Below are 56,235 nucleotides of genomic sequence, written 5' to 3'. Positions count from 1 at the left end.
GTCCCAGCCGGCCCCGCCACCGCCGCCGCCGATGGAAATGGTGCCGTTGCTCGCCGTGCCGCCGTTGCCGCCGTTGCTGTAGTTGGACACGCCCAGGCCGCCGGTGCCGCCGGTGGTGCCGCCGCCGCGGCCGCCCATCTGGACCGCGTCGTAGCCGCCGCCGTAGCCGCCGATGCCGGCGGTGGCGGCCCCGCCGCCCAGCGTACCGACGCCGGGGCCGGCGCTACCGCCATGGCCGCCGCCCTGACCGCCGATGCCACCGCCGCCGCCACCGCCGCCGCCGTAGAACGCGCCCGTGACACCGCCGCCACCACCGCCGCCGGCCGCCGCGTTGCTGGTGACCGAAACGTTGCTGAGGGTCAGCACGCCGGCGTTGAAGATCCCGCCGCCCATGGCGCCGGCCGCGCCGTAGCCGCCGTTGCCGCCGTTGCCCGACACCAGCCCGCGGGTGATCACCAGGCCGTCCAGCGTCACCGTGCTGCCGGAGGCGATTTCCACCACTCGCGTCTTGTACTGGCCGTCGAGCGTCACGTCGGCCACGCCGTCGTTGTTCAGGTCGCCGTCGACGGTGATGTTCTTGTTGATCAGCAGTTCGGAGGTGAGCTGCACGGTCATGCCGGAGCTGAACGTGACGATGTCGCCGTTCTGCGCCGAGGCCAGCGCCGCCCGCAGCGAGCCGACGCCGGTGTTGAGGTTGTTGGTCGCGGTCCAGGTGGCCAGGCCCCACTGGTATTCGCTCATCGACTTGGCCGACAGCACGTTGGCGCTTTCGATGTTGCCGGTGGCGATTTCCAGGTTCCAGTCGCCGCCCACGCCGGTGCGGTTGTTCGAGGCCGCGACGTCGCGCCCGGTCAATTGCGCCAGGGAATCGACGAAGCTCAGACCGCGGTCGCCCTCGGCGGTGTAGCAGCCGTAGATCAGGATGTCGCCGCCGACGTTCATGTCCTTGCCGATTTCCGCCAGCACCGCGCTGCGCTGGGCGACGTTGTCCGCCGACAGGTAGCTGTTGCCCAGCCACAGGTCGCCGGCGTTGCCGTGGGCGATGATCTGCACCGAACTCACGCCGTGGTGCTGGTCGAGGTAGTCGGCGATCTGCTGCAGACCGTCCTTGCCCGCGTCGAGCTTCACCACCTGGGTGCCGGGGGCGATGCCCTGGAGCAGGCTGTCGGCGTCCTTGACCCGGGAGTCGACGAACACCACGCTCTGGCCCGGCACCGCCACTGGGCTGGCGGCGGGCGCGGCATCGGCCTGGCCGTGGGTGTCCTTGCTGGCGACCGGGTGGTCGGCGGCCGGCGCCTTGGCGGCGTCGGCGGCGGGATGGCTGTCAGCCTGGGCGGCGGTGTCGGCGACGGTCGCCGCCACCGCGCCGTCGAACAGCATGCGCGGCTCCAGCGACATGATCATCGGCGCGGCCAGCGTCCGTGCACCCTCGGTTACCCGCGCGTGTTTCTTGCTCCACCACATGTTGCTCACCCGGACTCGAACAGTTGTGACACATCAATGAAAAACGCCGCGATCAACTGATCGCGGCGTCGGACTTCATACGAATGACATTGGCGGCGCTGGCTGAGCCATCGAGCCAAAAGGACAGATCGGCGTATTGGTTGAACAGGTCCGGCGGCAGGATGGTGCGCCGGGACTGCAGGGCGACCCTGGGCTTGACCTTGTGCAGGCCGGACACCCCCAGGGCTTGGTCGAACTCGGGCGCGTCGTAGGCCAGATGCTCGAAATCGTGTTCGAACCACGGCTCGCCGATGAACTCGTAGACCAGCCGCAGCACCCGCTCCGGGGCCTGGGTCAGCAGGTCGTAGTCGATGATCAGCAAGGAATCGGCGTGCTCGCCGTAATAGGCTTCCTTGAGCGCCGCCCAGGCGAACCCCACCAGGCGGTTGCGCTGGGCCAGGGTCTCGCAGCGGCTGTAGACGGTGTTGCGCTCCCCGGCGTCGCCGAACAGCTTGGTGTTCTCGAACGGATTGGCGCGGTACAGCCGCTCCAGGCTGTCCATCACCCAGGCGACGTTGCGCACGCAGGCGATCACCTTGGCGTTGGGGAACAGGTCGTTGATCGCCGGCAGGCGGGCGCTCCACTGGCGGTTGGTGTCGAACACCACCGGTTTGTCGGCCTTGTCGGCGTAGTAGGACTGGAACAGGCCGCGCAGCAAACGGCGGCGCATGTCGGTGTCGATCACCGCGCCGAACTCGCTGCCGGCGCTGCATTGCTCCAGGACACCTGAGAACAGCGCGCCCACCGGGCTGGTCATGCCGGCATGAAAGCGCGGGTTCTGCAGCAGGATCGCAGAAAGAAGGGTCGAACCTGATCGCGGCAAGCCGGAGATAAAGTGGAACTGCTGCATCCCTTCACCAAATGGTTAAGTCCGTTTGTCGGACAGAGCGTAGCCCAACAATAACCTTTCGACTAGTGGTGTTTTGATATCAAATCGAAGCTAAATCGACGTTGACCATCCGTTTCGCGAATGACTGCCCCGGTGAATCGTTTAAGCGCTCATCCTCCCGGTTTGTCGGCACTTGGCCGCACATACAGGCGAGCGTAGGCACCGCCGGCATGCACTTCGCTGACGCGCTGCCATCCGTCGGGCAACGGGCCGAACTCGGCCGGATCGTCGAGCGAGCCGATCAGCCAGACCCGTCGGCTGCCCTCGGGCAGATCGGCGAGGCGATCCAGGTACACGTCGGCGCTCACCAACGTGCCGAAGCCGTAGCTGTTGGGGCGGGTCGGACGACCATCGGCGGCGGGCGGGGTGAACAGCCGCACCTGGGCATCGGTGCGGTTGTAGTAGACGTAACTCAAGTACCAGAGCATGTCGCTGGTGACGATCCGGTCGCCGGCGGCGTAATGCCGGTTGACGTGATCGACCATGACGCTGAACTGGTCATTGGGGTCGACCGTGGCGTTGGCGTTCACGCCGATCATCTCGACCCCGGCGAACGACACCAGCGCCGCCACCGCCAGCACGCGCGCGCCGGCGTACAGCCGGTCGACGGCCACGGCGGCGAGCATCGGCAGGCCCAGCGCATAGGCCGTCAGGTAACGCTCGATGAACATGGGTGAGATGAAGGACACCGCAAACACCAGCAGCAGCGGCACGCCGGTGTAGAGCGCCAGCAGCGCGCTGCCGTGCCCCACGCTGCGGTCACGGGCCACGGCCACCCAGCCCAGCGCCAACACCGCCAGCGGCACCGAGCAGAACACCGGCAGCGGCAGGTGTTCGCCGTCGTCCTGGATCAGCCAGGTCCAGATCATCGACGGCAGCGACGAGAGCGTCACCGGATCCTCCCAGCCCACGTCCCCGCCGGCCTTGAGCGCCTCCAGGTGCTGCAGCAGCCCCAACAGGTTCGGCAGCCACGGCAGGTAGAGCGCGGCGACGGCCAGATTCGCCAGCCACCAGTCCCGCCGCTGGATGTGCCGCAGGCGATGGCCGGGCTGCAAGCGGATCAGCCCCAGGTACAACCAATGGCTCAGGGCCGCCAGCACCGCGAAGTAATGGGTGTAGAGCGCGGCCGTGAGCAGCAGGGCGTAGGCCGCCAGATAGCGGCGCCGCTGAGGGCGCTTGATCCAGCACACCAGCGCCAGCGTGGCGGCCACCAGCAACAGCCCGAGCAGCGCGTACATGCGCACTTCCTGGCTGTAGCGCACCGCCGTCGGCAGCAGCGCCAGCAGCACCCCGGCCATGACCGCCGCGCGGCGGGTGGCCAAGCGGTCCACCAGCCACATGCCGAGCGCGACCGTGGCGATGCCGGGCACGGCGCTGAAACTGCGGATCGCGAAGATCCCGTCGCCGAACAGCGCGATCCAGCCGTGCAGCAGCATGAAGTACAGCGGCGGATGCACGTCGAACGCCGCATGGCGCCAGATGCCGTCCAGCGGATAGGCGGCCAGCAGCAGGCTGGAGCCCTCGTCGCCCCAGACCGCGGCGGCGGTGAGGTCATAGAACCGCACCGCCGCGGCCAGCAGCAGGATCGGCAGCAGCCAATGCTCGCGGGCCCAGCGCAGCAGACGCCGCACGCCGGCATTGGGCGCCGCGAACGGCTCCTGGGCGTCCCCGAACGGTGTTTCACGACGCGCTTCCATCAACCTCCCCTTTTCCCGCCCTAAACCATTCCCCCGGAACGCTCACTGTAGGCCAGCGACACCCCCCATGCGCAATAGCGACGACATCCGGCAGGTCTGCCGATCCGGGTCTACGCTACGGCTTGGCGTGACCTGCCCGCGCAACGGGAAGGAACCGGCGGATCGTCCTGACCTGCCCGGCGAAAAGAGCCGATGCGCGGCGCGCCGACCACACAACAGAAGGATGAGGAATCATGGAAGTATTCATGGGTACGATTCAGCCGTTCGCCTTCCAGTTCGCTCCACGGGACTGGGCCTGGTGCAACGGACAGATTCTCTCGATCGCACAGTACAACGCCTTGTTCGCCTTGCTCGGCACCTATTACGGCGGCAACGGCCAGACCAACTTCGCGCTGCCCAACCTGCAGGGGCGCATGCCCATGTCGCAGGGCAACGGCCTGGGCCTGACGCCGCGCACCATCGGCGAAGTGGCCGGCGTCGAAAGCGTCACCGCCACCATCGCCAATATGCCCAACCACACCCACGCGATGACCGGTCTGACGGCCAACAGCGCCCTGCAGCTGGCCGTGCCGGCCAGCAACCCGGCCACCACCCCGACCGCCACCAACGCCTACCTCGGCGCCTCCGGCGGCGGCCCGGGCTCGGCCAACATCTACTCCGACGCGCAAGGCGCCACGCCGGTACCGCTCAAGGGTCTGACCACCACCGTCACCGGGGACATCTCCCCAGCGGGCGGCAGCCAGCCGATGGGCGTGATGAACCCGTTCCTGGTGGTGAACTTCAGCGTCGCCCTGAACGGCATCTTCCCGTCGCGCAACTGAAAGGACGCCGGGGGCGCAAGCCCCCGGCCGTTTTTCCCGTCACCGGAGCCCAACCATGCTGCAATCAGTCCAGAACCACCATTTCCAGGCCCTGCTGGGGCAGACCGGCACCCTGCACCTGCCGGACGGCTCGGCCCTGGCGATCCACATCCGGCACTACGAGGAAATCCCTTCGGCCAAGCTGCGCCACAGCGAACGCATGCCGTTCAGCCTGGAGTTCGACAGCCTGGAGCCGACCGCCTTCGTCGACGGCCTGTGTGCCCTGGAACTGCCGGAGCTCGGCCGGGTGGACGACATCTTCGTATCACGGGTGCCGCCGATGGGACGGGATCCGCAGTTGGGTTATTTCTGCATTTCCTTCAACTGAAAACCCTTGCAGGAACGGGCTGTAGGACACCAGTCAACGCCCTGTAGTCCCTGCATTTCAACCGGATGAATTGGGAAACGTCCGACATCATTGCGCCGTTCCGCTTGTTACGTTGTTCCGACTCCGCCACAGGACAAGGAACAACGGATGTTCGATGCCAACGCGCGTTTCCGCTTCTCGACCGACGACCTTAAACACGAATTCCGGGTGCTGTCCTTCACCGGCACCGAGTCCGTCAGCCAGCCGTTCGCCTTCGAGATCCGGCTGGTCAGCCCGAGGCCGGACATCGACCTGGCCGATCTCATGCAGCGGCAGGCCTTCCTGGCCTTCGACAATGCCGGATCCGGCCGCCACGGCCAGATCCTGGAGGTCGCCCGCGGCGACATCGGCCACCGGCTGACGCGGTACGACGTGACCCTGGCACCCCGGCTGGCGAACCTGCGCCATCGCGTCAACCAGCGAATCTTCCAGCACCTGAGCGTCCCCCGGATCATCGCGCAGGTGCTCGGGGAGCACGGCATCCACGCCGACCTCCACCACTTCCAAATCGGCCGTGCGCTGCCGGACCGCGAGTACTGCGTGCAGTACAAGGAATCCGACCTGCACTTCATCCAGCGCCTGTGCGAGGAAGACGGCCTGCACTATCACTTTCGCCACACCCGCGACCGGCACCTGCTGGTGTTCGGCGACGACCAGACCGTGTTCCCCAGGCTGGCCGGGCCGACGCCGTTCAAGCGGCCCGCCGCCCTGGTCGCCGACCGGCCGGCGATCCAGCGTTTCGACGACCGGCGCACAACCCGGCCCGACAGCGCCAGCCGTCGCGCCTACGACTTCGAGAAGGCGCACATCGTGCAGGAAGCCGACGCCCGCCTGCCGAAGGGGGGCCGTCAGCCCGGCCTGGAGGATTACCAATACCCCGGCCGCCCTACCGAACGCGACCACGGCAAGCTGCTCGCCCGGAGGGCCCTGGAACGCCACCGCAGCGACGACCGCCCCTGCACCGGAGACAGCGACGAGCCGGCACTGGTGCCGGGGCATTTCCTGTCGCTGTCCGACCACCCTGATCCGGGTCTCAACGACCTTTGGCTGCTGACCGAGATCCGCCACGAAGGCCAGCAGCCCGAGGCGCTGGAGGAATACGGCGGCGACATCGCCGCCCCTGACGCCCCAGGCGCACCCGACGAACTGCGCCAGGGCTACCGCAACCATTTCGTGGCCACGCCGTGGGACACGGTCTACCGCCCGCCGCTGCGCCACCCGAAACCGCTCATCGGCTGCACCCAGACCGCCGTGGTCACAGGTCCCCCAGGCGAGGAAATCCACTGCGACCGCCATGGCCGGGTCAAGGTGCAGTTCTTCTGGGATCGCGAAGGCCGAAAGGACGCCCACAGCAGCTGCTGGCTGCGCACCGCCCAGACCTGGGCCGGCCAGGCACACGGCAGCACAGTCATTCCTAGGGTCGGCATGGAAGTGCTGGTGACGTTCCTCGACGGCGACCCCGATCGCCCGGTGATCAGTGGCTGCCTGACCAACAACCTCAACCCGCCGCCCTACGAGCTGCCGACGCACAAGACCCGCAGCGTGTTCCGTTCCCGCAGCTCTCCGGACAGCGGCGGCTCCAGCGAGCTGATGATCGAGGATCGCGCCGGCCATGAACTGATCCGCCTGCGCGCCCAGCGCGACCTGCACCAGGAGGTGGCCAACGACAGCCGTCTCGACGTCGGCCACGAACGCCGGGAAACCGTCCGGGGCAACAGCATCAGCGTGCTGAAGGCCGAGGAGCACCGCACCGTCACCGGCGACCGCAAGACCCGTCTGGAGGCCGGCGACCACTTGCACGTCAGCGCCGGCAGCCACACCCGGATCGGTGCGTCCATGACGGTCGACGCCGCCGGGCACCTGTGCCTGCGCGCCGGTGAACATCTGGTTCTGGAAGCTCAAAAAAGCATCAGCCTGAGGGTCGGCGGCGAGCACCTGCTGGTCGACCATCGCGGGATCCTGGCCAGCACCGACCTGCAGATCGGCGGCGCACCGGCATCCTTCCTGCACGCGCCGCCGCTGCAGCCCGAGGGCATCGCGGACGCAGCGCCGGCACCGCCGCTGCCGCCGTTGGTGGCGCCTTCGCAACCGGGCCTGATGGCTGCCAGCAAAGCCCTGGGGGCAGACTTCTGCCCGATCTGCGAAGCCTGCCGTGACGGCGCCTGCCCGGTGCCGGGAGCGGCGGTATGACGAACTCCACCGCACTGCCCTGGCTGAACGAACAGCACCGCGCCGACCGCCTCCTGTGCCTGGTCCTCGACTCGCAGAACGAACGCGACATGCGCCAACGCTGGCTCAAGAGCAGCCGCTACGAACAGTTCCGCAGCGTCTACGGCGAAACCGTTGTGGCCGAACTGGCCGACGCCGGCCCCTACGTCTTCACCTTCGAGCGGCCCGACGACCGTCGCCTCGACGCCTTGCTCGACAGGCCCCACACCCATTGGGGCTGGTTGGCCAGCCTGGACCAGGGTGGGCTGCCCGGGTGGGTCAGGCATTGGCAGGAGCGGCTGATCGTCGGCACCCGCCCTCATCAGGCGCTGTACCGCTTCCACGACGCCCGGGTGCTGGCCCGGGCCCTGGCGCACCTGCCCGCCGAGGCCTTGCCGGCGTACCTGGGGCCGGCCATCAGCGTGTGCCATTGGCACGGCTCGCACTGGCAGTCCGTCGACAACCCGGCGCCGGGCACCTACCCCGTGCCGGATTCGCCGCCGTGGCTGCAACTGCCGCTGCCTGATGAGCAGACCCTGGACATCCGCCTGGCCAACGCCCACCGCTTCTTGCTGGCCGGACACGTTCAGGCCTACGCCGACCTGGCCCGCTCGGAGGATCCGCACACCTGGCTGCGCGCACGGCTGGCGCTGGCCGACGCCTGGGGCTGGACGGCCCCGCAGCGGCTGGAGGTTCTCCTGCTGCAAAGCCTGCAGGCCCCGGCCCACGAACTCGCGCCGCATTGGCGACCGGGGCCGGACGAGTCCCCGGACGAGCATTTCGAGCGGGTCTGTCAGTTGTCGAGACATTGGCAAGGGAAGGACGCGCGATGAGGCTTTGGATCAGCGGTGCCTGGCTGTACGGCAGCTTGGCGATGCTCATGGGGTGCGCGGCGGGGGAACCCAACACCTTCACGTTCACCGCCGACCTGCCGCCGGGGTTTGCCTATGTGGCGGCGGTTCATTACGTCCCTGAAAAAGGCCAGACCTGCACCGTCGAAAGGCGTGACAACCTGGCGCCGGTGTTCAACAGCCAGTGGCGGACGGACTACCGGCCCGATGCTGAAATCACTGTTCGCAAGACCGTCAAGGGCTGCCCGTTGGTGGTCAGGAAAATCGCCCTGCAAATCTATGCGAAGTATGGCAAGGAGCGCGGTGATTTCAGCCGTGACGAAGGCATGGTCATCATTCGTGACGTGCTGGAGGAGCGCTACAAGAACACCTTCAACCCAAAGGGTGAAAGCTTCATCTACAGCCAGTGCGAATGGTGGTTTCGCACCGCAGGCGCAAGCCGGCGCATCGTGAAAATCCTTGATTGCACGACATCCGACGATCAAGGCGCCCGCAAACAGGGCAAGACCTTCTCCGCCTATACCCTCGACCAATTGCCGGGTAAGACCGTGAAGTTGAAGGTCAAGTTGGCGAAGGAGGAAAAACCGGGTTGGGGAGACACTTGGGTGAAAGTGCCCAACGGCTGGAAGCGTTGCCTCGGTGACGGTTACGAAGATCAAGAGGCTTACTGCCATGGCAACTACACCGACTTCAGCATTTTTAGAATGCCGGATGGTCGCGTTTGCACCATTTATCCGGGCTGCACGGAATAAGGAGGTTCAACATGACATCACTTGAGATGAATTTGGAACATCCCTTGAGCAACCGTATGCTGGCTTGTCCAACTGGGGGTAAATGGATCAGCTTTCAATTGATCGATGAGTTCTGCTCGAGCGAGCCTTATGCCGGACTGGCCTATATCGCTACTGACTCAGAAGGAATGAGATATGCAGGTAACTTAGACGCAAAAGGCATCGGCAAACTAGAGAACCATTTTGCCGGGCCTGTTTCATTGTTATTTGAACAAGCCTACGAGGGAAAGGAGGCGGTCTACTTGAGACTCAAGGAAAGGCCGCATTACCCACTCAAGATTACTGAACTCCAGGTTCGCGCCGAGAAGACCCGCTACCTGAACCCGGACTCCACCCGCACACGCGAACGGCCCGCATTGGCCGACGGCGTCGATTACTTTCAGGTAGAAGTCCGGCATCTGGTCAGACACGTTTCGCACCTGCCGCCGGAGGTGTTCCGCCATTTCCCCCTCGACTCGGGGTGCGCGGCCATCATGCTTGAGCACGGCAAACTAGGGGCCGCCCTGATGCCGAACCGGCACACGGTGCTTGAAGTGCGTCCGCTGAGGGCATTGCGCCCCCTGTTGTCCACAGACACGTCGTTCTGTGCGCTCAACCTTTACCAGCTCGCATTGATGGCGACCTTGAGCTACAGCCCTTTCGGCCAACAACCCGCGATACCTTCCGCCGAGACACAAACCCTGAAGTTCTCGCTTCAGCCCAGCGTCGGCAACTGGTTCGGCGATGCACTGGCCAAGTGCGAAGAACTCTGGAAAGTCGATAGCGCACAGACCAAAGCCTTTTACCCGCTCTACGAAGATGTGCCGTATTCCAGACGGCTGGAAATCATACCGTTCGACCCGATCCTTTACGCCGAGAACCGACCGACACCGGAAGGCGAACTGGAACACCCGGCCAGCGTTCACTTTCTAGATGATGTCGGTGACAAAGACAGCACCGACACCCAAGCCTTCATCACCCACAACGACGAACTGATACTGATCGCCGTGCGCGGCACCGCCGAGAAAATCCCCGACGGCTTGCGTGACGCAGATGCGCTGCAAGTGCCGTTTGAGGAAGGCGAAGGGCAAGTCCATCGGGGGTTCTACCAAGCCGCCCAGAAAGCCTATGACTTCGTGGTGGCGTACCTCGAGAAATTCCACGTCGGCCAAAAACTCCTCATCTGCGGCCACAGCCTTGGTGGCGCGATCACCCTGCTCTTGTCTGAAATGCTCCGTCGAAGGGCCGGATTCAACTACGACATCCAGCTCTACACCTACGGCGCCCCCCGCGCCGGCGACCGCCGTTTCGTCGAGGCCGCGGGCGAGCTGGTGCATTACCGCATGGTCAACCACAACGACCCGGTGCCCAGCGTGCCCGGCAGTTGGATGAACACCAAGGCCGATATCTACGGCGCGGGGGCGGCGCTGACGTTCGTCAATGTGCCCGTCGGCCTGTCGCTGTTCGTCGCCGGCATCACCAACTGGACGGGCGAAGCCTACGGCCACCACGGTGCCCTGCGCCACGCCATGCCGGTGGAGTTCGGGCAGGGGCAGGTGTCGTCGATCCTGTGGGCGCCGGGTTGCGACACCATCACCCAGCACGCGGCCTGCGAAGTGGCGGTGCGCCAGCGCCACGGCCTGCCGGATCGGCCGTCGTTGCTCAAGCAACTGCTCGACGGCGGGCACCATTCGATGACCGGAGCGTACATCCCCGCGTGCTGGGCGGCCTTGCGGCGTTGGCAGGAGGCGCAGGAAGCGGGGCGTTCGCTGGTCACCGACCGCGAGTTCGAACACGTCGAATCGGCGCTCCAGCGCATCACCGGGCAGTTGCGCAAGCGGCGCAATGAACTGACGGGGCGGCCGGACAACGCCGTGCGCGCCCACCAGAAGCAGATCGATGCGCTCAGCCGTGAAGTCGACCGGGTGGACAGCACCCGTCAGCGCCTCGCGACCCTGCGCCACCGCCGGGTCAAGGCCGAAGACGTCTACGGCTCCCTCGCCGGGCAACCGCAGCGGCTGGCCGAGAGCCTGCCGCGCTGGCTGGACCATCCGCAGAATCTTGCGCAGGAACAGCTGGCCATGGCGCCGGACAGCCTGGCGGACGACCCGCTGCTGGCCACGCTGTCGGGCCGCACCATCGGCGCGCCCTACACCCTCGACCTCGATTCGATCATTTAGCCGCCGGCAAGCTCAGCCCTGGGGATACCACACCAGCCGCTCCGCCGTCGGCGAGCGCTCCTCCACGGAAAACCCGAGCGCCAGGTAGTGCTGGCGCGCATGGGGGTTGTTGGCCCACACCACCGTCGCCACCGGGCAGCGGATCTGCTGCGCGGCCTTCTGCACCCCTTGCAGCACGGCGCGGCCGTAGCCTTGGCCGCGGGCCTGAGGGATGAAGGCCAGGTACAGCACGCGGACTTCGTTGGCGCCGAAATCGGTGCTCAACGAGCCGATGGCCGTGCCGAGCTTTTCGACCACGTAATGCATGGCATTGGGGTAGTGTTCACCCATGCCCAGTTCCTGCGCCTGGAACTGCTGGCCGACGATCTGCTGGACGAACTCCTGCTCGCCGTCGATCCATTGCAGGTCCGGCCGCGCCGACTGGTAAAGGCTGTGCAGGAACGGCCCGTCGGTGGGCCGCGAAGGCCGCACCACCAGACCGTCCGCCGCGACATTCGTGTTGTCCGCCATCGTCATGCCCTCCTAGAAACCGCTTTCCCTGACGCCCAGCGCCGCCAACCGGCGCCAGGCCACCCCCAGCAGCGACTCGCCGCTGCCCTGCAGCACCACCACGCCGCGCAGGGGCTGCGCCGGCATCGGCAGCCGATCCAACGCCTCCAGGCGCGCGCCGTACTGCGCCTGCACCGGTTCGGCCCGCTGCTGCACGTCACGGCGCACTGCGATCGGCCCATGGTGGTCAGACGTCAGCGCCTCCTGATCGACGTAGGCCACGCCGTTGGTGTCGATTTCGTCCAGCCGCACGGCGAGGGCCGGGTGCATCGGATCGTCGGCGATGAACCGCCCGGTGGCGCCGGGCTTGACCCGCCACAGCTCGGCCTCCGCCAGATAGCCACGCAGGCGCGTGCCGTCCTCGACCACCCGGGCCAGCGCGTCCTTGGTGGACAACCAGCGGCCGGGCGCCAGGTTCGACAGCAGGTCGCGCACGGTGCCGGCATGGGGCGCGCGCAGCAGCAGGCGCTCGCGCTGGGCGCTCAAGCCGCGGTAGTCCGCCACGGCCTCGGCCAGCCGCTGCTCGACGATGCCGGCGTCGGCGGCGGTTTCGCTGCGCCCGGCCTGACGGCGCATGAGCAATTGCTGGATCTGGATTTCCTTGCGCACGATGGCCTGGCGCGAATCCAGGTCCGACGACTCCAGTTCGATCAGCACATCGCCCTGGGCCACCTGTTGCCCGTCCCGCACGTTCACCGTCTTGACCCGCGCCGCCACCGGCGCATGCAAGGCGCTGGCGCGGCCGCCCTCCAGCATCACCGGCAGTTCCACGGCGCTGCGCCACGGCACGGTCAGCAGCAGCAACAGCCCGAGCACCGCCAGGCCGCTGAGCAGCACCCGCGGGGCATGGGCCTGTTCGCGGCGGCTCCACCACTGGCGCCACTCACGCATGATCGGCAAGAAGATGAACCACACCAGTTCCACCAGCATCAGGAAGATCCCCAACACCTTGAAGAACAGGTGATAGACCGCCAGCGCGATCCCGAAAAACAACGCCGCACGCCATAGCCACGAACCGTACCCCCAGATCAGCAAACGCCGCTGCATCGCCGGCGACCAAGGCTCAGGCGCCGGGGCGCCGTAGCCGAAAAGAAACTCGCGCAGGCGCCAGCGGCACAGGGCAAACGCCCGGCCCTGCAGGTTGTCCACCTCCCACAGGTCGCTGAGCAGAAAGTAGCCGTCAAAGCGCATGAACGGGTTGAGGTTGACCACCAGGGTGGTGATCCACGTCGCGCTGGCCAGCATGAACGCCGCCGTGCGGCCCGGCCCGTCGGGCAACAGCGACCAGGCCAGCAACGCCAGGCAGGCCAGCAGCAGTTCCGCCAGCACCCCGCCGGCACCGATCAGCAGCCGCGCGCGCCGGTCGTTGACCCGCCAGGCGTCGCTGACATCGGTGTAGAACATCGGCAGCAGCACCATGAACGCCACGCCCATGCTCTGCACCCGGCAGCCCGCACGCTTGGCCATGAACGCATGGCCGAACTCGTGGCAGAGCTTGGCGAAGAACAGCGACACGCCGAACGCGATCGCCCCGCCCAAGCTGAACAGGTGCGGGAACGTCCCGACGAAACGCTGCCAGTCCCGCGACACCAGAAACACCCCGAGCCCCAGCGACGCCGGCAGGCCATAGCGCAGAAGCCTGGGGCCGAAACGCTCAAGCCACGGCCAGGCGCGGTTGAGGAACGCGTCCGGGCGCCACAGCGGAATGCGAAAGAACAGGTATTGGTGAAGCAGGATCTGCCACAGGCTCTGGCGTCGCGCCAAGGCCTTGAGCCGATAGCTGACGCGCTGCTGATCGTCGACGGCGCTGATCAGGTCGTGGCTGCGCAGGAACGTCAGCAATTGCTCAAGCTCGGCGCCGTCCAGGGCCAGGCCCGGCTCACGGTTGGCCGCGCGCAGCACTTGCTCGGCGTCGCCCAGCGCCCAGTGGCGCAGCAGGCGCATCGCCGCCCCGCCGAGCTTGAAGTAGCGACCGCTCACCGGATCCGCCAATGTCCAGCGCGGCGAACCGTCCAGGGCCGGCGCCGCGGGCGACAGTTGCAGGTCGGCGCGCAGGCTCGGCAGGATCATTTACAGGCCCACGCTCTGGCGCAGGCCCGCCAACGGCCGGCGCAGCAGGTACAGCGCCAGCGGCGCACGGTCGCCGAAAATCTTCGCCGTGCCGCGCAAGCCGATCCGCGGCGGCGCCTCGGTGAAGCCGGCGTCCAGCCGATAGGCCAGTTGGCCACCGGCGGTGGGCTGCGCCTCGTAGGCCGAGCGTTCGAGGGTGGCGAGGTGACGTTGCAGCGGGTCGCTGTCGAGAAACAGCGAAATCTGCGCGCCGGGCTCCAGCGCGATGGCGTCGCCCACCGCCAGCTCGATGCGCAGCTCGGCCTGGCTCGGGTCGGCGATCTCCATCAGCCGTTCGCCGGTCTGCACCGGTTTGCCGGTCCAGCGTTCGGCGTCGGCGAACACGGCGATGCCGTCACGCTCGGCACGCACTTCGCTGCGGTTGAGCAGTTCGCGGGCGTAATCGCGCTCGGCGCGCTTCTGCTCGACCCGGGCGGCCAGCAGATCCACCCGGGAACTGGACTCGGCATCGGCGAACGAGCGCTGGGAATTGGATTTGAGCTCGGCTTCAGCGACGCCCAGGGCACGCTCGGCGACGTCGGCCTGGGCCTTGAGGGTCGTGCTGTCGAAGCGCAGCAGCAGGTCGCCGGCCTTCACGTTCTGGTTGGGCTTGACCCGGAATTCGGCGATCACCCCGTCCAGCGGTGCGGCGACCACGCGGCCGCCTAACGGCACCACCTCGGCCGGCGCCAGCACCGACTGGCGCACCGGCACCAACAGGCCGAGCAGCACCACCGCCGCCAATGCCGCCTGGCGCTTGCGCGTCCAGCGCAACCGCCACGGCTTGCGCGGCTGCAAGGCCAGCCAGGCATGGCTGCAGGTGTCGCCCAGCTGCGACAGCAGGACTTGTTCGGAGGGGTTCCACGGCACGTCCCGGGCCAGCCATAAACCGCCGAACACCTCGCCGTGACGGTCGATCAGCGGCAGCCAGAACACCTGCAGCGCCGACAGGCTCTGCCAGTCGGCCCGGATCGGCTCACTGACCATCGACGGCGCAATCACCCGTGCCTGCTTCAGCACATCCTGCTTGAACAGCTGCGCCACCGCCTGCTCGACGAACGCCACGAACGGCGCGTTCGGCTCCACCGCACTGACCCCGGTGACGGCCTGCACCTTGCCGGCAATCAACAGTGTCGCGTGGCGATAGCCGAACAGCGACTGCCCGTCATTGACCAGGCTGTAGGCCAGTTGAGGAACGTCGCGGGCCGCGCGGATCTGCCGTTCGAGGTCAAGGAAGCGGGCGAACACCTGCTCGGCGCCGCCCCCCGCCGGGGCGTTCAATTGAGCTCCGCAAAGCGTGCGGTGCCGCTCATGCCGGCGAGCAGGCCGGTGGCGTTCGGCAGCGTGGCCACCAGCAGCAGGGTCTGGCTGCCTTCATCGATTCGCGCGCCAAGGCGCTTGACCGTGGCATCGATCGGCTTGCCGGTCTCATCGGGGACGAAGCTGAAGGTCTGGCCGGGCTTGAGCCGCGCCATCCAGCGCGACGGCACCAGCAGGTGGATCTCCAGGGTGCGGTTGTCGACCACGTCCAGAAGCGGCGCACCCGCCGGCACGCTCTCATAGCGCTGCACCTTGCGCTCCACCACTTGCCCGTCGAACGGCGCGATCACGCTGCAGCGCTTGACCTGCACCTGATACACCTGGGATTGCGCCTGGGTCTCGCTGACCTTGGCCTCGGCCCGCGCCACCTCGAACCGCCCGACGGAGTTGAGCGCCGCCAGTTGCCGGTTGTGCGCCAGCTCCTCGCCGGCGCCGCGGCTGGCGGCCTGCGCCGCGTTGAGCTGGGCCTGATAGGCCGAACAGTCGAACCGCGCCAGGGTGTCGCCCTTCTTGAACGACTCGCCCTCGCTGAACGGCAGCTCGACGATGCGCCCGGACAGCTCGCTGGCCAGCACCGCCTGATCGCGGGCGCGCAGCACGCCGCGGGCCTCGCTGCCACTGGCGGCAGCTTGGGCGGCCACACCGTTTTCCAGCAGCGGATCGTCTGGCACGGGGGGTTGCGCCTGAACTGCACTCGCTGCAAGGGACATTCCGAGAACCCAACCACGAAAACGCTGCATGACCGCTACTCCCTGTCGGATGTGCGGAGTCTACGACAGCGGGGTTTAGCGTCAAGCGAAAGGCCACCATTGCGACGAAGACTGGCGTAATCCCATGAAACAGACTATGGTCGAGCCATCGAAAATATAACCTTTATGGAATATTCCATGGCGCTTATATTTGCTTCCCATGAATTGGGAAATCGAATACACCGACGAGTTCGGCAACTGGTGGGACGACCTCACGGAAAGCGAGCAGAGCTCTGTGGCCGCAAGCGTCAAACTGCTGGGCCAGTTCGGGCCGGGCCTGCGCTTCCCGCACAGCAGCGCCATCAATGGATCACGACATGGCCATCTGCGCGAATTGCGGATCCAACATGGCGGACGGCCCTACCGCATCCTGTATGCATTTGATCCGAGGCGCTGCGCATTGCTGTTGATCGGCGGAGACAAAACCGGTCAGGATCGCTGGTATGAGGTCAATGTCCCGCTCGCCGATCGACTGTACGACGAGCATCTCGATACATTGCGCAAAGAGGGTTATCACGATGGCTAAGAAATTTGCCGAACTCGAAGCGCGCATGACACCCGAAGCCCGGGCACGCGCCGAATCGATCTACGAACAACACATCAAGGAAATGCCTCTCAACGAGTTGCGGCAGGCCAAAGCCTTGAGCCAGGCGACGCTCGCCGAAACACTGCACGTCAATCAGGCGGCGATCTCGAAAATGGAACGCCGGACCGACATGTACATCAGCACCTTGCGCAACTACATCCGCGCAATGGGCGGCGAGCTCGAAATCATCGCCACATTTCCCGACGGGCAGATCAAAATCGAAAACTTCGCAGGTTGAGGCCTCCAGGCTCAATTGAACCTGCGAGGCTTTCGGGTTCCGCATCCGCTGCCCGTTCGGGTGAGGCAATTCCTGCCCGATCACATGAGCCTCAGCGCTGCACCGCCTCCCCCTCCGGATACACCGACTCCCACCCCCCGCCCAACGCCCGGTACAGCCCGACCATCGCCAGCGACACGCCGGCGGAGCTTTCCACCCATTGCTCCTGCGTCGTCAGCAACGCGCTCTGCACGGTGAGGACGTTGACGAAATCGACCACGCCTTCGACGTACTGCTGTTGCGCGGTGCGCAGGGCGATGCGGTTCTGGCGCACGGCTTCGGCCAGGCTGTCGCGGCGGCGCTGGCTGGCGTTGTAGGCCGTCAGTTGGTCGTCGATCTCATGCCAGGCGCGCAGCACGGTCTGCTGATAGGCGATCGCCGCCTCCTGCTGTTGGGCTTCGCGCAGCTGCAGCACGCCGCGCAGGCGGCCGCCGTCGAACAACGGCAGGCTCAGTTGCGGACCGATGGCGAAGGCCCGTGAGCCCCAGGAGCCGAAGTCGCTCAGTTGCATGGCCTGGGAGCCCAGGTTGCCGGACAGCGTGATGCGCGGATAGAAATCCCCTTCGGCCACGCCGATGTTGGCGGTGGCCGCATGCAGCCGGGCTTCGGCCTGACGAATGTCCGGGCGGCGTTCGGCCAGTTGCGACGGCAGGCCGATGGCGACCTGGGGCGGCGACTGCGGCACCGGCGCATCGGCGGACAACGCTTTGGACAGGGCCTGGGGAGGTTCACCCATCAGCAGACTGATGGCGTTGATCAGCTGCGCCTGACGCTGCTCCAGCGCCGGCAGCCGCGACTCGATGGCGGCCACCTGCGCAGCGGCTTCGGCGACGTCCAGGTCGGTGGCCACCCCATCGTTCAGGCGCAGCTGCGACAGTTTCAAGCTGTGCCGGGCGACCTCCAGGTTCTGTTCGGTGACGGCGCGGGTGTTCTGCACGCCGCGCAGCTGGATGTAGTTCTGCGCGGTGTCGGCCAGCACTGCCAGCAGTACGCCGCGGCGGTCGTTTTCCGCCACCTCCAGATTGGCGTCGGCGGCTTCGGTCTCCCGGCGCACGCGGCCCCAGAAGTCGAGCTCCCACGAGGCGGAGAACCCGGCGTCCCACAGGTTGAAGGCCGAGTCGCCATTGCGCCCCGACGGGTCGTTGAGGCCCTCGCCGCTGTTGCGCTTGCGCCCATAGCTGCCGGTGACGGCGGTGGTCGGATAGCGGTCGGCGGTGATCGCCTGACGGACCGCGCGGCTCTGTTGCAGACGGCTGGCGGCGCGCTGCAGGTCGAGGTTGCTGTTCATCGCACGCTGGGTGAGGGCCGAGAGTTGCGGATCGTGGAAGACCTCCCACCAGCGTTCGCTCAGGGGCTCGGCTACCGCTTGGCTCGGGGCGGTCCGGGCGGGCTGGGCCCATTCGCCGATCTGCACGCCCTCCGGTTTGCGAAAGTCCGGGCCGACGGTGCAGGCGCTGAGACTGACGACGAGCAGAACGCTCGAAAGGCGTAGCGGCCACTGGCCAATCCGCGAGGAGGCCCGCTCCCGCAGGGCGATGTGTGCGAGGCCGTTCGCGCAGGCGCCGGCCGGGTCGACAGTGATCATCGCTGGGTCACCTCACGCACCGCCGTCACCGAACTGTCGGTGTCGATGCTCGCCTCGACCGACATGCCCACCCGCAGCCGCTCGGCCAACGGCTGACCCGGCTCCAGCAGGATCTTCACCGGAATCCGCTGCACCACCTTGGTGAAGTTGCCGGTGGCGTTGTCCGGCTTCACCGCCGCGAACGTCACGCCGGTGGCCGGGGCGATGCTTTCCACGCGCCCGTTCAGGGCTTCGCCGCCCAGGCTGTCGACCCGCACCTGCACGTCCTGCCCCGGTTGCACGTCGGTCAACTGGGTTTCCTGGAAGTTGGCCACCACGTAGGCCTGCTGCAGCGGCACCACCGCCAGCAGCTTGCTGCCCGGCGTCACGTAGGCGCCGACCCGTACGGCGCGCTCGCCGATCATGCCGTCCTGCGGCGCGGTGATGCGGGTGTACGAGAGGTCGAAGCTGGCGATCTCCAGCGCGGCCTGCGCGCGTTTCAGGCCACCGTCGGCGGCATCGCGCTGGGCGGTGAGGATCTCCACCTGCTTGCGTTCCGCCGCCAGCACCGCCGTGGCGGTGTCCAGCCGCGCCGTGGCCTGATCGATGCGGGTGCGCGCCTGCTGCGCGTTCTGCACGGTGCCGGCCCCGACGCCGGCCAGGTGGCTGTAGCGGTTCAATTCTTGTTGGGCGAAGGCCATTTCCGCCTTGGCCGCCACCACCGAGGCCTGGGCCTGGGCGATGACCGACGCCTGGCGCTCCAGGGTGGCCTTGGCGTTCTGCAGTTGCGCACGGGCGACCTGGGTCTGCGCATCGGCGGCTTCGGCGGCGGCGCGCAGGTCGCGGTCGTCGATCAGCGCCAGCAATTGCCCGGCCTTGACCTGCTGGTTGTCCTCCACCAGCACTTGCTTGATGAACCCCGCCACCCGCGGCACCACCAGGGTGTAGTCGGCGGACACGTAGGCGTCGTTGGTGTTCTGCTGGGTGCGTTTGCCGAACAGGCCCGGCACCGCCAAGTGCAGCAGCACGCCGACGGCCAATGCGGTCGCCACGGCGACCGCGAGTTTTTGCTTTGCTTGAGTCGTCATAAAAACCTTCAGTTCCAGTCAGGTCGGCGCACGGGGCGGAAAGATCCGCGTCGGCAGCCAGAAAATCAGCAGGATCAGCGCCACCGCGACGCCGGCCATGCACAGGTAAAGATCCGAGGAGGTCAGCACCACCGCCTGCTCGTGCAGGCGGTGGGCGAGGCCGGCGCCGTCGGGTTCGGCCAGGGGCGAGTTGCCGAGGCGGTCCACCAGCATCGTCGAGTGGAAATGCAGCCGCGCGGTGGTCAGCGCCTCGATCACCCCGGTGGCGATCACCGCCGCCAGGCCTTTCACGGTGTTGAACCAGGCCGAGGCGAACGGTCCGTCCAGCGGCGTGATGCTGCCGGTGGAGAGCATCAGCAGCGGCAGCACCGCCATCGGCTGCCCGAAGATCTGCAGCCATTGCAGGACGTAGAAATCGTCACGGATCCACGCCGACGTCAGCTGCGAGCCGCCCAGGCACGACAGCGCCAGCATGCTCAGGCCAAGCCCCAGCACCCAGCGGCAATCGACCCAGCGCAGGTTGCACAGCGCCGCCACCAGCGGCAGCGCGATCAGTTGCGGCAACGCCGCCAGCAGCATGATCGGCGCGGTCTGCACCGGGCGGTAACCCTGCACCTGGGCCAGGTAGCTGGAAGGGATCAGGATCACCGCCAGCAGGATCACCAGCACCCCGGCCAAGGTCAGCAGGGCGAACGACAGGTTGCGGATGCCCAGCATCTGCAATTTGAAGAACGGGATCGGCTGCGACCACTCGTTGACCAGGAACGCCACCAGCAGCAGCGCACCGGCGCCGAGCAGGCCGCAGATCAGATCCGACTCGAACCAGTCCAGGCGATTGCCTTGCAGCAGCCCGATCACCAGCATGCAGATCGCCGGAAACCCCAGCAGCAGGCCCCTCCAGTTGAACGCCTTCAGGCGCTCCAGGCGCAGCGGATCCTGCGGCAAGCCGTAGGCCACGGCGGCCATGGCGATCAGGCACGGCACGATGATCTGCCAGAACGTCCACTGCCAGCCGACGTGCTCGGTCCACAGCCCGGCCAGCGGCGTGCCCAGGCCCGGGCCGAACGTGGCGGTCAACGCGTAGCCGGCCAGGCCGTAGAGCTTGACGCCGGGCGGCAAGAAACGCAGCGCCACGGTCATGAGCATCGGCGGCAACGCGCCGCCGGCCAGCCCTTGCAGGGTGCGCATCAGCAGCAGGCTTTCGTAGTTGGGGGCGAACGGGCAAAGCACACCGAGCAGGGTGAACACAGCGATGGCGCACAGGGTGAAACGCCGCAGCGAAAACGTCACCGAGCACCACGGCGCGAACGCCATCGCCGCCACCGAGGTCGCGGTGTAGCTGGCGACGAGCCAGGTGCCTTCGTCGTAGCCGATGCCCAGGGCGCCGCGGATGTCGGCCAGGGCGACCTTGGTCACCATTTCGTTGAGGCCCGACACCAGCACCGCCAGCAGCACACCGACCAGGCCGATGATGATCCGCGCTCCGAACACCGGCGCCGCAGCGGTCGCGGCCCCAGGGGCCGGCACCGTCAGGGATGTCATGAACGCACACTCCGGTTGATTGAATACCGGAGCATGGTAGTGGGGCTTAATGTTGACGAAAATTGACTTATCGGCAGCTTATAAGTGCATCTGACGCAACCGTTTTCGCTGTGGGCGCCAGCCTGCTGGCGATGGCGCCCCTACGGATCAGGTGCTCTCAGGGCCGCGCGGCACGCCAGGTCTCGTCGCAGCACGCCTTGAGGGTCTCGCGCAGCCAGCGGTGGGCCGGATCCTTGTCGAAGCGCGGGTGCCAGGCCTGGGTCAGCATCAGGGTCGGCAACGGGATCGGCAAGTCAAAGGGACGCAGCTTCAGCCCCAGCCGCCGCACGCTCAGCAAGGCTTCCCGGGGCACCGGCAGGATCAGGTCGGAGTCCGGCAAGGCGAACATCGCGGCGTGAAAGCTCGGGGCGATCACCGCCACCCGCCGCTCCAGCCCCAAGGCGTTGAGCGCCGTGTCGATGGGGCCGCGGGCGATGCCCCGGCGGGACATGCTGATGTGGGAGAACGCGGCGTAGCGCTCGGCGGTGATCTCGGCGTCGAACAACGGATGGTCTTCGCGCACCAGGCCGACGAAGTGGGTGGAGAACAGGTTCTGCACCTTCACCTCCGGCATCACCGGGCGGGTGTTGCTCACGCTCAGGTCGATCCGCCCTTCGCGCAGCGCCTCATCGTCGCCGTCGCCCTCGGGGACGAAGCGCAACTCGCAGTGCGGCGCCTGACGGTCGAGGGTATCGAACAGCTTGCCGCCATAGACGCCGACAAAAAAATCGTTGGCGCGGATGCTGAAGCGCCGGCGCAAGGTGCCCAGCTCCACGGTGTCCGCCGAGCGGAACAGCAGCGCGGCCCGCTCGACCACATCGCGCACCTGTTCGCGCAGCTCCAGCGCCTTGGGCGTGGGCACCAGGCCCCGGCCGGCACGCACCAGCACCGGGTCGCCGATGGCCTCGCGGATCCGCGTGAGGGTGCGGCTCATGGCCGCCGGGCTGAGGTTCATCCGCCGCGCCGCGCCGACCACGCTGCCTTCGTTGAGCAGGGCGTCGAGGGCGACCAGCAGGTTCATGTCCGGGAGTTGCATCGCAAGCACTCATGACCGATCAGGATTGATTCCGACGCAATGCTAGCAGACATGCTTCAGGATCGGCGGCGGTTGCACAGACGCCATCGCCGGCAGGCTGGCTCCCACAATGGATTTGCATCGGAGCAGAACCCTGTGGAAGCCAGCCTGCTGGCGATGAGGCCAGTCCGGGCACCCGGCACCTAGCGTTGCATTCCCCACTTCTTCACGGTCACCCGCTCCAGCGTATCGAACACCAGGTTCTCCACCAGCAACCCGATCAGGATCACCACCGCAAGCCCGGCGAACACCTTGTCGGTGTACAGCTCGTTGCGGTTCTGGAAGATGTACCAGCCCAGGCCGCCCTTGCCGCTGGTGGCGCCGAACACCAGCTCAGCGGCGATCAAGGTGCGCCAGGCGAACGCCCAGCCGATCTTCAGGCCGGCGAGGATCGACGGCAGCGCCGCCGGAATCAGGATGGACAGCACAAAACGCATGCCCTTCAGACCGTAGTTGCGCCCGGCCATGCGCAGGGTTTCCGACACGCCAAGGAAACCGGCATAGGTGTTCAGCGCCAGCGCCCACAGCACCGAATGCACCAGCACGAAGATCAGGCTGTTCTGGCCCAGGCCGAACCACAGCAACGCCAGCGGCAGCAGAGCGATGGCCGGCAGCGGGTTGAACATCGAGGTCAGCGTGCTCAACAGGTCGCGCCCCAGTTGGGTCGAGACCGCCAGGGTGGTCAGGGCGAACGCCAGCACGATGCCGATCAGGTAACCCTTGAGCAACACCAGCAGGGAGATCCACACCTTGCCCGGCAGCTCGCCGCTGAGCAGGCCGTCGTACAGGGCGTGGGCGGTCTGCAGGAAACTCGGCAGCAGCAGATCGTTGTTCTGCACCCGGGCGACTGCCTCCCAAAGCACCGCCAGCACCAGCAGGATGATGCTCTTGCGCAGCCAACCCTGCTGCCACAACCGCTGGCCGAGCGCCAGTTCGCGCTCGACCGGCACACGGGTCAGCGGCTCCAGCACCGTTTCGAACTCATGACGCGAAGAAGATGAAGGGTTCATCGGGCAATGCTCCTGGCCGCTCAATAGGCGATGCGGATGTCGGTGAAGTCCAAGACCTGCGCGGTCTCCGGCGACTGGCCTTCGTCGAACAGCAGACGGTGGATGCGCCGCGCCGACTCCTGGAACGCGATGCCGCCCAGACTGTGCAGATCGTACTGATGGCTGTGCACCTCGGCCCGCACCCTGCCCGGATGCGGCGACAGCAGCAGGATGCGGTTGCCGACCACCAGCGCCTCCTCGATGGAGTGGGTGACGAACAGCAGCGTGAAGCGCACCTCTTCCCAGAGCCGCAACAGCTCTTCCTGCATCTTGCGCCGGGTCAGCGCATCCAGCGCGGCGAAGGGCTCGTCCATCAGCAGGATCTTCGGCTGCATCGCCAGCGCCCGGGCAATCGCCACCCGCGCCTTCATGCCGCCGGACAGGGTGTGCGGATAGGCATCGGCGAACGCCGCCAGGCCGACCTTCTCCAGGTAATGCAGGGCGCGCTCTTGCGCTTCCCTTTTCTTCAGCGTGCGTGAGGCCAGCAGCGGGAACATTACGTTCTGCTTCACGGTTTTCCACGGCGGCAGCTGATCGAATTCCTGGAACACCACGATCCGGTCCGGCCCCGGCGCCTCCACGCGCCGGCCTTGCAGGCGGATCTCGCCTTCGCGCGGCGCAATGAACCCGGCCACCGCCTTGAGCAGCGTGGACTTGCCGCAGCCGGAGGGGCCGAGCAGGACAAAGCGATCCGCCGGATCGACCTCGAAACTGACCTGGTGGGTGGCCCGCACCACCCGTTGCGGCGTGCGGTATTCGAGGCTGACCTGATCGACCGCCAGCAGCGCTTCAGTGCCGGCGGCGCGGTTGCTGGCCGTGTGGCCTTGCAAAGGGGCGTTCATGGCGGTCAGCTCCCCTGCAGTGGCTTGGCGTCCTGGAAGAAGTAATCCTTCCACGAGTCCGGCTTGTTCTTGATCGCGCCGACACGGTAGAGGAATTCGGCCAACGGGTAGGTATTCTTCGGCGTGACGCTGAACTCGAACTGCGGGTTGTCGATGATCTTCAGCAGCGCGGCGCGGTCGATCTTGGCCTTGGTCACGCGCAGGTAAGTATCCGCCGCCGCGCCCTTGTCGTTCTGGGCGAACTGCGCCGCTTCGGTCAAGGCTTCGACGAAGGCCTTGTAGGTCTTCGGGTTGTCGTTGCGGAATTTCTCGGTGGCGAACAGCACGGTCGGCGAGTTCGGGCCGAGCACGTCATAGGAATTGAGCACGACGTGGACGTTGGGGTTCTCCAGGGCCTGATCCTGGAACGGCGGATTGGAGAAATGCCCGGTCAGCTCGGTGCCGCCGGCGATCAGCGCAGCGGTGGCGTCCGGGTGCGGAACGGCGATGGTGTACTTGTCGAGGCGGTTGAATTCCTTGTCGCCCCACTGCTTGGCCGCTGCGTACTGCAAGAACCGCGACTGCACCGAGACCCCGACCGCCGGCACCGCGATGCGGTCCTTTTCGGTGAAGTCGGCGATGGTCTTGACCTTGGGATTGTTGCTCACGAGGTAATACGGGAAGTTGCCCAACGAAGCCACGGCCTTGACGTTCTGCTTGCCGTGGGTGCGGTCCCAGATGGTCAGCAGCGGGCCGACGCCGGCGCCGGCTATGTCGATGGAGCCGGACAGCAACGCGTCGTTGACCGCCGCGCCGCCGGACAGCTGTGTCCAGTCGACCTTGATGTCGATCCCCTCCTGCTTGCCGTACTTCTCGATCAAGCCCTGATCGCGCACGACGTTGAGCAACAGGTAGACGATGCCGAACTGTTCGGCGATGCGGATCTCACCTTCGGCATGGGCCACGGACGGCGCCGCCAGGCTGCCGGCGATCAGGCTGAAACCCAAGCCGATGGCGGCGGCCAGCGGCGCGAATGGAAGACGTTTGGACATGATCGGTTCTCCGGCAATTCAGAAAGGCGCGTCGCCCTGGATGGTGGTGCGGTAGAGCTTGCGGCGCAGGTGCGCGGGGCAGCCGGCGGCCAGGTGGATCAGCGAGCGGTTGTCCCAGAACACCAGGTCGTGGGGCTGCCAGCGGTGGCGGTAGATGTTCTGCGCCAGGACGCTGTGGGCGTAGAGCTCGGCCAGCAGCTGTCGGCTCTCATCCTCCGGCAGGCCGACGATGCGGGTGGTGAAGCCTTCGCTGACGAACAACGCCTTGCGGCCGTTTTCCGGGTGAGTGCGCACCACCGGGTGCACCACTTCCGCGACCTGGGCCAGTTGCTCCGGGGTCAGGGTCGGGCGCCAGTTGCCTTCGAATTTGGTCTCGCTGTAGCGGGCGGTGTAGGAATGCGCCGCCGAACGGCCCTCAACCGCGTTGCGCAGCGCTTGCGGCAGGCTGTCCCAGGCTTTGTGCATGTCGGCGAACAAGGTGTCGCCGCCTTCGGACGGCAGTTCCTGGGCGTGCAGCATCGAACCCAGGCTCGGCAGTTCTTTGTAGGAGAGGTCGGAGTGCCAGAACTTGCCGGCATCGCCCAGGCCGACGTTCTGGCCGTTCTCGACGATGTTGGAGACGATGAGGATTTCCGGGTGACCGGCCAACAGGAACTGCTTGAGCACATGGATCTGCAGCACGCCGAAGCGGCGGCTGAAGTCGATCTGTTGCTGCGGGGTGATGCGCTGCTCGCGGAACACCACCACGTGGTGATCGAGGTGGGCGCGGTGAATGCGGGCGAAGTCTTGATCGCTGACCGGACGGGCCAGGTCCAGGCCGATGATTTCGGCGCCGACGGCGCCTGCGAACGGGCGGACTTCAAAGGGTTGCGGCGCGATGCCGGGTGAGGCGGTGGCGGCGGACATAAATCACTCCCACATACGGCACGCTCAAGGGCGCGCGCGTCGATCAAGAAACTCACGCTGGATTGCGTGTTCGTTCGTGTCGTGCGGCGCGCCGATTGGTCGGCAGGTACGCAGGGGTTTGACTTTATAGGTATAAAAATTGAAATTTAAATACCGTTAATGAATAACGATATGGCGATTGGGGACAGCGGCGGTTCTTGTCACAGACCCACCGAATGCGGTGCCTGGACAGACGCTTTCGCGAGCAGGCTCGCTCCTACAAGGGATGTGGCCGGACACCACGCCAATGTGGGAGCCAGCCTGCTGGCGATAAGGATTGTGGCGCAGCGCTGCGTCGGCCGGACGGACGCCTTCGCGGGCAGGCTCGCTTCCACAGGGGATCGGCGTCGGGCGCTGCCCCTGTGGCAATGGCCTACCGCTCGTGCAAGGCCTCGGCCCGCGCGCGGATGATCGGCTTGAGCAGGTAGCTCAGCACGGTCTTCTTGCCGGTGATGATGTCCACCGACGCCACCATCCCCGGAATGATCAGCAGCGGCTTCTCGTCGGTGCCGAGGTGGCTGCGCTCGGTGCGCAGCTTGATCACGTAGTAGGTGGTTTTCTTGTCTTCGTCGGTGATGGTGTCCGCGCCGATCTGCTCCAGCTTGGCCTTCAGGCCGCCGTAGATGGTGTAGTCGTAGGCGGTGAACTTCACGGTCGCATCCTGCCCCGGATGCAGGAAGGCGATGTCCTGCGGACGGATCTTGGCTTCCACCAGCAGGGTGTCGTCCAGCGGCACGATCTCCACCAGGTCGCTGCCCGGCTGGATCACGCCGCCGATGGTGTTGACCAGCATCTTGTTGACGATGCCCCGCACCGGCGAAGTGACCAGCGTGCGGCTGACCCGGTCCTCCAGCGCCTTGCCGGTAGCCTGGGCCTTGTTCAGGTCGGTGCGCGCCTCGTTGAGCTGGGTCAGCGCCTCGCTGCGGAACTTGCCGCGGGTCTCGTCGATCTTGCGCTGCACTTCCTTGATCGCCGATTCGGCCCGCGGAATCGCCAGCGTGGTGGCGTCGAGCTGGCCGCGGGTCTCCACTTCGGCGCGCTTGAGCCGCAGCACTTCGACCGGCGACACCGCGCCCTGGGCCACCAGCGGCTCGGACATGTTGATTTCCTGGCGTTGCAGGCCCAGCTGCTGACGGTACTGCGCCTGCTTGGAGGTGAACTCGCGCAGCTCTTGCTGGCGCTGGATCAGCTGTTCCTGCAACCCGCCGATCTCGTCATGCAACTGCTGACGGCGGCTCAGGTACAGCGACTCTTCGCTTTTCGCCTGGCCCGGCACGGCCTTGAGCACGTCCTCGGGGAAGTTCAGCGGACGGTCCTCGACCTCCGCGCTCAGGCGCTCGACCCGCAGCAGCATCGACAGCCGGTCGGCCTCGGTCTCGCCGACGTTGGAGGCGAACCGCGTGTCGTCCAGGCGGATCAGCGGCGCGCCGGCCTCGACGATCTGGCCTTCCTTGACGAACAGCTCGGAGACGATCCCGCCCTCGAGGTTCTGGATCTTCTGGATCTTCGACGACGGAATCGCCTTACCGTCGCCCTTGGTCACTTCGTCGATGACCGCGAAGTTGGCCCACAGCAGCAGGAACAGGAAGAAGCCGATGATCGCCCAGATCGTCAGGCGCACCACCCTCGGCGCGTCCTCGATGAGCGCTTTGTTGACCTCCGGCAGCGGCTGGCCCTGCAACGACGCGGAGCCTTTGAAGTAGCGGCGGATCGATTCCTTGACACCCGACTTAAGCAACACTGATCTGCCCCTTCTTCAACGCTTCCATCACCGCGGCCTTCGGGCCGTCGGCGAGAATCTGGCCACGGTCGACCACCAGCAGGCGATCCACCAGCGACAGCAGCGACGCCCGGTGCGTCACCAGCACCACGGTCTTGTTTTCGATCACCGCCGCCAGACGTTGCTTGAGGCGCTCCTCGCCGGTGTTGTCCATGGCGCTGGTGGGCTCGTCGAGCAGCAGGATGGGCGGGTCGAGCAGCAGCGCACGGGCCAGGGCCACGTTCTGGCGCTGGCCGCCGGACAGGTTCTGCCCGCGCTCGCCGACCTGCAGTTCGTAGCCTTTGGGGTGCAATCTGGCGAACTCATGGACGCCGGCCAGCTCGGCCGCCTGCAGCACCAGCTCGTCCTCGACGTAGCGGGCGCCGGAAATCAGGTTGTCGCGCAGAGTGCCGGCCAGCAGCTGGATGTCCTGGGGCACATAGCCGATGTTGTAGCGCAGCTCGCTGACGTCGATCTGGCGGATGTCCACGCCGTCCACCAGCAGGGCGCCGTCGTCCGGCTGGTACAGGCCCACCAGCAGCTTGGCCAGCGAGCTCTTGCCCGAACCGCTGCGGCCGATGATGCCGATCTTCTCGCCGGGACGGACCACCAGGTTGATGCCCTTGAGCGCCGGGTTCTGCTGCTCCGGGTAGGTGAAGTTGAGCTGGCGGCACTCGATGGCGCCCTGCAGCACCTTGCGGCTCAGCGGGCGCTCTTCGAAATTGCGCTCCTGGGGCAGCTCCATCATCTGGTCGACCGAGGTCATGGTCACCCGCGCCTGCTGGTAGCGGGTCAGCAGGCCCGACAGCGACGCCAGCGGGCTGAGCGCCCGGCCGCTGAGCATGTAGCAGGCGATGAGGCCGCCCATGCTCAGGTTGCCGGCGATGATCTGGTACACGCCGAAGACGATCATGACCACGCCCGCCAACTGCTGGATCAGCAGGGTGATGTTCATCGCCAGGCCGGACAGCATCTTCACCCGCAGCTCGAGGCGGCTGAGGGTGCCGATGGTCTGCTCCCACTGGTACTGGCGCTCGCTCTCGGCGTTGTTGACCTTCACCGCGTCGAGGCCGGCGAGGGTCTCGATCAGGCTCGACTGGCGCTCGGCGCCCAGCGCCATGGTGCGCTCCATGGTCGCCACCAGCGGTTTCTGCAGGGCGTAGCCGATGGCCAGGGCGATCGGGAAAGCCAGCACCGGAATCCACACCAGGTGCCCGCCCAGGATGGCGATCACGATGAAGATCAGGATCGTGAACGGCAGGTCGATCACGCTGGTCAGGGTCAGCGAGGCGAGGAAGTCGCGCAGGCTCTGGAACTCATGGATGTTCTGGGCGAAGCTGCCGACCCGCGCCGGCCGGTACTTCATGGCCATGCCAACGATCCGCTCGAACAGCGTGGCGGAGATGATCAGGTCGGTTTTCTTGCCGGCCAGATCCAGGCACAGGCTGCGCAGGCTCTTGAGGATCAGGTCGAAGAGGTAGGCCCCCGTGATGCCCAGCGCGAGCACCCACAGGGTCGCCTCGGCCTGGTTCGGCACCACGCGGTCGTAGACGTTCATCACGAACAGCGGCGCGGCCATCGCGATGATGTTGATCAGCAGGCTGGCGGCGATGGCGTCGGCGTACAGCCAGCGCGAGCGCTTGAGGGTGTCGCGGAACCACGAGCGCGCCCGGGGGATCAGCGTGCCGTGGTTGACGTCGAACTTGTGCTGGGGCTGGGCGAAGAAGACCTTGCCGGTGTAGTCGTCGGCCAGCAGGTCGCGGCCCACCAGGGATTCGCCGCCGTCGCTTTCGCTGAGCAGCACCCGGGCCTGGCCGTCGTCCTGCCAGCCGAGCAGGACGGCGCTGCGGCCGTCCTTGAGCAGCAGCAGCGCCGGCATGGCGATGGCCGGGATCTCTTCCAGCTTGCGTTGCAGCACCCGCCCCTGCAGGCCGGTGCGGGCCGCCGCACGGGGCAGCAGCTCGACGCTCAGGCGCTGCTTGGGCAGCGGCAGGCCGGTGGTGAGCATCGCCGCGCTGGCGGGCTTCTGGTGCAGCATGCACAGGGCGAGCAGACCGTCCAGCAGCGGGTCGTCGTGCATCGCGCGTGGATCATGGCTGAGTTGAACTCGACTGACTTCTGATTCCACGCTCGACACTCTTTAACGATTGAAAGGGGACAACTCAATTCATCCCGGGCAGTTGGACCTTGGGCTTCACGTCGTTCTGCACGACGGACGCCATCGGTGCGACCACTCCCTGGCTCTTGAGCAACTCGCCCATGGTCGCCTTGATTCGGTATTGAGTAAATAACTGAATGTTCTTGATCTCGGCCAGACGGCGCGAAGCGGTGAACAATTCGTTCTCGCTGTCGAGCAGATCCAGCAGGGTCCGCTCGCCGAGGCTGAACTGGCGCTGGTAGGCGGTGCGCACGGCGGTGCTGTGATCGACGTACTGCTGGGCGATCGGCACTTGGGCGTTGGCGTTGTTCAGGGCGTTCCAGGCCAGGCCCAGTTCTTCGTTCAGTTGGCGCAGGGCGTTGTTGCGGATGTCCAGCGCCTGGTTCGACAGGTAGGCCTTGGATTCCAGGTCGGCCTTGTTGCTGCCGCCCGAATAGAGGTTGAAGCGCATGCGCAGCATGGCCTGCCATTCGTTGTTGTGGCCGTTCTGGCCGTCGAGGTCGTTGTCGGCGGTGCGGCCCAGCTCGGCGTCGAAGCGCGGGTAGAAGGTCGACTTGGCGGTTTCGTACTGCTTCTCGGCCGCGGCGATGTCGGACTCGGCCGACCGCAGGATCGGGCTGTTCTCCAGCATCTGCGCGCGGGCTTCGTTCAGGTTGGCCGGCAGCATCGCCATGAACGGCGCCGGGCGCTCCAACTGGTCGGGCATCTGGCCGACGGCGCTGAGGTAGTTGGTCTCGGCGTCGGCGAGGTTGGTCTGCTCGGTGATCAGGTTGTTGCGCGCCTGGGCCATCCGCGCCTCGGCCTGGTCGAGGTCGGCGCCGCTGCCGACGCCGCGCTGGGTGCGCAGTTGGATCTGGTCGTAGATGCGCTGGTGGCTCTTGAGGTTTTCCTCGGCCAGGCGCACGAACTCGCGGCGGGTCAGCACGTCCAGGTACACCTGGGCCACGGTCAGCGCGGTGCGCTCGGAAGTGCCGAGCAAGGCATAGGCGCGGGAGTTGACGGTGGCTTGTTGACGCCCGACTTCGCTGGACGTCGCAAAACCGTCGAAGACCATTTGCGACAGACGCAAACTTGACTCGCTGCGGTTAAGGGTCTCCCAGTGGTTGCCGCCGCCGTTGGCGCGGGTGGTGACGCTGTCGGTGCCTTCGCGGCCGTAACCGCCGAGCAGATCGACCTTGGGCAGGTATCCACCTTTTGCCGCCTTTAATTGATAATCCGCAGCCAATCGACTATTGACCCCTGCCTGGATCTCCGGATGGACATCCAGCGCCTGCTGCATGGCTTGCGGCAGGGTTTGCGCTTGTGCGAAAGAGGCGGCGAGGGCGAAGGGTAAAGCCTTGAACAGGTGCGAACGCATGGTGAGTGTTTCCCAGGACTTCTTGTCTTGAATCACAGCAAAAGGGGGTGCTGCGTCGGAAGATGGCAACCGTGATGACCGTATGTCGGAAAGTTGAAAACCGGAACTGGGTCACACGCTGACGGACGGGTCGCCGCATAAATATCAATGTGACATTACCGGGGCGATTGTTTAGGATGGCTCCCAGAAGGTCAATAGTTTGGCATAAAGTTAATAGCGAAAGAATCTAGCCAAAATATTGACATAGATCAGCGTCAAACATGTTTCACCACATTTATTTGAAAGTACGTCCAGACTGAATCGGCTAAGAACCATCAGGTCTATGGAAGTCAACTGAACGTGACACCCGGAGAGTCTTCAATGAGCAGTGTTGTTGCCATCGTCAAAAGCATTGTCGGTCAGGTATTCGTGGTGTCGCCGGAAGGCGTGCGCCGCGTGCTCGTTGAAGGCGACCGGCTGTTCGCCGGCGATCAGGTCGACACCGGCGTCGCCGGCGCGGTGTCCCTGGAGCTGGCCGACGGCCGCACTCTCGACCTGGGCCGCGACACGCAGTGGAGCGCCAACGCTCCGGACTCCAGCACCGACCTGGCCGAGGCCACCGCGCAAGCGGCGCCTTCCGTTGAAGAGCTGCAGCAGGCCATCGCCGCCGGCGCCGACCCGACCACCGCCCTTGAAGCCACCGCCGCAGGCCCGAGCGCCGCAGGCTCGGGCGGCGCGGCCGGCGGCGGCCACAGCTTCGTGATGCTCGATGCGACCGCAGGTCGCGTCGATCCGACCATCGGCTTCCCGACCGCCGGCATCGGCGGCGCCGGCCAGGCCGCCCAGAACACCACCGGCGGGCAAACCACCGACACCACCACCAACGCGCTGCGCGACTCGACCCTGACCCTCAGCGCCACGCCGACCATCACCGAAGCCGGCGGCGTGCTGGTGTACACCGCGACCGTGACCCAGGCACCGTTGACCGACCTGACCGTCACCCTGTCCAACGGTTCGGTGATCGTGATCCCGGCCGGCTCCACCACCGGCTCCGTCAACGTGCCGCTGGCCCCGAACGACACCGTCTACAACGACCCGAAACAGATCGACGTGACCGTCACCGGCACCACCGGCGGCAACGGCATCACCGTGACCACGCCGACCACCCCGGCCACCACCCAGGTCACCGACACCATCGACACCACCACCGTCACCCTGACGGCCGGGCCGAGCGTCACCGAAGGCGGGCAGATCACCTACACCGCCACCCTGACCAACCCGGCGCAGACACCGGTGACCGTCACGCTGTCCAACGGCTCGACCATCACCATCGGCGCCGGCCAGACCACCGGCAGCGTCAACGTGCCGACCGCGCCGAACGACGTCTACAACAACGGCAGCACCGTCACCACCACCATCACCGGCGCCAGCGGCGGCAACTTCGAGAACCTGGTGCCGAACCCGGCGCCGGCCGTGACCACCATCGTCGACTCCAAGGACACCACCGGCCTGACGCTGACCGCCACCGGCAGCGTCACCGAAGGCGGCCAGATCACCTACACCGCCACCCTGACCAACCCGGCGCAGACGCCGGTGACCGTCACCCTGTCCAACGGCGCGACCATCACCATCGAAGCCGGCAAGACCAGCGGCACCGTCAACGTGCCGACCGCGCCGAACGACGTCTACAACAACGGCGGCACCGTCAGCACCACCATCACCGGCGCCACCGGCGGCAACTTCGAGAACCTGGTGCCGAGCACCACGCCGGCGACCACCACCGTCACCGACTCGATCGACAACACCGGCCTGAGCCTGTCGGCCACCGGCTCGGTCGCCGAGGGCGGCCAGATCACCTACACCGCGACCCTGACCAACGCGGCCCAGACGCCTGTCACCGTGACCCTGTCGAACGGCGCCGTCATCACGATCGAAGCCGGCAAGACCACCGGAACCGTGACCGTCCCAGCCCCGGCCGACGACGTCTACAAGGACGCCGGCAAGGTCGAGGTCACCATCAAGGACGCGTCCGGCGGCAATTTCGAGAACCTGGTGCCGAGCACCGTTCCGGCGGTCACTGAGGTCACCGATACTGTCGATACCACCACCGTGAAGCTGACCGCCACCGAGTCGGCAGCTGAGGGCGGCACCGTCACCTACACCGCCACCGTGGGCGCACCCGTGACCGGTTCGCCGGTGACCGTGACCCTGGCGAACGGCCAATCGATCACCATCGAGGTCGGCAAGACCACCGGCACCGTCACCACCACCGCGCCGAACGACGCGTTGGCCGGCAATGCGCCGCTGACCAACTCGATCACCAACGTTTCCGGCGGCAACTACGAGAACCTGGTGGCCGACAAGACGCCGGTTTCGACCACCGTCACCGACACCGTCGACACCACCGACCTGACGCTCAGCGCCACCGGCACCGTGGCCGAAGGCGGTTCGATCGTCTACACCGCAACCCTGACCAATCCGGCCGGCACTCCGGTGACCGTGACCCTGTCCAACGGCGCGACCATCACCATTGAGGCCGGCAAGACGTCCGGCACCGTGACCGTCCCCGCGCCTGCCGACGACGTCTACAAGGACGCCGGCAAGGTCGAGGTGACCATCAAGGATGCGTCCGGCGGCAACTTCGAGAACCTGGTGCCGAGCACCACACCGGCCGTGACCGAAGTCACCGACACCATCGACACGTCGACCGTGAAACTGACGGCGGACACTTCGGTGGCCGAGGGCGGAACTGTCACTTATACCGCTACCGTCGGTGCGCCAGTGACCGGCTCACCTGTCACCGTGACCCTGGCGAACGGCCAATCGATCACCATCGAAGTGGGCAAGACCACCGGCACCGTCACCACCACCGCGCCGAACGACGCCCTGGCCGGCAATGCGCCGCTGACCAACTCCATCACCGGCGTGTCCGGCGGCAACTACGAGAACCTGGTGGCCGACAAGACCCCGGTCAGCACCACCGTGACCGACACCGTCGACACCACTGACCTGACGCTCAGCGCCACCGGCACCGTGGCCGAAGGCGGTTCGATCGTCTACACCGCGACCCTGACCAATCCGGCCGGCACTCCGGTCACCGTGACGTTGAGCAACGGCGCGACCATCACCATCGAGGCCGGCAAGACGTCCGGCACCGTGACCGTCCCCGCGCCTGCCGACGACGTCTACAAGGACGCCGGCAAGGTCGAGGTGACCATCAAGGATGCGTCCGGCGGCAACTTCGAGAACCTGGTGCCGAGCACCACACCGGCCGTGACAGACGTCACCGACACTGTCGATACCACCACCGTCAAATTGACCGCCACCGAATCGGCGGCTGAAGGCGGCACCGTCACCTACACCGCCACCGTGGGCGCTCCAGTGACCGGTTCGCCGGTCACCGTGACCCTGGCCAACGGCCAATCGATCACCATCGAAGTCGGCAAGACCACCGGCACCGTGACCACCACCGCACCGAACGACGCGTTGAACGGCCACGCTCCGTTGACCAACGCAATCACCGACGTATCCGGCGGCAACTACGAAAACCTGGTCGCCGACAAGACGCCGGTTTCGACTACCGTCACCGATACCGTGGACACCACCAACCTGACGCTGAGCGCAACGGGCACCGTGGCTGAAGGCGGTTCGATCGTGTACACCGCGACCCTGACCAATCCGGCCGGCACCCCGGTGACCGTGACCCTGAGCAACGGCGCCACCATCACCATCGAAGCCGGCAAAACTTCCGGCACCGTGACCGTCCCTGCGCCGGCCGACGACGTCTACAAGGACGCCGGCAAAGTCGAAGTGACCATCAAGGACGCCACCGGCGGCAACTTCGAGAACCTGGTGCCGAGCACCACGCCGGCCGTGACCGACGTCACCGACACCATCGATACTTCGACCGTGAAACTGACGGCGGACACTTCGGTGGCCGAGGGCGGCACCGTCACCTATACCGCGACAGTAGGCGCTCCTGTAACCGGTTCGCCGGTCACCGTGACCCTGTCCAACGGCCAGACCATCACGATCGAAGTCGGCAAGACCACCGGCACCGTGACCATCACTGCGCCTAACGACGCGCTCAACGGACACGCGCCGCTGACCAACGCGATCACCGACGTGTCCGGCGGCAACTACGAGAACCTGGTCGCCGACAAGACGCCGGTATCGACCACCGTCACCGACACTGTGGACACCACGAATCTGTCCCTGAGCGCCACCAATTCGGTCGCCGAGGGCGGTTCGATCACCTACACCGCGACCCTGACCAACGCGGCGGGCACCCCGGTGACCGTGACCCTGAGCAACGGCGCGACCATCACGATTGAAGCGGGCAAGACGTCCGGCACCGTGACCGTCCCTGCGCCGGCCGATGACGTCTACAAGGATGCCGGCACCGTTCAGGCGACGATCACCCACGCCACCGGCGGCAATTTCGAGAACCTGGTGCCGAGCACTACGCCGGCCGTGACCCAAGTGACCGACACCATCGACACCACGACGGTGAAACTCACGGCGACCGAATCGGCAGCCGAGGGCGGCACGGTCACCTACACCGCCACCGTGGGTGCGCCAGTGACTGGCTCGCCAGTCACCGTGACCCTGTCCAACGGACAGTCGATCACCATCGAGGTCGGCAAGACCACCGGCACCGTGACCACCACTGCGCCGAATGACGCGCTCAACGGACACGCGCCGCTGACCAACGCGATCACCGACGTGTCCGGCGGCAACTACGAGAACCTCGTGGCCGACAAGACGCCGGTTTCGACCACCGTCACCGACACCGTGGACACCACGAATCTGTCCTTGAGCGCCACCAACTCGGTCGCCGAGGGCGGTTCGATCATCTATACCGCGACCTTGACCAATGCGGCGGGCACCCCGGTGACCGTGACCCTGAGCAACGGCGCCACCATCACCATCGAAGCCGGCAAAACCACCGGCACCGTGACCGTCCCAGCCCCGGCCGACGACGTCTACAAGGACGCCGGCACCGTCCAGGCCACGATCACCAACGCCACCGGCGGCAACTTCGAGAACCTGGTGACCAGCAACACGCCAGCGGTGACCAGCGTCACCGACACCATCGACACCACCACGGTCAAACTGACCGCGACCGGCACGGCAGCGGAAGGCGGCACCGTCACCTATACCGCCACCGTCGGCGCTCCAGTGACCGGCTCGCCGGTCACCGTGACCCTGGCGAACGGCCAATCGATCACCATCGAAGTCGGCAAGACCACCGGCACCGTGACCACCACCGCTCCGAACGACGCGCTCAACGGCCACACGCCGCTGACCAACTCGATCACCAACGTGAGCGGCGGCAACTACGAGAACCTCGTAGCCGACAAGACCCCGGTCAGCACCACCGTGACCGACACCGTCGACACCACCAACCTGACGCTGAGCGCGACCGGAACCGTGGCCGAGGGCGGTTCTATCGTCTACACCGCGACCTTGACCAACGCCGCCGGCACCCCAGTGACCGTGACGTTGAGCAACGGTGCCACCATCACGATTGAAGCGGGCAAGACGTCCGGCACCGTGACCGTTCCTGCGCCAGCCGATGACGTCTACAAAGATGCCGGCACCGTTCAGGCGACGATCACCAACGCCACCGGCGGCAACTTCGAGAACCTGGTGACCAGCAACACCCCAGCGGTTACCAGCGTCACCGACACCATCGACACCACGACAGTGAAACTGACCGCGACCGGCACGGCAGCGGAAGGCGGAACGGTGACTTACACCGCTACCGTCGGCGCGCCAGTGACCGGCTCCCCGGTGACCGTGACCCTGTCCAACGGCCAGTCGATCACCATCGAAGTCGGCAAGACCACCGGCACCGTGACCACCACCGCGCCGAACGACGTATTGAACGGCCACGCGCCGCTCACCAACGCGATCACCGACGTCAGCGGCGGCAACTACGAGAACCTGGTTGCAGACAAGACGCCGGTTTCGACCACCGTCACCGACACCGTGGACACCACGAATCTGTCCCTGAGCGCCACCAACTCGGTCGCCGAGGGCGGTTCGATCGTGTACACCGCGACCCTGACCAACGCGGCGGGCACCCCGGTGACCGTGACGTTGAGCAACGGCGCCACCATCACCATCGAAGCCGGCAAAACCACCGGCACCGTGACCGTTCCTGCCCCGGCCGACGACGTCTACAAAGACGCTGGCACCGTTCAGGCGACGATCACCAACGCCACCGGCGGAAACTTCGAAAACCTGGTGACCAGCAACACACCAGCGGTGACCAGCGTCACGGACACCATCGACACCACCACCGTGAAACTCACGGCCACCGGCACCGCGGCCGAAGGCGGCACCGTCACCTACACCGCGACCGTCGGTGCACCGGTCACCGGTTCGCCTGTCACCGTGACCCTGGCGAACGGCCAGTCGATCACCATCGAAGTGGGCAAGACCACCGGCACCGTGACCACCACCGCGCCTAACGATGCGCTCAACGGCCATGCACCGCTGACCAACGCAATCACCAACGTCAGCGGCGGCAATTACGAGAACCTGGTGGCCGACAAGACGCCGGTCAGCACCACCGTGACCGACACCGTGGACACCACCAACCTGACGCTCAGCGCGACGGGCACCGTGGCCGAGGGTGGATCTATCGTCTATACCGCCACCCTGACCAACGCTGCGGGCACCCCAGTGACCGTGACGTTGAGCAACGGCGCCACCATCACCATCGAAGCCGGCAAAACCACCGGCACGGTGACCGTTCCTGCTCCAGCTGACGACGTGTACAAAGACGCCGGCACCGTCCAGGCGACGATCACCAACGCCACCGGCGGCAACTTCGAGAATCTGGTGACCAGCAACACGCCAGCGGTGACCAGTGTCACCGACACCATCGACACCACGACGGTGAAACTGACTGCGACCGGCACGGCAGCGGAAGGCGGCACCGTCACCTACACCGCCACCGTCGGCGCACCGGTCACCGGTTCGCCTGTCACCGTGACCCTGGCGAACGGCCAGTCGATCACCATCGAAGTGGGCAAGACCACAGGCACCGTGACCACCACCGCGCCTAACGACGCCCTCAACGGCCATGCACCGCTGACCAACGCAATCACCAACGTCAGCGGCGGCAATTACGAGAACCTGGTGGCCGACAAGACCCCGGTCAGCACCACCGTGACCGACACCGTCGACACCACCAACCTGTCCCTGAGCGCCACCAACTCGGTCGCCGAGGGCGGCTCGATCGTGTACACCGCCACCCTGACCAACGCCGCCGGCACCCCGGTGACCGTGACGTTGAGCAACGGTGCGACCATCACCATCGAAGCCGGAAAAACGACCGGCACCGTGACCGTTCCGGCGCCAGCCGACGACGTCTACAAAGACGCCGGCACCGTCCAGGCGACGATCACCAACGCCACCGGCGGTAACTTCGAGAACCTGGTGACCAGCAACACACCAGCGGTGACCAACGTCACCGACACCATCGACACCACCACGGTGAAACTCACCGCGACCGGCACCGCAGCGGAAGGCGGCACCGTCACCTACACCGCCACCGTGGGCGCGCCTGTGACGGGTTCTCCGGTCACCGTGACCCTGGCGAACGGCCAATCGATCACCATCGAAGTCGGCAAGACCACCGGCACCGTCACCACCACCGCTCCGAACGACGCGCTCAACGGCCACACGCCGCTGACCAACTCGATCACCAACGTGAGCGGCGGCAACTACGAGAACCTCGTAGCCGACAAGACGCCGGTATCGACCACCGTGACCGACATTGTCGACACCACCAACCTGTCCCTGAGCGCCACCAACTCGGTCGCCGAGGGCGGCTCGATCGTGTACACCGCGACCTTGACCAACGCGGCGGGCACCCCGGTGACCGTGACGTTGAGCAACGGCGCCACCATCACGATTGAGGCCGGCAAAACCACCGGCACCGTGACCGTTCCGGCGCCAGCCGATGACGTCTACAAAGACGCCGGCACCGTCCAGGCGACGATCACCAACGCCACCGGCGGCAACTTCGAAAACCTGGTGACCAGCAACACGCCGGCCGTGACCAACGTCACCGACACCATCGACAAGACCGAAGTCAGCATCAGCGGCAGCACCTCGGTGACCGAAGGCCAGACCGCCAGCTACACCGTCAGCCTGACCCACCCGGCGCAGACCGAAGTCACCCTGAAGATCGTCTACAGCGGCACCGCCGCCGACGGTTCGGACTTCACCGGCGTGTACACCGTGAAGATCCCGGCCGGCGCCAGCACGGCGACCTTCAACGTCGCGACCATCGACGACAAGATCACCGAAGGCACCGAGAACTTCGTGGTCAAGATCGACTCGGCCACCGGCGGCAACTTCGAGAACCTGGCGGTCAGCACCACCAACGGCAGCGTCAGCACGTCGATCATCGACAACGACGCACCGCCGGTCATCGACCTGGACGCCAACAACTCCAGCGGCGCCACCGGGGCCGACTACAAGGTGACGTTCACCGAGAACACCCCGGGCGCGGGCGTGCCGATCGCCGACACCGACATCAGCATCACCGACCCGGACAGCACCATGCTGACCGGCGCGACCATCGTGCTGACCAACCGTCAGCCGGGCGATGCGCTGAACCTGGGCAACAGCGTCAACGGCATCACCATCAACGCCAACAGCAAGGACGGCTCGATCACACTGACCCTGTCGGGCAACGCGACGCTGGCCGACTACATGCAGCAGATCAAGAACATCACCTTCACCAACGGCAGCGAAGACCCGAGCACCGTGCCGCGCATCATCACCGTGACGGTGACCGACGGCGGCAACTACTCCAACACCGCGACCACCACGGTCAACGTGGTGGCGGTCAACGATGCGCCGGTGGCGGCGCCGGTCAATGTCACCGGCACCGAAGACACCCCGCTGATCCTCGGCTGGTCGACCTTCGGCGTCAGCGACGTGGACAGCCCGGCCAGCAGCCTGGGCGTGAAGATCACCCAGCTGCCGGGCGAGGGCAAACTGCAGTACCTGGACGGCTCGACCTGGAAAGACGTCGCCACCAACCAGACCTTCAGCAAGGCCGACATCGACGCCGGCAAGCTGCGCTTCATGCCGGACGCCAACGAATCGGGCGTCAACGGCTACGGCGGCACCGGCATGGGCAACAACCAGGCCGACTACGCGCAAATCAAGTTCCAGCCCACCGACGGCCAACTGCTGGGCAACACCGGCACCGTCAAGATCGACATCACGCCGGTGGCGGATGCGCCGACCCTGGGCGTGGCCGACAACAGCGTGAAGTCCACCGGCCTGGTCAAGGAAGTCTGGAACGGCCTGTCGGGCCTGGGCACCAGCGGCAACGGCGCAGACCCGACCACGCTGAAGAACGTGATCGACGGCGCCGGCACGCCTAACTCCAGCGGCACCGTGGACAACGTGCAGTCCAACGGCAGCGTCACCGCCGGCACCGCGTCGAAGACCTCCGGCCTGATCTACCTCGAAGCCGGCAAGACCTACACCTTCACCGGCACCGGCGACGACAGCCTGCTGGTGACCATCGGCGGCAAGAGCGTGGCCTCGACCACGTGGGGCGCGGGCGGCAACCTCAACGGTTCGTTCACCCCGACCACCAGCGGCTACTACACCCTGGACATCTACCACCACAACCAGAGCGGCCCGGGCAGCTACGACGTCAACCTGTCGGTCAACGGCAGCGCGCCGATCGACCTGAGCAGCGCCGGCGTGCCGATCTACACCGGCGTGCAGGACCTGGTGAACGCCGGCGTGACCGTCTCCGACCTGCACGGCAGCAACGGCGAAGGCTACTACGACGGCTACAAGCTCAACACCGGCGCCGAAGGCACCACCGTGAAACTGTCGGCGATCACCACCGCGCTGACCGACACCGACGGCTCCGAGACCCTGAGCGTGAAGATCAGCGGCGCGCCGGTCGGCTCGGTGCTCAGCGACGGCGCAGGCCACAGCTTCACCGTGACCGCCGCCAACGGCGAGGCCAACGTCACCGGCTGGAACCTGGGCAGCCTGACCGTGACCCCGCCGACCTACTACAACGGCCAGTTCAACCTGACCGTGACCTCGACCTCCACCGAGGCCGTGGGCGGCTCGGCCAGCACCACCGCGACCATTCCGGTGACTGTGGTGCCGGCGGTCTACAACGCGGTGGTCGCCACCTCCGGCGACGATACCTTCACCGGCACCGACGGCAACGACATCATGGTCGCCGACATCGGCGGCCTGACCGTGGTGCCGGGCACCAACTACAACATCGCGTTCATGGTCGACACCTCGGGCAGCATGAGCACCTCCTCGATCAACGCGGCCAAGGACTCGCTGACGTCGGTGTTCAACACCCTCAAGAACAGCCTGGGCAGCAACTCGGGCACGGTGAACATCTTCCTGGTGGACTTCGACACCCAGGTCAACAAGTCGGTGTCGGTGAACCTCAACGACCCGAACGCCCTGACCCAGCTCAAGGCCGTGCTGGACTCGATGTCGTCCGGCGGCGGCACCAACTACGAAGACGTGTTCAAGGCCACGGCCAACTTCTTCCAGAGCGCCGACGCGGTGGCCAACACCGGTGCGAAGAACCTCACCTACTTCATCACCGACGGCCAGCCGACCTACTACCAGAGCGGCGAGCAGACCAACCCGACGCTGTACGGCAACGTGAAGCTCGATGACGTGGTGAAGACCAGCAACTACAAGCTGGGCGACAGCTTCGCCACCTACATCGACAGCAGCCACTACCTGAGCATCAACAGCGCCGGCAGCGTGGTCCTGCAGACGCTGAAGAACGGCAACTGGAACTGGAGCAACCTGGGCACCATCCACGCCCAGGGCGACGGCACCTATGAGCTGTCGAACCTGGCAGGCAGCGGCAGCAGCACCTCGTCGGCCACCACCGACAACGCCAACAGCGCCTTCGCGCTGCTGGGCGGCCTGTCGAACGTGGAAGCCATCGGCATCAACAGCGGGGTCAGCCTCAACGACCTGAAGCCGTACGACTCGGACAAGACGCCGCAGACCAACATCGATCCGAAGGACCTGGCCAACTCGATCATCGGCCACACCGAAGCGACGATGCCGGGCAACGACACCGTCAGCGGCGGCGACGGCAACGACATCCTGTTCGGCGACCTGGTGAGCTTCAACGGCATCGCCGGCGAGGGCTACCAGGCCATGCAGGCCTTCGTGGCGCAGCAGACCGGGGTGGACGTCAGCAAGGTCACCACCAGCAACGTGCACCAGTACATCACCGAGCACTACCAGGCGTTCGATGTGTCCGGCGCCCACGACGGCAACGACACCCTGCTGGGCGGCGCCGGCAATGACATCCTGTTCGGCTCGGGCGGCAACGACCTGCTCGACGGCGGCAAGGGCAATGACATCCTGCTGGGCGGCACCGGCAACGACACGCTGATCGGCGGCCAGGGCAACGACATCCTGATCGGCGGATCCGGCGGCGACACCTTCGTCTGGAAGGCGGGCGACACCGGCAACGACGTGATCAAGGACTTCAAGGCCAGCGAAGGCGACCGCATCGACCTGCGCGATCTGCTGCAGGGCGAGAGCGGCAGCACCATCGACAACTTCCTGAAGATCACCACGGTCGACGGCGTGTCGTCGCTGCAGGTGAGCTCGGCCGGCAAGTTCAACTCCGGCGACGCGGCGGCGGCCACGCCGGACGTGACGATCAAGCTGGAGGGCAACAACTGGTCGAGCGCCAACATCCACAACCTGATCGCCGGCAGCGACCCGACCATCAAGATCGACCACAACAACAGCTGATGAACGGAAACGGCCGCCCCCTTCGGGGCGGCCGTCACGTTTGCCGCCAGCCTGGCCGTGACGATTTCATCGTCTGACCGCATACTCCCGTGCAGTTGGCTATGCTGCTGACAGCACGACGCCGGTTCATTTCCGAGGGACGCTCAATGTTTTACGTGCAACGCGATGCGCAGGGCCAGTTGATCCGCGTGGAGGCGGCAGCCTACGCCGAGGCCACGGGAACGCTGCCGGCCGACCATGTCGAAATCCAGGAATGGTTCGCCAACGCGGCGGTGGAAAAGAGCCTCAAGCAGCTCAAGCAGAGCGACCTGGAAATGATCCGGGTGCTCGACGACCTGATTCAGGTGCTGACCCAGAAGGGCGTGATCCGCGTCACCGACCTGCCGGAAGCGGCCCAGGCCAAACTGATGGATCGCTCCCAGGCCCGTGAGGCGCTGGGCGGCCTGAGCCAGTTGATCAATGAGGACGAGCCCGGCCTGATCTGACTTGGCCGTTCGTCTTGCGTTGGGTGGGAGCCAGCCTGCTGGCGACGGCGTCCTTCGGGACGCCGAATCCCTCCAGCCTCACTTCCAGGGCGCGGGCTCACCGAACAGCTGCCCCTGCACCCCGTACAGCCCCATCTCGCGAATCACCGACAGCTCCCCTTCGGTCTCCACCCGCTCGGCGATCAGCGGCAGGTCGATGCTGTGGGCGGCCCGCTGGATCGCCTCGATGAACAGGCGCTTGTCGCCTTCCTGATCGATCGCCCGGATGTAGCTGCCGTCGATCTTCAGGTACGCCAGCCCCAGCCGCGCCAAGTTGCCGATCATGCTGAAGCGCCCGCCGAAGCGTTGCAGGCTCAGGGAGAAGCCCAGCTCGCGCAGGCGTCGGGTCAGTTGCTCCAGCACCGCCTGCTCCGGCAATTGTTCCTCGCCGATCTCCAGGGTCAGGCGCGGGCCGAGGTCGGAATGGGCCCGCAGGATCTCGAACACCTTGTTCAGCGCCTGGGGGTCGGCCAGGGTCGCCGAAGACAGGTTCAGCGCCAGCGACTCCTCATGCCCGGCCATCTGCTCCAGCACCCGCTCAAGCATCAGACGGTCCAGCCGCGCGGTCCAGCCGAAGCGCTCCAGCCACGGCAGGAAGCGGCCGGCGGGAATGGTCTGGCCCTGTTCGTCGAGCAGGCGCGACAGCACTTTGTAATGCAGCACCAGTTGCGTGTCCTGCGCCGCCACCACGGGCTGGAAGAACAGCTCGAAACGCCGCTGATTCAACGCCTGGTCGAGCAAGCGGTGCCAGGCGTGGTGGTCGTCGCCGACCTCCGCCGCCACGCTCTGGTCGAGGCAGGCCCAATTCTGCTCGCCCTGCCCTTCGGCCTGGGCCAGCGCCTGGTCGCCGAGGCTGAGCACCGCCTGCGGCGAGTCGCCGTGGGCAAACGGCGCCACGCCGATAGAGGCCACAGCGGCCACGTCGGTGGCGCCCGTCGCGTGCAGGCTGCTCAAGGCGTTGTCGAGGCTCTGCGCCAATTGCAGCGCTTCTTCGCGCGTCAGGCCCGGCGCCAGCACGGCGAATTCACCGCCACGGATCCGCGTCACGAGATTTTGGGTTTCCGGGTACTTGGCGCACTCGCGGGACAGCTGCTCGCCGACCGCTTTGAGCAATTCATCGGTGCGCTGCCCGCCCAGGCGCTGGTTGAGCCCGGCCAGGTCCTTGACCCGCAACAGCAGCAGATAGCCCGAGCTGGCCTGCTCCGGGTTGCTCACCCGGGCGTTGAGCTGCATCTCGAAATAGCGCCGGTTGGCCAAGCCGGTGAGGTTGTCCTGATAGGACTCGGTGCGCAGTTTCTCGCTGCGTTCGGCCTGCTCCTGGAACAGCGCCTTGAGCTTCTCGACCATCTGGTTCATCGCCAGCACAACCCGGCGCAGCTCCGGCGTGCGCGGCAGCTCCGGCAGGCTGAGGAACTCGCGGCGGGCGATGGCGTGGGACTGCTTGACCATGTAATCGAGCGGGCGCAGCTGCCGGCGCAGCAACAAGGCCCCGAGCACCGCACTGACGGCGCCGCACACCAGCAGCCAGCCGAGGCTGCCCAACGCGCTCTGCCACAGCTTGGCCAGGGCGAACATCGGATGGCTGACCACCTCGACCCGCGCCGCCTGCTCCCAGCCACGGCTGACCAGCGCGTCGCCGCCGGCCGGCTCCAGGCCGATCAGCCTGACGAACCACTCCGGCACATTGGTGACGGCCGGAATGCCGCTGCGCTCGACGATGGCCTTGTCGGTCTTCAGATCCACCACCCGGATGCTGGAGTAGTATCCGCTGTCGAAAATCGAACTGACCAGCAGCTCGACCATCGCCGGGTCATCGATGTTCGGCGTCAACGACAGCGCCAGCGCCGTGGCGGCGTCCTGGGCGTGGGAACGCAACTGGTTGACGTACTGGGTGCGCGAGCTTTCCAGGCTGACCATGAAGCTGCCGGTGAAGGCGACCACCAGGAACAGACAGATAGCGATCAACAGCTGTTTGAACAAGGACATCTGAGCGCGTGCTCCTAGTTAGTCGTCTCGACCGGGAATCCTTCGGCCTGCATTTTCTTCAGCACATCCTGCCAGCGCGACAGGCGTTTGGTGTCACCGACCTTCTTGTTGCCCTTGGCCCCCGGCAGGTACAGACCCTCGGCGTTGAAAGAGTAGACCGGCAGCAGATCGGTCCGCTCGGCCGCCGGCCTGATCGGGTCCATCAGGCTGTCGAGCACCAGGGGCATGGCGTCGGGGGTGGCATAGTAGGTCAACACCATGTGCGCGCGGTTCTGGCGCAGGGCCTTGACGTAGGTGATGCGCAATTTGTCACTGGAGACCCCCAGGTGACGCAGGCTGAAATACTTTGCGATTGCATAGTCCTCGCAATCCCCGGCACCCTTCCACAGCGCTTCGATGGGCGTCTCCCAGTAGTCGACCTCGTGCCACAGGTCGATGTCCTCGACGTAGCGCATCTGCTTGTTGAAGAACAGGTTCACCACCTTGAGCTTGTCCGCCTCGCTGACCTGCTTTTGCGTGGCCAGCAGGTTCTGCCAGGCATCGATGCGCTGCTGCCCGGCGCCCAGCGGCCCGTACAGCGCCGTGGCCTTGCGGCTGATCGCGGAAAAGTCCCAGTCGGCATGCAGGCCGCCCAGCATGGCGCCGGCCAGCAGCAACGCGCAGGCCAGCCGGCGCGCAATCCGTGGAATCGCGAAAGTTACCGCCAATGCAAGGCATCCAGGGCAGGGAGGAAAGCGTCTGATGGTGAAGGTTAGCCCAGCAAAAAACAATGGCACCCTGAGATCATCTCCGCCGCGCTAAACTCAAGGGGTGACGGGATTCCTCGACATGGTTTGACAACCTGTAGAGCAATCACTAGTGTCCTTTGGATCCAAATTCCGTAGTCATTCAGGGTGCGTAGTTGTGACACAGAAGCCCAAGCCGCTGCACAGCATCAAGGTCGACGGGCCGATTCCCGCGCATCTGGCGCGCTCGATCATCGAAGAGACCCTGCGTTCGGCGATCCTCGACGGCCGCCTGCCTTGCGGCACCGCCGTGCGCCAGCAGGATCTGGCCGACCTGTTCGGCGTCAGCCGCATGCCGGTGCGCGAGGCGTTGCGCCAACTGGAAGCCCAAGGCCTGCTCAGCGTGGTGGCCCACAAGGGGGCCGTGGTCGCTCCGCTGATCCAGGGCGACGCCACGGAAACCTACGAGTTGCGGATCCTGCTGGAGTCCGAGGCGCTGCGCCAGTCGGTGCCCCTGCTCACGGCAGCCGATCACGACCGTGCGGCCGGCTACATCGATGAGCTGGAAACTGAACACGACTACACCGAGATCGGCCGGCTCAACCGGCTGTTCCACATGGCGCTGTACTGCAAGGCCGCCAACGGTCGCCTGCTGCGCCTGGTGGAAGACGGCCTGAACGAGGAGGAGCGCTTCCTGCGCTTCAACCTCGAAGCCATGGGCCTGGGCAAGTTGTCCCAGGACGATCACCGGGCGCTGCTGCACGCCGTGCGTGAGCGCGACACCGACCATGCGGTGAAACTGCTGGAGCAGCACCTCAACCGCGGCGTCGAGGTCATCACCCGTTACCTGGCCAGTTCCGCCGCGCAAAACCGCAAGACCGCCCGCTAACCCCTTGCGCCGGGCCTGCCAATCGGCCCGGCGAATCACCCGCTTACAAATCCCCCCGCCCGCCACGGTGAATTGCCGTGGCACTTCGGCGCCTGCGCTCTAACCTCCCCACCCAACTTCAACCCGCCCGAAATTCGCACCGCAAGCAAGTCACTTTCGACGATAGCGGCGACGCCGAATTACGCGCACCCTTGAACCGCCAACCGAATCAAGAACGGGCGACGCGCCGTCGGCGCAGTCCCCGCACCAGGAACCTACGGAAGGAGCCTTGTAACGGGAAAAGGAAGCGACGGCGCCGTTTCAGCCCAACTTCATCCCCTCAGACCACTTCATTCATCCAGTTAGAAAGTTGCTTCGAGTGAGGCATTCACTCTTATTAATCAATTTTGGCCATTTATTGCCGAAAGGAGCAACTACGCCCATGTAAAACTCAAATCAAAAGTTTTACCGGGCCTGCTCATATCTTAAAAACAGCCAACTTAAAATAATTAAAAATAAACTTGTTAAGTTGTTTTGTGATGTATTAGCTTTTTATGCGCCGGGCAATCGGGCGCCATCGTGTCCCGTCAAGCCAGGCCCTGGAGACCTAAAAGACAGAGGCCCCGCGCCGTCGACCTGCTCCAGGCGATCGATATTCAACTTCAACTTTCATCGAACCGAATGAGGCTATCGCTCGCCGAGAAAAAGATATTCACCGCTGTTAGCCATTGTTTGACCAGTCCCTATATCCCTATAAGCCAGAGGCTCGTAATCATGCCAACAAAAGAACAACTTTCCCTGAAGAAAGCCGAACTCAGCGTCCATCCGATCTTTTCCGAAATTGACTCCCTGACGGCGTTGCGCCGGTTCATGGAGTCCCATGTGTTCGCCGTCTGGGACTTCATGTCGCTGACCAAACGCCTGCAGCAGGAACTGACCTGCACCCGCTTGCCCTGGCTGCCGCCACGGGATCCGCACGCCGCGCGGCTGATCAACGAGATCGTGCTCGGCGAAGAGTCGGACGACCGACCTGCCCACGGTCATTACAGCCATTTCGAACTGTACCTGGACGCCATGCGCGAAGTCGGCGCGGACACCACGGCGGTGGAACGCTTCGTCGCGCTGCAGCAGGAAGGCGTGAGCTATGAGGTGGCGCTGCAGAGCGTCGAGGTCGATCCGGCCGCCGCGCAGTTCGTCCGCGACACCCTGCACACCGCGCTGCATGCCCCGGGGCACAGCGTCGCCGCCGCGTTCCTGCACGGTCGCGAGAGCGTGATCCCGACCATGTTCCAGCGCATGCTCGACGCCTGGGGCATCGGCGCCGACCAGGCCCCGACCTTCCGTTACTACCTGCAGCGGCACATCGAAGTCGATTCCGAAGACCACGGCCCTGCGGCGGAGCAACTGCTGGCGCGGCTGGTCGAGGGCGATCCGCAGCGCGAGGCCGAAGTCTACGCCAGCGCCCTGGCCGCTGTGGAAAGCCGCATCGCCCTGTGGGACGGCCTGCGCCAGAGCCTGCATGAGCCACTGGCGGAGGTGACGCCATGAACGCCGCCGACTACCAGTCCTTCGCCGACGCCTGGGAAAGCCGCGCCACCATCCGCACCCGCCCGCGCCGGGTGGTGGAGAACGACGAGCGCCTGATCTATCCCCTCAGCCGCCAGCCGCTGGTGCTGAGCGAGACCTTCCTGCGCGAGTGCCCCGAGCAGCGTGACTTCGCCCTGGTGCAGACCCTGTACAAGTTCATCAACGACGTGGTGATCTTCGAGACCGAGATCGTCGACAAGACCGCCCGCAACATCGCCAAGAACCGCTTCGCCGTGGCTTTCCCGTTCGCCTGCCGCTACGACGCCATGACCGTGGTGGTGGACGAGGACTATCACGCGCTGGTGGCGATGGACTTCATGCAGCAGACCGTGGCCATGACCGGCATCGAACCCATCGGCCTGCCCGACGAGATCGAACTGAGCCGGGCGATTCCGGCCGCCGTGGCCCTGGCGCCGGAGCACCTGCGCGATGCGGTGGAACTGATCTGCGTGGCCATCGCCGAAAACACCGTGACCGGCGACGTGGCGGCGTTCGCCCGGGACGACACGGTCAAGCCGTCGATCAAGGGCCTGATGGCCGACCACCTGCTCGACGAGGGCCGTCACTCCAGTTTCTGGGCGCGCATGGTGCGCATCTACTGGCACACCGCGAGCGAAGCGGACCGCGAATGCATCGCGCAGATCCTGCCGGTGTTCATCGGCCACTACCTGACCAACGACATCCAGAAGGCCTTCGACCTGCGCCTGATCGACGCCTTGCCGGTCAGCGCTGCCGTGCGCCGTTCACTCAAGGACGAGATGGCCGGGCTGGCGTTCCCGATCAACCGCCACCACCCGCTGGTGGGCAACATCGTGCGGTTTTTCCACAACAGCTCGCTGCTCGACACGCCCTGCGTGCAGCACGCCCTGCGCGACTACCTGATCTGAAGAGGAAAGCGTCATGAAACGCCTCGACATTTTGCTGATCGGCTGCAGCCAGGCCATGACCGACCTGGCGCAGGAACTTGAACAACACGGTCATTCACAGGTTCTGCTCAAGCATGGCCATGCGCAGCCGCGACCGGCGGCGGATCTGGTGATCGACGACGGTTGCGCGCCGCAAGACTTCGGCCCGACACCCCACCTGTCCCTGCGCCTGGGCATCGGCGCGAAAGGGACCGGCGGCCTGCCGACCCTCGACCTGCTGTGCCTGCACGGCACGCGGCTGCTGAGCCGTGTGCCCATGGCAGACGAGCCGTCCGGCAACGGTCAGAGCCTGCGCCGACGGACACTGGCGCAGATCGTGGATGAGGTGGCCCTGCTGGTCAGCCGGCTCTCCCGCGACGCGGAGTACTTCCGGCACGCGCCGGCGGCCGACGCGCCGGACTTCGAGCAGGTGGAAAGCCTGACGTTCCTCGACGGGCTGGCCTACGTCCACCGCCTCAACGCCACGGCCGACCCAGCGCTGCTGCAACAGGCGCAGGCGCCGATGATCGAGCGCCTGGAACAGAGCCTGATCCGCCACGCCCAGCGACCGGCGCTGCACCTGGCCGAGCAGTCGGTCAGCTACGGCCAGTTGCACGTGCACGGCCGGGCGATCCGCCAACGCCTGCAGCCGCTGCTCGAACAGCGCCCGCAACCGTGGGTGGTCGGCCTCTGCCTGCCCAAGGGCCGCGAGCTGTTCGCCTCGATCCTGGCGATTCTCGGCAGCGGCGCGGTGTACTTGCCGCTCGAACCCAGCCACCCGTTGCAGCGTCAGCAGTACATCCTGGAGAACGCCGGGGCGGTGCTGTTGCTGCACGACGGCGCGCATCCGCTCAGCGGATCGATGCCGGGGCTGGACGTCAGCGGCATCGACCCGACCGACGCACAGCTTGGGCAACCGCTGATGCTGCAGCGCCCCGCGCTGGAGGCACCGTGCATGGCGCTCTACACCTCGGGAACCACCGGGCACCCGAAAGGCGTGCTGCTGAGCCAGGCCAACCTCGCCCACTTCACCGCGTGGTACGCCGACTACGTGGGGCTCGACGCGCAGAGCCGGGTGCTGCAGTTCTCCTCGTTGAGCTTCGACTCGTCGCTGATCGACATATTCCCCACCCTGCTAGAAGGCGCCGAACTGGTGGTGCCCGACGTCGACCAGCGCCGCGATCCGCTGCAACTGGTGGCGCTGATCCGTCGCCGGCAACTGAGCCACGCGTTTCTGCCGCCGGCGCTGTTGAGCATCCTGCCGTTGGAGCAACTGCAAGGCGTCGGGCAGATCATGACCGGCGGCGACGTCTGCGAACCGTTCGTGATCGAGCAACTGACCCGCCAAGGCACACTGCACAACCTCTACGGCCCCACCGAAGCCACGGTGCTGATCACGGCCCGGCCCCTGCAGCCGGGCGACAGCAACCGCACCCTCGGCGGGCCGATCGCCAACAGCCAGGTGCTGATCCTCGATGACGACCTGCAACCGGTGGAGGAACAGACCGTCGGCGAACTGTTCATCGTCGGCCCCGGCGTGTGCCTGGGCTACCTGAACAACCCGCAGCAGACCGCCGAGCGCTACCTGACACTGGCCTTGCCGGACGGCCGAACCCTGCGCGCCTACCGCAGCGGCGACATGGCCAAATGGGGTGCGCACGGCATCGAGCTGTGCGGGCGCCGCGACAATCAGGTGAAGATCCGCGGCTTCCGGGTCGAGCCGGAAGAGATCGAGCGCTGCCTGCGCGAGAGCCGGCTGTACCGCCAGGTGACGGTGGTGATCGACAGCCAGCGGCGGATTCTGGCCTTCCTCGCCCAGCCGCAGGAGCAGCGACCGGGCGAGGCCCGCGAAGCACTCAAGGCCCACGCCCGGCAGTTCCTGCCGGACTACATGCAGCCGGCGGCCTGGACTGAACTGGCGGACATGCCCTACGCCAGCAACGGCAAGGTCGACCGCAAGGCATTGCTGGAGCGGCCGGTGAGCGTCCAGGACAGCGGCCCGAAAAGCCTGCCGGCCAACGCCGACGAAGCGCTGCTGCTGGATATCTGGGCCGAACTGCTGGAACTGCCGGCCGACGACATTTCCACCGACGAGAGCTTCTTCAACCTCGGCGGCCATTCGATCCTGCTGTCGCGCATGCTGCTGCGCCTGCGCGAGGAATTCGGCCGCAGCATCTCGATCAACCGCTTCATCGAACGGCCGACCATCGCCAAGCTCGCCACCCTGGTGCGCGGCACGGACGACAGCGCCGTGCTCAGCGCCCAGGCCATGGCCGACGCCGAACGCACGCTGGACATCGAGCCCCTGCCGATCAGCCGAATGGGCGATGTGCACAAGGTGATCGTCACCGGCGCCAACAGTTTTGTCGGCGTGCACATCGTCGAGGCGCTGCTGGGCTGGGGTGCCGGCGAAGTGGCGTGCCTGGTGCGCGACGGCGGCGGGCAGACGGCGGCGCAACGCTTCGCCCAGTCGCTGCGGGAAAACCGGCTTGAGCATCTGGACCTGAGCCGGGTGCGGGTGTACGCGGCGGACATCGCTCGGCCGCAGCTGGGGCTGACCGACGAGGACTACGAACGGCTCGACCGCGAGTTCGGCGCCCTGGTGCACAACGCCGCCAACGTCAATCACGTGCTCGATTACGAGTCGCTGGCGGCGGACAACGTCGAACCGATCTTCGAGCTGCTCAGGCTATGCGAAGGCCGCAGCAAGAAAGTGTTCAACTTCGTCTCGACCCTGTCGGCCTCCAGCACCGTCGACGCCGAGGGCCGGGTGCTGGAGCTGCCTGCCGCGCCCACGCCGCCGATCTACATCCGCAACGGCTACAACCTGTCCAAATGGGTCGGCGAGCGCCTGCTCGAACGGGCGCGCGAGCGTGGGGTGCGGGTCAACCTGTACCGCCCCGGCAACATCAGCTTCAACAGCCAAAGCGGCGTCTGCCAGCCGCACAAGAACCGGTTGATGCTGATGCTCAAAGGCTCGATCCAGCTGGGCCAGGTGCCGGCCTTCGCGCTCAACTTCGACCTGATGCCGGTGGACTTCCTGGCCCGCTTCATCGCCTTCCACGCCAGCCGCCACTCGGCCGAACGGGCGGTGTTCAACCTGCACAACCCCGAACCGCTGAGCTGGGACGCCTACGTGGCGTCGTTCCGTGAGACCGGCCGTGAGTTTTCGCTGGTCAGCGTCAGCGACTGGCAACGGCAGCTGGGCCGGGTCGATGCCGACAACGCGCTGTTCGGCGTGCTCGGCTTCTACCTCAACGGTTTCGAGGAAGACATCGGCGACATCTCCCTGATCGGCCACGCCAACGCCCACGCCGGCGTGCGGCAGATGGGCGCGCGCTACCCGGAAAAGTCACCGGCGCTGCTGCGGCGCGGCTGCGATTACCTCAAAGAAATCAATTTCATCTGAACCATCCCAACAGCAAGGAGCAACACCATGAGCACACTGCAACCCGACACCCTGATCAAGAACCCCCACGGCTGCCACGTCGTGTCCTCGGTGCACGTGCCGGCGGACGCCGCGCAGGTGTGGGCGGTGGTCGGCGACTTCGCCGGTTTCCACCGCTTCATCCCGGCGCTGTCGCACATCGAGATGACCGGCGAAGGCGTGTCGTCACTGCGCAAGAAGTTCTTCAAGGACGGCAACGTGGTGGTCGAGCAACTCAACTCCCGCGACGAGCAGGCGCGGAGCATGACCTGGACGACCATCTACAACACCCTGGGCGTGGCCAACCTGTGGGCGGCGATGAACGTGGAATCGCTGGGAGAGGGCAAGGCACGGGCGACCTGGACGATCATCGCCGAACCCGCTTCAGGTGGCGCCGAGGCGCTGCCGGGGTTCAAGGACTTCGTGCAGGGGTTCGCCGATGACGCGATGGGGAATGTGTTGAAGCTGCTTGCGTAAGGCTTCATGGCGGTGGTGACTGAACCGCCGCTTTCGCGGGCAAGCCCGCTCCCACAGAGGCTGTGCGTACGGCACAGATCCAGTGTGGAAGCGGGCTTGCTCGCGATTGACCGAAAGCCCCGGGCAATCAGATCTTGAAGCTGTCCACCAGTTGCTTCAGCCGGTTGGCCTGCTGCGACAGTGCATCGCAATCCTTCAACGTTTCGTTGAGGTTGGCCACGCTCTGCTGGTTCAGCAGGTTGATCTGGTTGACGTCGATGTTGATGGTTTCCACTACGGCGGTCTGCTCTTCGGTCGCCGCAGCCACCGACTGGTTCATGCCGTCGATCTCGCCGATGCGCTTGGTCACGCTGATCAACCGCAGGCCGGCCTGGTTCGCCACCTCCACGCTCTGCTCGCTGGACGCCTGACTGGCGTTCATGGTGCTGACCGCTTCACGCGAACCGACCTGCAGCGAGGTGATCATCTTGTGGATCTCTTCCGCCGACTCCTGGGTGCGGTGGGCGAGGTTGCGCACTTCGTCCGCCACCACCGCGAAACCGCGTCCGGCCTCGCCGGCACGGGCCGCCTCGATCGCCGCGTTGAGGGCCAGCAGGTTGGTCTGCTGGGAGATGCCCTTGATCACGTCGAGGATGTGGCCGATGTTGTCGGTGCTGGCGTTCAGGGTTTCGATCTGCTCGCACGACAGGCTGATCTTCTGCGACAGCTCGGTCATGGCCTGAATGGTCTGCTCGACCACCTGACGGCCGTCGTCGGCCTGCTCGCTGGCGCCGCTGGCGTGCTGCGAAGCGTCGGCGGCGTTGCGGGCGATCTCCTGGGTTGCGGCGCCCAACTGGTTGATGGCCGCGGCCACGCTGTTGGTGCGGGCGCTCTGCTCGTCGGAACCGACGATCGACGCGTTGGACGCGGTCATCACCCGCTGCGACAGGTCATGCACATGACGGGTCGCCGAGGAGACTTCGGAGATCGACGCGTGGATCCGCTCCACGAACTGGTTGAACGAACTGCCCAACTCGCCGAACTCGTCCTTGCTCTCCACCACCAGACGGCGGGTCAGGTCGCCCTCACCCTGAGCGATGTCCTGCATCGCGCGGCCCATGGTGATCAGCGGACGCATCAGCACGTTGATCAGCAGGCTCAGCAGCACGGCAATCACCGCCACCGCAATGAACATCGCGATCAGCGCCGACGTGCGGAATTGACCGAGGGCGGCGTAGGCCTTGTCCCGGTCGATCGACAGACCGATGTACCACTCGGCATTCGGCAAACCGCTGACCGGGGTGAACGACAGGATGCGCTCCTGGCCGTTGAGCACCACGTTCTGGTTGCCCTTCTCGATGCGCACGCTGGAGTTCGGGTAGATGTCCTTCAGGTTCTTCATCACCTGATCTTTGTCCGGGCTGACGATCACCTGACCGTCGGCGCTGACCAGGAAGGCGTGGCCGATGCCGCCGAAGTCCACCGAGTTGATGATCTTCACCAGGGTTTCCAGGCTCAGGTCGCCACCGACCACGCCGAGCAGCTCGCCGTTCTTCTTCACCGGCATGGCGATGGTCACTACCAGGCCGCCGACGGCAGCCATGTACGGCGGGGTGAGCATGGTCTTGTCGGCGGCCACGGCCTGTTTGTACCAAGGGCGCTGACGCGGATCGTAGCCATCCGGCATCTTCGCGTCCGGACGCTGGGTGAATACGCCGTTGGCTTGGCCGACGTAGGTGAACTGGAAGTTCGAGGTGAAGGCCGGCTGATCGACCAGGCCCGGGAAGTCGGCGCCCTTGCCTTGGTGGGCGACGTTCTGCGCGAGGTTCTCCAGTACCAGGATCCGCCCGCTCATCCAGTTCTGCACGCTGCTGGCGGTCAGGTCGCCGGCCTGCTGCACGGAGGACTGGAGGTTCTGGCGAATGGTGTTTCGCTGCAGGTAGTCGTTGTAGAGGGTGAACAGCGCGAACGCCAGCACCACGACGCCCGAGGCGGCCAAGAGGATTTTATGGCTGAACTTGAGATTCATTTCATGGGACTTCTTATGCCAAAAGTGGGGATGCGTTCCAGATGCAACATTCCGTGTGATTTCAGTTTCCATTAGCTGGCAGGCAACGTTTCTGCGGCTGCTCTACTTTGGTGCACGCATGTCTCATCAGTCTTTCGGCACGGAGCGCAGAAAACTTAGGGCTTTGTACAAAATGAATGGCATATCAGCCAGATTCCCGCCAGGCGGAAGGGCGGAATCTTCGGTTGTCCGGGATTTTCATGCCCCGGAAAAGACAAAACCCCAATTGCTTTCGCAATTGGGGTTTCGGAATTCAATCTTGACGATGACCTACTCTCACATGGGGAAACCCCACACTACCATCGGCGATGCATCGTTTCACTTCTGAGTTCGGGATGGGATCAGGTGGTTCCAACGCTCTATGGTCGTCAAGAAATTCTGTGGCCAACCCGTTACAGCGTAACGTGTCAGCGAAAATCGGTGACTTCTACTTAAAACAAAACCCCAACCGCTTTCGCAGTTGGGGTTTCGGAATTTAATCTTGACGATGACCTACTCTCACATGGGGAAACCCCACACTACCATCGGCGAT

The 56,235-nt window shown here is 65.8% G+C and carries 35 protein-coding genes, 1 rRNA gene and 3 pseudogenes; 16 read left to right on the top strand and 23 right to left on the bottom strand.

Features of this window, described 5'->3' with window-relative positions:
• From CAG33_RS26635 to CAG33_RS26625, 3 genes are all read right to left on the bottom strand, one after another.
• The coding region (locus CAG33_RS26635; RefSeq protein ID WP_139835920.1) for a DUF4347 domain-containing protein at positions 1 to 1,464 on the bottom strand (1,464 nt) is incomplete at its 3' end.
• A gap of 52 nt (positions 1,465 to 1,516) precedes the next feature.
• Positions 1,517 to 2,353 (bottom strand): sulfotransferase, encoded by an 837-nt coding sequence (locus CAG33_RS26630; protein WP_085582147.1) that lies wholly within the window; start codon positions 2,351 to 2,353, stop codon positions 1,517 to 1,519.
• A 149-nt stretch (positions 2,354 to 2,502) separates the two neighbouring features.
• A complete protein-coding gene (locus CAG33_RS26625; RefSeq protein ID WP_085641144.1) occupies positions 2,503 to 4,089 on the bottom strand; it encodes a glycosyltransferase family 39 protein in 1,587 nt (528 codons plus the stop codon).
• 233 nt (positions 4,090 to 4,322) lie between these two features.
• On the opposite strand from CAG33_RS26625, the gene CAG33_RS26620 reads away from it, so the two are divergent.
• From CAG33_RS26620 to CAG33_RS26595, 6 genes are all read left to right on the top strand, one after another.
• Complete coding sequence (locus tag CAG33_RS26620; protein WP_085582151.1) at positions 4,323 to 4,910, top strand: phage tail protein; 588 nt, start codon at positions 4,323 to 4,325, stop codon at positions 4,908 to 4,910.
• A gap of 55 nt (positions 4,911 to 4,965) precedes the next feature.
• Complete coding sequence (locus CAG33_RS26615; RefSeq protein WP_085582153.1) at positions 4,966 to 5,277, top strand: hypothetical protein; 312 nt, start codon at positions 4,966 to 4,968, stop codon at positions 5,275 to 5,277.
• Positions 5,278 to 5,424: 147 nt separating this feature from the next.
• On the top strand, positions 5,425 to 7,506 hold the full coding sequence (locus tag CAG33_RS26610) for a type VI secretion system tip protein VgrG (RefSeq protein ID WP_085641142.1): 2,082 nt from the start codon (positions 5,425 to 5,427) through the stop codon (positions 7,504 to 7,506).
• Positions 7,503 to 8,357: a DUF4123 domain-containing protein gene (locus CAG33_RS26605; RefSeq protein WP_085641140.1), complete on the top strand. Its 855-nt coding sequence runs from the start codon at positions 7,503 to 7,505 to the stop codon at positions 8,355 to 8,357. The genes CAG33_RS26610 and CAG33_RS26605 overlap by 4 nt, the downstream gene beginning before the upstream one ends.
• Positions 8,354 to 9,127, top strand: coding sequence for a hypothetical protein (locus CAG33_RS26600; protein ID WP_085631815.1), 774 nt, complete (start codon positions 8,354 to 8,356; stop codon positions 9,125 to 9,127). Before CAG33_RS26605 ends, CAG33_RS26600 begins: the two co-directional genes overlap by 4 nt.
• An 11-nt stretch (positions 9,128 to 9,138) precedes the next feature.
• Positions 9,139 to 11,325, top strand: a complete 2,187-nt coding sequence (locus CAG33_RS26595; protein ID WP_085641138.1) for a lipase family protein — start codon at positions 9,139 to 9,141, stop codon at positions 11,323 to 11,325.
• A gap of 12 nt (positions 11,326 to 11,337) precedes the next feature.
• Here CAG33_RS26595 and CAG33_RS26590 read toward each other — a convergent pair whose 3' ends face one another.
• Genes CAG33_RS26590 through CAG33_RS26575 form a run of 4 tightly spaced genes read right to left on the bottom strand, consistent with a single transcriptional unit; the run spans position 11,338 to position 16,043 of the window.
• The gene (locus tag CAG33_RS26590; protein WP_085582163.1) at positions 11,338 to 11,835 is read right to left on the bottom strand and encodes a GNAT family N-acetyltransferase; all 498 of its coding nucleotides are present in this window, start codon (positions 11,833 to 11,835) and stop codon (positions 11,338 to 11,340) included.
• A gap of 12 nt (positions 11,836 to 11,847) precedes the next feature.
• A complete protein-coding gene (locus tag CAG33_RS26585) occupies positions 11,848 to 13,944 on the bottom strand; it encodes a biotin/lipoyl-binding protein (RefSeq protein WP_085641136.1) in 2,097 nt (698 codons plus the stop codon).
• A complete protein-coding gene (locus tag CAG33_RS26580; protein ID WP_085641134.1) occupies positions 13,945 to 15,264 on the bottom strand; it encodes an efflux RND transporter periplasmic adaptor subunit in 1,320 nt (439 codons plus the stop codon).
• Positions 15,261 to 16,043: an efflux RND transporter periplasmic adaptor subunit gene (locus CAG33_RS26575; protein ID WP_085582169.1), complete on the bottom strand. Its 783-nt coding sequence runs from the start codon at positions 16,041 to 16,043 to the stop codon at positions 15,261 to 15,263. The genes CAG33_RS26580 and CAG33_RS26575 overlap by 4 nt, the downstream gene beginning before the upstream one ends.
• Positions 16,044 to 16,212: 169 nt before the next feature.
• On the opposite strand from CAG33_RS26575, the gene CAG33_RS26570 reads away from it, so the two are divergent.
• Both CAG33_RS26570 and CAG33_RS26565 read left to right on the top strand, forming a co-directional pair.
• Positions 16,213 to 16,578, top strand: a complete 366-nt coding sequence (locus CAG33_RS26570; RefSeq protein ID WP_085582171.1) for a type II toxin-antitoxin system RelE/ParE family toxin — start codon at positions 16,213 to 16,215, stop codon at positions 16,576 to 16,578.
• On the top strand, positions 16,571 to 16,876 hold the full coding sequence (locus CAG33_RS26565) for an XRE family transcriptional regulator (RefSeq protein ID WP_085582173.1): 306 nt from the start codon (positions 16,571 to 16,573) through the stop codon (positions 16,874 to 16,876). Before CAG33_RS26570 ends, CAG33_RS26565 begins: the two co-directional genes overlap by 8 nt.
• A gap of 91 nt (positions 16,877 to 16,967) precedes the next feature.
• Here the strand turns inward: CAG33_RS26565 and CAG33_RS26560 are convergent, their stop codons facing one another.
• The 11 genes from CAG33_RS26560 to CAG33_RS26510 form a co-directional block, all read right to left on the bottom strand.
• Positions 16,968 to 18,500 (bottom strand): efflux transporter outer membrane subunit, encoded by a 1,533-nt coding sequence (locus tag CAG33_RS26560; protein WP_256575719.1) that lies wholly within the window; start codon positions 18,498 to 18,500, stop codon positions 16,968 to 16,970.
• The gene (locus CAG33_RS26555) at positions 18,497 to 19,567 is read right to left on the bottom strand and encodes an HlyD family secretion protein (protein WP_085641132.1); all 1,071 of its coding nucleotides are present in this window, start codon (positions 19,565 to 19,567) and stop codon (positions 18,497 to 18,499) included. Before CAG33_RS26555 ends, CAG33_RS26560 begins: the two co-directional genes overlap by 4 nt.
• A gap of 18 nt (positions 19,568 to 19,585) precedes the next feature.
• Entirely contained in the window at positions 19,586 to 21,109 is a 1,524-nt protein-coding gene (locus tag CAG33_RS26550) for an MFS transporter (RefSeq protein WP_085631803.1), read from the bottom strand.
• A gap of 157 nt (positions 21,110 to 21,266) precedes the next feature.
• Positions 21,267 to 22,184: a LysR family transcriptional regulator gene (locus CAG33_RS26545; protein WP_085631801.1), complete on the bottom strand. Its 918-nt coding sequence runs from the start codon at positions 22,182 to 22,184 to the stop codon at positions 21,267 to 21,269.
• 182 nt (positions 22,185 to 22,366) lie between these two features.
• A complete protein-coding gene (locus CAG33_RS26540) occupies positions 22,367 to 23,233 on the bottom strand; it encodes an ABC transporter permease (RefSeq protein WP_085631799.1) in 867 nt (288 codons plus the stop codon).
• Positions 23,234 to 23,253: 20 nt separating this feature from the next.
• Positions 23,254 to 24,114, bottom strand: coding sequence for an ABC transporter ATP-binding protein (locus CAG33_RS26535; protein ID WP_085582183.1), 861 nt, complete (start codon positions 24,112 to 24,114; stop codon positions 23,254 to 23,256).
• 5 nt (positions 24,115 to 24,119) lie between these two features.
• Entirely contained in the window at positions 24,120 to 25,145 is a 1,026-nt protein-coding gene (locus CAG33_RS26530) for an ABC transporter substrate-binding protein (RefSeq protein WP_085641130.1), read from the bottom strand.
• A gap of 18 nt (positions 25,146 to 25,163) precedes the next feature.
• Entirely contained in the window at positions 25,164 to 26,051 is an 888-nt protein-coding gene (locus CAG33_RS26525) for a TauD/TfdA family dioxygenase (RefSeq protein ID WP_085631795.1), read from the bottom strand.
• 412 nt (positions 26,052 to 26,463) lie between these two features.
• On the bottom strand, positions 26,464 to 27,831 hold the full coding sequence (locus tag CAG33_RS26520; protein ID WP_085582189.1) for an HlyD family type I secretion periplasmic adaptor subunit: 1,368 nt from the start codon (positions 27,829 to 27,831) through the stop codon (positions 26,464 to 26,466).
• Complete coding sequence (locus CAG33_RS26515; protein WP_085641128.1) at positions 27,821 to 29,977, bottom strand: type I secretion system permease/ATPase; 2,157 nt, start codon at positions 29,975 to 29,977, stop codon at positions 27,821 to 27,823. Before CAG33_RS26515 ends, CAG33_RS26520 begins: the two co-directional genes overlap by 11 nt.
• A gap of 34 nt (positions 29,978 to 30,011) precedes the next feature.
• Positions 30,012 to 31,364 (bottom strand): TolC family outer membrane protein, encoded by a 1,353-nt coding sequence (locus CAG33_RS26510; protein WP_085631793.1) that lies wholly within the window; start codon positions 31,362 to 31,364, stop codon positions 30,012 to 30,014.
• A 360-nt stretch (positions 31,365 to 31,724) separates the two neighbouring features.
• Between CAG33_RS26510 and CAG33_RS29175 the strand changes: the two are divergent.
• From CAG33_RS29175 to CAG33_RS26500, 3 genes and pseudogenes are all read left to right on the top strand, one after another.
• Positions 31,725 to 32,150, top strand: a pseudogene (locus CAG33_RS29175) (retention module-containing protein); the annotation flags it as partial.
• 90 nt (positions 32,151 to 32,240) lie between these two features.
• Positions 32,241 to 43,157 (top strand): annotated as a pseudogene (locus CAG33_RS26505) (immunoglobulin-like domain-containing protein); the annotation flags it as partial.
• A gap of 146 nt (positions 43,158 to 43,303) precedes the next feature.
• Positions 43,304 to 43,642, top strand: a complete 339-nt coding sequence (locus tag CAG33_RS26500) for a tryptophan synthase subunit beta (protein WP_085582197.1) — start codon at positions 43,304 to 43,306, stop codon at positions 43,640 to 43,642.
• A 78-nt stretch (positions 43,643 to 43,720) separates the two neighbouring features.
• Here the strand turns inward: CAG33_RS26500 and lapD are convergent, their stop codons facing one another.
• Both lapD and lapG read right to left on the bottom strand, forming a co-directional pair.
• A complete protein-coding gene (gene lapD, locus CAG33_RS26495; RefSeq protein ID WP_085582199.1) occupies positions 43,721 to 45,667 on the bottom strand; it encodes a cyclic di-GMP receptor LapD in 1,947 nt (648 codons plus the stop codon).
• Positions 45,668 to 45,681: 14 nt separating this feature from the next.
• Positions 45,682 to 46,374, bottom strand: coding sequence for a cysteine protease LapG (lapG, locus tag CAG33_RS26490; protein ID WP_085631789.1), 693 nt, complete (start codon positions 46,372 to 46,374; stop codon positions 45,682 to 45,684).
• A 196-nt stretch (positions 46,375 to 46,570) separates the two neighbouring features.
• Between lapG and CAG33_RS26485 the strand changes: the two genes are divergently transcribed.
• From CAG33_RS26485 to CAG33_RS26465, 5 genes are all read left to right on the top strand, one after another.
• Positions 46,571 to 47,281 (top strand): GntR family transcriptional regulator, encoded by a 711-nt coding sequence (locus tag CAG33_RS26485; protein ID WP_085582203.1) that lies wholly within the window; start codon positions 46,571 to 46,573, stop codon positions 47,279 to 47,281.
• Positions 47,282 to 48,031: 750 nt separating this feature from the next.
• Positions 48,032 to 48,808, top strand: a complete 777-nt coding sequence (locus CAG33_RS26480) for a DUF3050 domain-containing protein (RefSeq protein WP_170930083.1) — start codon at positions 48,032 to 48,034, stop codon at positions 48,806 to 48,808.
• Positions 48,805 to 49,734: a diiron oxygenase gene (locus CAG33_RS26475; protein ID WP_085582207.1), complete on the top strand. Its 930-nt coding sequence runs from the start codon at positions 48,805 to 48,807 to the stop codon at positions 49,732 to 49,734. The genes CAG33_RS26480 and CAG33_RS26475 overlap by 4 nt, the downstream gene beginning before the upstream one ends.
• Positions 49,735 to 49,747: 13 nt before the next feature.
• Positions 49,748 to 53,161: a non-ribosomal peptide synthetase gene (locus tag CAG33_RS26470; protein ID WP_085641124.1), complete on the top strand. Its 3,414-nt coding sequence runs from the start codon at positions 49,748 to 49,750 to the stop codon at positions 53,159 to 53,161.
• A gap of 27 nt (positions 53,162 to 53,188) precedes the next feature.
• Positions 53,189 to 53,656, top strand: a complete 468-nt coding sequence (locus tag CAG33_RS26465) for an SRPBCC family protein (protein ID WP_085582212.1) — start codon at positions 53,189 to 53,191, stop codon at positions 53,654 to 53,656.
• A 127-nt stretch (positions 53,657 to 53,783) separates the two neighbouring features.
• Here the strand turns inward: CAG33_RS26465 and CAG33_RS29170 are convergent, their stop codons facing one another.
• From CAG33_RS29170 to rrf, 3 genes and pseudogenes are all read right to left on the bottom strand, one after another.
• A complete protein-coding gene (locus tag CAG33_RS29170; protein WP_371856107.1) occupies positions 53,784 to 54,569 on the bottom strand; it encodes a methyl-accepting chemotaxis protein in 786 nt (261 codons plus the stop codon).
• Positions 54,570 to 54,638: 69 nt separating this feature from the next.
• A pseudogene (locus tag CAG33_RS29165) lies at positions 54,639 to 55,664 on the bottom strand (cache domain-containing protein); the annotation flags it as partial.
• Positions 55,665 to 55,960: 296 nt separating this feature from the next.
• Positions 55,961 to 56,076, bottom strand: a 5S ribosomal RNA gene (gene rrf / locus CAG33_RS26455).
• Between the last annotated feature and the right edge of the window lie 159 nt (positions 56,077 to 56,235).

Source organism: Pseudomonas sp. B3(2017) (assembly GCF_002113595.1).
Classification (GTDB): Bacteria; Pseudomonadota; Gammaproteobacteria; order Pseudomonadales; family Pseudomonadaceae; genus Aquipseudomonas; species Aquipseudomonas ekonensis.
The sequence above is the reverse complement of the archived record's forward strand: the minus strand, read 5'-3'. Positions and strand labels throughout refer to the sequence as shown.

What these genes read in the sequence shown, in the direction of transcription:
- CAG33_RS26570 (WP_085582171.1), top strand. Translation starts at nt 16,213, where the DNA reads ATGAATTGGGAAATCGAATACACCGACGAGTTCGGCAACTGGTGGGAC.
- CAG33_RS29170 (WP_371856107.1), bottom strand. Translation starts at nt 54,569, where the DNA reads ATGACCGCGTCCAACGCGTCGATCGTCGGTTCCGACGAGCAGAGCGCC.
- CAG33_RS26535 (WP_085582183.1), bottom strand. Translation starts at nt 24,114, where the DNA reads ATGAACGCCCCTTTGCAAGGCCACACGGCCAGCAACCGCGCCGCCGGC.
- CAG33_RS26630 (WP_085582147.1), bottom strand. Translation starts at nt 2,353, where the DNA reads ATGCAGCAGTTCCACTTTATCTCCGGCTTGCCGCGATCAGGTTCGACC.
- CAG33_RS26565 (WP_085582173.1), top strand. Translation starts at nt 16,571, where the DNA reads ATGGCTAAGAAATTTGCCGAACTCGAAGCGCGCATGACACCCGAAGCC.
- CAG33_RS26510 (WP_085631793.1), bottom strand. Translation starts at nt 31,364, where the DNA reads ATGCGTTCGCACCTGTTCAAGGCTTTACCCTTCGCCCTCGCCGCCTCT.
- CAG33_RS26530 (WP_085641130.1), bottom strand. Translation starts at nt 25,145, where the DNA reads ATGTCCAAACGTCTTCCATTCGCGCCGCTGGCCGCCGCCATCGGCTTG.
- CAG33_RS26615 (WP_085582153.1), top strand. Translation starts at nt 4,966, where the DNA reads ATGCTGCAATCAGTCCAGAACCACCATTTCCAGGCCCTGCTGGGGCAG.
- CAG33_RS26620 (WP_085582151.1), top strand. Translation starts at nt 4,323, where the DNA reads ATGGAAGTATTCATGGGTACGATTCAGCCGTTCGCCTTCCAGTTCGCT.
- CAG33_RS26605 (WP_085641140.1), top strand. Translation starts at nt 7,503, where the DNA reads ATGACGAACTCCACCGCACTGCCCTGGCTGAACGAACAGCACCGCGCC.
- CAG33_RS26550 (WP_085631803.1), bottom strand. Translation starts at nt 21,109, where the DNA reads ATGACATCCCTGACGGTGCCGGCCCCTGGGGCCGCGACCGCTGCGGCG.
- CAG33_RS26465 (WP_085582212.1), top strand. Translation starts at nt 53,189, where the DNA reads ATGAGCACACTGCAACCCGACACCCTGATCAAGAACCCCCACGGCTGC.
- CAG33_RS26470 (WP_085641124.1), top strand. Translation starts at nt 49,748, where the DNA reads ATGAAACGCCTCGACATTTTGCTGATCGGCTGCAGCCAGGCCATGACC.
- CAG33_RS26545 (WP_085631801.1), bottom strand. Translation starts at nt 22,184, where the DNA reads ATGCAACTCCCGGACATGAACCTGCTGGTCGCCCTCGACGCCCTGCTC.
- CAG33_RS26585 (WP_085641136.1), bottom strand. Translation starts at nt 13,944, where the DNA reads ATGATCCTGCCGAGCCTGCGCGCCGACCTGCAACTGTCGCCCGCGGCG.
- lapD (WP_085582199.1), bottom strand. Translation starts at nt 45,667, where the DNA reads ATGTCCTTGTTCAAACAGCTGTTGATCGCTATCTGTCTGTTCCTGGTG.
- CAG33_RS26560 (WP_256575719.1), bottom strand. Translation starts at nt 18,500, where the DNA reads ATGATCACTGTCGACCCGGCCGGCGCCTGCGCGAACGGCCTCGCACAC.
- CAG33_RS26625 (WP_085641144.1), bottom strand. Translation starts at nt 4,089, where the DNA reads ATGGAAGCGCGTCGTGAAACACCGTTCGGGGACGCCCAGGAGCCGTTC.
- CAG33_RS26475 (WP_085582207.1), top strand. Translation starts at nt 48,805, where the DNA reads ATGAACGCCGCCGACTACCAGTCCTTCGCCGACGCCTGGGAAAGCCGC.
- CAG33_RS26540 (WP_085631799.1), bottom strand. Translation starts at nt 23,233, where the DNA reads ATGAACCCTTCATCTTCTTCGCGTCATGAGTTCGAAACGGTGCTGGAG.
- CAG33_RS26575 (WP_085582169.1), bottom strand. Translation starts at nt 16,043, where the DNA reads ATGCAGCGTTTTCGTGGTTGGGTTCTCGGAATGTCCCTTGCAGCGAGT.
- CAG33_RS26525 (WP_085631795.1), bottom strand. Translation starts at nt 26,051, where the DNA reads ATGTCCGCCGCCACCGCCTCACCCGGCATCGCGCCGCAACCCTTTGAA.
- CAG33_RS26590 (WP_085582163.1), bottom strand. Translation starts at nt 11,835, where the DNA reads ATGGCGGACAACACGAATGTCGCGGCGGACGGTCTGGTGGTGCGGCCT.
- CAG33_RS26500 (WP_085582197.1), top strand. Translation starts at nt 43,304, where the DNA reads ATGTTTTACGTGCAACGCGATGCGCAGGGCCAGTTGATCCGCGTGGAG.
- CAG33_RS26555 (WP_085641132.1), bottom strand. Translation starts at nt 19,567, where the DNA reads ATGACGACTCAAGCAAAGCAAAAACTCGCGGTCGCCGTGGCGACCGCA.
- CAG33_RS26600 (WP_085631815.1), top strand. Translation starts at nt 8,354, where the DNA reads ATGAGGCTTTGGATCAGCGGTGCCTGGCTGTACGGCAGCTTGGCGATG.
- CAG33_RS26595 (WP_085641138.1), top strand. Translation starts at nt 9,139, where the DNA reads ATGACATCACTTGAGATGAATTTGGAACATCCCTTGAGCAACCGTATG.
- CAG33_RS26610 (WP_085641142.1), top strand. Translation starts at nt 5,425, where the DNA reads ATGTTCGATGCCAACGCGCGTTTCCGCTTCTCGACCGACGACCTTAAA.